The 57,671-nt window shown below is 37.5% G+C and carries 55 protein-coding genes and 1 tRNA gene (1 of these 56 only partly in view); 29 read left to right on the forward strand and 27 right to left on the reverse strand.

Annotated features, from left to right (window positions below; all coding sequences use genetic code 11):
• The 8 genes from AABB81_RS13265 to AABB81_RS13300 form a co-directional block, all read left to right on the forward strand.
• Positions 1-426 carry the 3' end of a hydroxymethylglutaryl-CoA reductase, degradative gene (locus AABB81_RS13265; RefSeq protein ID WP_342161037.1) on the forward strand. It extends 852 nt beyond the left edge of the window, so only the last 426 of its 1,278 coding nucleotides appear in the window; its start codon lies beyond the left edge, outside the window; the stop codon is at positions 424-426.
• Positions 427-535: 109 nt separating this feature from the next.
• Positions 536-1,144, forward strand: a complete 609-nt coding sequence (locus AABB81_RS13270) for a superoxide dismutase (RefSeq protein ID WP_342161038.1) — start codon at positions 536-538, stop codon at positions 1,142-1,144.
• Between the two features lie 115 nt (positions 1,145-1,259).
• Positions 1,260-2,153, forward strand: coding sequence for a DMT family transporter (locus AABB81_RS13275; RefSeq protein ID WP_342161039.1), 894 nt, complete (start codon positions 1,260-1,262; stop codon positions 2,151-2,153).
• A gap of 73 nt (positions 2,154-2,226) precedes the next feature.
• Positions 2,227-3,078, forward strand: coding sequence for a YicC/YloC family endoribonuclease (locus tag AABB81_RS13280; protein ID WP_342161040.1), 852 nt, complete (start codon positions 2,227-2,229; stop codon positions 3,076-3,078).
• 3 nt (positions 3,079-3,081) lie between these two features.
• Positions 3,082-3,657 (forward strand): guanylate kinase, encoded by a 576-nt coding sequence (gene gmk / locus AABB81_RS13285; protein WP_342161041.1) that lies wholly within the window; start codon positions 3,082-3,084, stop codon positions 3,655-3,657.
• A gap of 19 nt (positions 3,658-3,676) precedes the next feature.
• Complete coding sequence (gene nadD / locus AABB81_RS13290; RefSeq protein WP_342161042.1) at positions 3,677-4,255, forward strand: nicotinate (nicotinamide) nucleotide adenylyltransferase; 579 nt, start codon at positions 3,677-3,679, stop codon at positions 4,253-4,255.
• Positions 4,256-4,345: 90 nt separating this feature from the next.
• Complete coding sequence (locus AABB81_RS13295; protein WP_342161043.1) at positions 4,346-5,203, forward strand: M23 family metallopeptidase; 858 nt, start codon at positions 4,346-4,348, stop codon at positions 5,201-5,203.
• 36 nt (positions 5,204-5,239) lie between these two features.
• Positions 5,240-6,745, forward strand: a complete 1,506-nt coding sequence (locus tag AABB81_RS13300; protein ID WP_342161044.1) for a GH3 family acyl-acid amido synthetase — start codon at positions 5,240-5,242, stop codon at positions 6,743-6,745.
• A 187-nt stretch (positions 6,746-6,932) separates the two neighbouring features.
• Here AABB81_RS13300 and mscL read toward each other — a convergent pair whose 3' ends face one another.
• Genes mscL through AABB81_RS13315 form a run of 3 tightly spaced genes read right to left on the reverse strand, consistent with a single transcriptional unit; the run spans position 6,933 to position 9,096 of the window.
• Positions 6,933-7,337 carry a large conductance mechanosensitive channel protein MscL gene (gene mscL / locus AABB81_RS13305; RefSeq protein WP_342161045.1) on the reverse strand — a complete coding sequence of 135 codons (405 nt, stop codon included), beginning with the start codon at positions 7,335-7,337 and terminating at the stop codon, positions 6,933-6,935.
• A 45-nt stretch (positions 7,338-7,382) separates the two neighbouring features.
• Entirely contained in the window at positions 7,383-8,483 is a 1,101-nt protein-coding gene (alr, locus tag AABB81_RS13310) for an alanine racemase (protein WP_342161046.1), read from the reverse strand.
• Positions 8,476-9,096 carry a thymidine kinase gene (locus AABB81_RS13315; protein WP_342161047.1) on the reverse strand — a complete coding sequence of 207 codons (621 nt, stop codon included), beginning with the start codon at positions 9,094-9,096 and terminating at the stop codon, positions 8,476-8,478. The genes alr and AABB81_RS13315 overlap by 8 nt, the downstream gene beginning before the upstream one ends.
• A gap of 145 nt (positions 9,097-9,241) precedes the next feature.
• On the opposite strand from AABB81_RS13315, the gene AABB81_RS13320 reads away from it, so the two are divergent.
• Positions 9,242-9,925 carry a hypothetical protein gene (locus AABB81_RS13320; RefSeq protein WP_342161048.1) on the forward strand — a complete coding sequence of 228 codons (684 nt, stop codon included), beginning with the start codon at positions 9,242-9,244 and terminating at the stop codon, positions 9,923-9,925.
• Here AABB81_RS13320 and AABB81_RS13325 read toward each other — a convergent pair whose 3' ends face one another.
• The gene (locus tag AABB81_RS13325; protein ID WP_342161049.1) at positions 9,926-11,623 is read right to left on the reverse strand and encodes a hypothetical protein; all 1,698 of its coding nucleotides are present in this window, start codon (positions 11,621-11,623) and stop codon (positions 9,926-9,928) included. It lies immediately after the preceding gene.
• Between the two features lie 42 nt (positions 11,624-11,665).
• The gene (locus AABB81_RS13330; protein WP_342161050.1) at positions 11,666-12,019 is read right to left on the reverse strand and encodes an arsenate reductase family protein; all 354 of its coding nucleotides are present in this window, start codon (positions 12,017-12,019) and stop codon (positions 11,666-11,668) included.
• A 65-nt stretch (positions 12,020-12,084) separates the two neighbouring features.
• On the opposite strand from AABB81_RS13330, the gene AABB81_RS13335 reads away from it, so the two are divergent.
• On the forward strand, positions 12,085-12,540 hold the full coding sequence (locus AABB81_RS13335) for a DinB family protein (protein ID WP_342161051.1): 456 nt from the start codon (positions 12,085-12,087) through the stop codon (positions 12,538-12,540).
• A gap of 11 nt (positions 12,541-12,551) precedes the next feature.
• Positions 12,552-13,697 carry a cystathionine gamma-synthase gene (locus tag AABB81_RS13340; protein ID WP_342161052.1) on the forward strand — a complete coding sequence of 382 codons (1,146 nt, stop codon included), beginning with the start codon at positions 12,552-12,554 and terminating at the stop codon, positions 13,695-13,697.
• Here AABB81_RS13340 and AABB81_RS13345 read toward each other — a convergent pair.
• The 4 genes from AABB81_RS13345 to AABB81_RS13360 form a co-directional block, all read right to left on the reverse strand.
• On the reverse strand, positions 13,694-14,473 hold the full coding sequence (locus AABB81_RS13345) for a THC0290_0291 family protein (protein WP_342161053.1): 780 nt from the start codon (positions 14,471-14,473) through the stop codon (positions 13,694-13,696). The genes AABB81_RS13340 and AABB81_RS13345 overlap by 4 nt on opposite strands.
• Before the next feature lie 96 nt (positions 14,474-14,569).
• Positions 14,570-14,905 carry an MGMT family protein gene (locus AABB81_RS13350; RefSeq protein ID WP_342161054.1) on the reverse strand — a complete coding sequence of 112 codons (336 nt, stop codon included), beginning with the start codon at positions 14,903-14,905 and terminating at the stop codon, positions 14,570-14,572.
• Positions 14,906-14,946: 41 nt separating this feature from the next.
• Positions 14,947-15,618: a tRNA (guanosine(46)-N7)-methyltransferase TrmB gene (gene trmB / locus AABB81_RS13355; RefSeq protein ID WP_342161055.1), complete on the reverse strand. Its 672-nt coding sequence runs from the start codon at positions 15,616-15,618 to the stop codon at positions 14,947-14,949.
• A gap of 24 nt (positions 15,619-15,642) precedes the next feature.
• A complete protein-coding gene (locus AABB81_RS13360) occupies positions 15,643-15,840 on the reverse strand; it encodes a DUF6341 family protein (RefSeq protein ID WP_342161056.1) in 198 nt (65 codons plus the stop codon).
• 126 nt (positions 15,841-15,966) lie between these two features.
• On the opposite strand from AABB81_RS13360, the gene AABB81_RS13365 reads away from it, so the two are divergent.
• Entirely contained in the window at positions 15,967-16,887 is a 921-nt protein-coding gene (locus AABB81_RS13365; protein WP_342161057.1) for a DUF6427 family protein, read from the forward strand.
• A gap of 2 nt (positions 16,888-16,889) precedes the next feature.
• On the opposite strand, the gene upp is transcribed toward AABB81_RS13365, so the two are convergent.
• From upp to AABB81_RS13390, 5 genes are all read right to left on the reverse strand, one after another.
• Positions 16,890-17,540 (reverse strand): uracil phosphoribosyltransferase, encoded by a 651-nt coding sequence (gene upp / locus AABB81_RS13370; RefSeq protein ID WP_342161058.1) that lies wholly within the window; start codon positions 17,538-17,540, stop codon positions 16,890-16,892.
• A 140-nt stretch (positions 17,541-17,680) separates the two neighbouring features.
• Positions 17,681-18,760 carry a chorismate mutase gene (locus tag AABB81_RS13375; protein WP_342161059.1) on the reverse strand — a complete coding sequence of 360 codons (1,080 nt, stop codon included), beginning with the start codon at positions 18,758-18,760 and terminating at the stop codon, positions 17,681-17,683.
• 2 nt (positions 18,761-18,762) lie between these two features.
• The gene (locus AABB81_RS13380; protein WP_342161060.1) at positions 18,763-19,620 is read right to left on the reverse strand and encodes a prephenate dehydrogenase; all 858 of its coding nucleotides are present in this window, start codon (positions 19,618-19,620) and stop codon (positions 18,763-18,765) included.
• Positions 19,617-20,765, reverse strand: a complete 1,149-nt coding sequence (locus AABB81_RS13385) for a pyridoxal phosphate-dependent aminotransferase (protein ID WP_342161061.1) — start codon at positions 20,763-20,765, stop codon at positions 19,617-19,619. Before AABB81_RS13385 ends, AABB81_RS13380 begins: the two co-directional genes overlap by 4 nt.
• Positions 20,766-20,767: 2 nt before the next feature.
• On the reverse strand, positions 20,768-21,604 hold the full coding sequence (locus AABB81_RS13390) for a prephenate dehydratase (RefSeq protein ID WP_342161062.1): 837 nt from the start codon (positions 21,602-21,604) through the stop codon (positions 20,768-20,770).
• Between the two features lie 322 nt (positions 21,605-21,926).
• Here AABB81_RS13390 and gldA point away from each other — a divergent pair, with 322 nt between their 5' ends.
• The 3 genes from gldA to kdsA are packed head-to-tail and all read left to right on the forward strand — an operon-like array spanning position 21,927 to position 24,891.
• Positions 21,927-22,820, forward strand: coding sequence for a gliding motility-associated ABC transporter ATP-binding subunit GldA (gene gldA, locus AABB81_RS13395; RefSeq protein WP_342161063.1), 894 nt, complete (start codon positions 21,927-21,929; stop codon positions 22,818-22,820).
• Positions 22,821-22,831: 11 nt separating this feature from the next.
• The gene (locus AABB81_RS13400) at positions 22,832-24,031 is read left to right on the forward strand and encodes a porin (RefSeq protein WP_342161064.1); all 1,200 of its coding nucleotides are present in this window, start codon (positions 22,832-22,834) and stop codon (positions 24,029-24,031) included.
• A gap of 41 nt (positions 24,032-24,072) precedes the next feature.
• Complete coding sequence (gene kdsA, locus AABB81_RS13405) at positions 24,073-24,891, forward strand: 3-deoxy-8-phosphooctulonate synthase (protein ID WP_342161065.1); 819 nt, start codon at positions 24,073-24,075, stop codon at positions 24,889-24,891.
• Here the strand turns inward: kdsA and AABB81_RS13410 are convergent, their stop codons facing one another.
• Entirely contained in the window at positions 24,892-25,614 is a 723-nt protein-coding gene (locus tag AABB81_RS13410) for a TrmH family RNA methyltransferase (protein ID WP_342161066.1), read from the reverse strand. It abuts the gene before it with no gap.
• An 84-nt stretch (positions 25,615-25,698) separates the two neighbouring features.
• On the opposite strand from AABB81_RS13410, the gene tamL reads away from it, so the two are divergent.
• The 7 genes from tamL to rpe all read left to right on the forward strand — a co-directional run bounded on the left by tamL (position 25,699) and on the right by rpe (position 34,992).
• Positions 25,699-28,179, forward strand: a complete 2,481-nt coding sequence (gene tamL / locus AABB81_RS13415; RefSeq protein WP_483099687.1) for a translocation and assembly module lipoprotein TamL — start codon at positions 25,699-25,701, stop codon at positions 28,177-28,179.
• A gap of 54 nt (positions 28,180-28,233) precedes the next feature.
• Positions 28,234-29,301, forward strand: coding sequence for a class II fructose-bisphosphate aldolase (gene fbaA / locus AABB81_RS13420; RefSeq protein WP_342161068.1), 1,068 nt, complete (start codon positions 28,234-28,236; stop codon positions 29,299-29,301).
• 125 nt (positions 29,302-29,426) lie between these two features.
• A complete protein-coding gene (gene accD, locus AABB81_RS13425) occupies positions 29,427-30,287 on the forward strand; it encodes an acetyl-CoA carboxylase, carboxyltransferase subunit beta (RefSeq protein WP_342161069.1) in 861 nt (286 codons plus the stop codon).
• A gap of 225 nt (positions 30,288-30,512) precedes the next feature.
• Positions 30,513-30,782 carry a 30S ribosomal protein S15 gene (rpsO, locus tag AABB81_RS13430; protein ID WP_342161070.1) on the forward strand — a complete coding sequence of 90 codons (270 nt, stop codon included), beginning with the start codon at positions 30,513-30,515 and terminating at the stop codon, positions 30,780-30,782.
• 246 nt (positions 30,783-31,028) lie between these two features.
• Entirely contained in the window at positions 31,029-33,245 is a 2,217-nt protein-coding gene (locus AABB81_RS13435) for a polyribonucleotide nucleotidyltransferase (RefSeq protein ID WP_342161071.1), read from the forward strand.
• Between the two features lie 137 nt (positions 33,246-33,382).
• Complete coding sequence (locus AABB81_RS13440; RefSeq protein WP_342161072.1) at positions 33,383-34,246, forward strand: sigma-70 family RNA polymerase sigma factor; 864 nt, start codon at positions 33,383-33,385, stop codon at positions 34,244-34,246.
• 89 nt (positions 34,247-34,335) lie between these two features.
• Positions 34,336-34,992 carry a ribulose-phosphate 3-epimerase gene (gene rpe / locus AABB81_RS13445; protein WP_342161073.1) on the forward strand — a complete coding sequence of 219 codons (657 nt, stop codon included), beginning with the start codon at positions 34,336-34,338 and terminating at the stop codon, positions 34,990-34,992.
• A 5-nt stretch (positions 34,993-34,997) separates the two neighbouring features.
• On the opposite strand, the gene recJ is transcribed toward rpe, so the two are convergent.
• The 4 genes from recJ to AABB81_RS13465 form a co-directional block, all read right to left on the reverse strand.
• Positions 34,998-36,698: a single-stranded-DNA-specific exonuclease RecJ gene (gene recJ / locus AABB81_RS13450; RefSeq protein ID WP_342161074.1), complete on the reverse strand. Its 1,701-nt coding sequence runs from the start codon at positions 36,696-36,698 to the stop codon at positions 34,998-35,000.
• A gap of 230 nt (positions 36,699-36,928) precedes the next feature.
• Positions 36,929-39,334 (reverse strand): ABC transporter permease, encoded by a 2,406-nt coding sequence (locus tag AABB81_RS13455; RefSeq protein ID WP_342161075.1) that lies wholly within the window; start codon positions 39,332-39,334, stop codon positions 36,929-36,931.
• Between the two features lie 16 nt (positions 39,335-39,350).
• Complete coding sequence (locus AABB81_RS13460) at positions 39,351-40,046, reverse strand: ABC transporter ATP-binding protein (protein ID WP_342161076.1); 696 nt, start codon at positions 40,044-40,046, stop codon at positions 39,351-39,353.
• A 10-nt stretch (positions 40,047-40,056) separates the two neighbouring features.
• Positions 40,057-41,316: an efflux RND transporter periplasmic adaptor subunit gene (locus AABB81_RS13465; protein WP_342161077.1), complete on the reverse strand. Its 1,260-nt coding sequence runs from the start codon at positions 41,314-41,316 to the stop codon at positions 40,057-40,059.
• Positions 41,317-41,741: 425 nt separating this feature from the next.
• On the opposite strand from AABB81_RS13465, the gene AABB81_RS13470 reads away from it, so the two are divergent.
• The 4 genes from AABB81_RS13470 to AABB81_RS13485 all read left to right on the forward strand — a co-directional run bounded on the left by AABB81_RS13470 (position 41,742) and on the right by AABB81_RS13485 (position 45,767).
• On the forward strand, positions 41,742-43,124 hold the full coding sequence (locus tag AABB81_RS13470) for a sigma-54-dependent transcriptional regulator (RefSeq protein ID WP_342161078.1): 1,383 nt from the start codon (positions 41,742-41,744) through the stop codon (positions 43,122-43,124).
• 68 nt (positions 43,125-43,192) lie between these two features.
• The gene (locus tag AABB81_RS13475; RefSeq protein ID WP_342161079.1) at positions 43,193-44,509 is read left to right on the forward strand and encodes a sensor histidine kinase; all 1,317 of its coding nucleotides are present in this window, start codon (positions 43,193-43,195) and stop codon (positions 44,507-44,509) included.
• A gap of 99 nt (positions 44,510-44,608) precedes the next feature.
• On the forward strand, positions 44,609-45,121 hold the full coding sequence (locus AABB81_RS13480; protein ID WP_342161080.1) for a TlpA disulfide reductase family protein: 513 nt from the start codon (positions 44,609-44,611) through the stop codon (positions 45,119-45,121).
• 4 nt (positions 45,122-45,125) lie between these two features.
• Positions 45,126-45,767 (forward strand): thioredoxin family protein, encoded by a 642-nt coding sequence (locus AABB81_RS13485; protein WP_342161081.1) that lies wholly within the window; start codon positions 45,126-45,128, stop codon positions 45,765-45,767.
• A gap of 47 nt (positions 45,768-45,814) precedes the next feature.
• Here AABB81_RS13485 and AABB81_RS13490 read toward each other — a convergent pair whose 3' ends face one another.
• Together AABB81_RS13490 and hutH are read right to left on the reverse strand one after the other, a co-directional pair.
• On the reverse strand, positions 45,815-47,836 hold the full coding sequence (locus AABB81_RS13490; RefSeq protein ID WP_342161082.1) for a urocanate hydratase: 2,022 nt from the start codon (positions 47,834-47,836) through the stop codon (positions 45,815-45,817).
• A 10-nt stretch (positions 47,837-47,846) separates the two neighbouring features.
• Positions 47,847-49,394, reverse strand: coding sequence for a histidine ammonia-lyase (hutH, locus tag AABB81_RS13495; RefSeq protein WP_342161083.1), 1,548 nt, complete (start codon positions 49,392-49,394; stop codon positions 47,847-47,849).
• Between the two features lie 79 nt (positions 49,395-49,473).
• Between hutH and AABB81_RS13500 the strand changes: the two genes are divergently transcribed.
• The 3 genes from AABB81_RS13500 (at position 49,474) to AABB81_RS13510 (ending at position 52,485) form a co-directional block, all read left to right on the forward strand.
• On the forward strand, positions 49,474-50,361 hold the full coding sequence (locus AABB81_RS13500; RefSeq protein ID WP_342161084.1) for a LysR substrate-binding domain-containing protein: 888 nt from the start codon (positions 49,474-49,476) through the stop codon (positions 50,359-50,361).
• A 152-nt stretch (positions 50,362-50,513) separates the two neighbouring features.
• On the forward strand, positions 50,514-51,422 hold the full coding sequence (locus AABB81_RS13505) for a nucleotidyltransferase family protein (protein WP_342161085.1): 909 nt from the start codon (positions 50,514-50,516) through the stop codon (positions 51,420-51,422).
• Position 51,423: 1 nt separating this feature from the next.
• Entirely contained in the window at positions 51,424-52,485 is a 1,062-nt protein-coding gene (locus AABB81_RS13510; protein WP_342161086.1) for a phosphotransferase enzyme family protein, read from the forward strand.
• Positions 52,486-52,502: 17 nt separating this feature from the next.
• Here the strand turns inward: AABB81_RS13510 and AABB81_RS13515 are convergent, their stop codons facing one another.
• From AABB81_RS13515 to AABB81_RS13540, 6 genes are all read right to left on the reverse strand, one after another.
• Complete coding sequence (locus tag AABB81_RS13515; protein ID WP_342161087.1) at positions 52,503-52,649, reverse strand: hypothetical protein; 147 nt, start codon at positions 52,647-52,649, stop codon at positions 52,503-52,505.
• A 914-nt stretch (positions 52,650-53,563) separates the two neighbouring features.
• Positions 53,564-53,638, reverse strand: a tRNA-Val gene (locus tag AABB81_RS13520).
• A 252-nt stretch (positions 53,639-53,890) separates the two neighbouring features.
• Entirely contained in the window at positions 53,891-54,547 is a 657-nt protein-coding gene (locus AABB81_RS13525) for a class I SAM-dependent methyltransferase (protein WP_342161088.1), read from the reverse strand.
• Between the two features lie 224 nt (positions 54,548-54,771).
• Complete coding sequence (locus AABB81_RS13530) at positions 54,772-55,548, reverse strand: DUF6090 family protein (RefSeq protein WP_342161089.1); 777 nt, start codon at positions 55,546-55,548, stop codon at positions 54,772-54,774.
• 250 nt (positions 55,549-55,798) lie between these two features.
• Positions 55,799-56,695, reverse strand: a complete 897-nt coding sequence (locus AABB81_RS13535) for a diacylglycerol/lipid kinase family protein (RefSeq protein ID WP_342161090.1) — start codon at positions 56,693-56,695, stop codon at positions 55,799-55,801.
• Positions 56,692-57,648, reverse strand: coding sequence for a phosphatase domain-containing protein (locus AABB81_RS13540; RefSeq protein WP_342161091.1), 957 nt, complete (start codon positions 57,646-57,648; stop codon positions 56,692-56,694). Before AABB81_RS13540 ends, AABB81_RS13535 begins: the two co-directional genes overlap by 4 nt.
• Positions 57,649-57,671 lie beyond the last annotated feature (23 nt).

Here is a 57,671-nt window from a genome sequence, read left to right on the forward strand (position 1 = left end):
GTAGCAGCAGGAGCTCATGCATATGCTTCGAGAGAAGGAAGGTATAAGAGCCTAACGGGAGCATCTGTGGTAAATGGATTATTTAATTTTTGGATTGAAATTCCAATGGCTTTGGGAACTGTAGGAGGCCTTACCAGATTGCATCCTTTGGCTAAGCTGTCAATGGAAATCCTCCAGAATCCCACGGCATCAGAGCTTATGCAAATAGTGGCCGTGGCCGGCCTGGCTCAAAATTTTGCCGCATTGAAGGCACTTACTACAACAGGGATTCAACAAGGCCACATGAAAATGCACCTGATGAATATTTTGAATCAGCTTGAAGCCAATGTGCATGAAAAGGAATTGATCGTGGAGGCATTTAAAGGGAAAACCGTTTCGCATAGTGCCGTCGCTGAATACTTGCATCACATGAGAACCGGCCATTAAATAGCAACTTATTATTTAAAAATAAATATTTTCTATTTGTAAGCTTGACTTCAGCACCCAGTATTGCTTATCTTTGATAAAAAATTAAATAACTTCAAAAAATAATATTATGTCATTTCAATTACCAAAATTACCATATGCTTATGATGCATTAGAGCCTCATATTGACGCCAGAACAATGGAAATTCACCATACGAAACACCACAATGGGTACACCACGAATTTGAATAATGCTATAAAGGGAACTGATCTTGAATCAAAATCAATTTTGGATATCCTGAAAAACCTGGACATGAGCAATATGGCCGTAAGAAATAACGGTGGAGGTTTTTATAATCACGATCTCTTCTGGAAGATCATGTCACCAGATGGAGGTGGAGAGCCATCGGGAGAACTTGCAGAAGCGATTAATGCCGAATTTGGTTCCTTTGAGGCTTTCAAGGACGTTTTTTCAACAGCAGCAGCAACTCGTTTTGGATCAGGATGGGCATGGTTATGTGTTCATAAAGGAGGTAAGGTAAAAGTTTGTTCGACCCCGAATCAAGACAACCCTATCATGCCGGAAGTGGGCTGTGGAGGTTTTCCAATTTTAGGTTTGGATGTGTGGGAGCATGCATATTATTTAAATTATCAGAACAGAAGACCTGATTATATAAGTTCTTTCTTTAATTTGATCAACTGGGAAGAAGTAAGCAAAACGTTTGCAGAAAATAAATAATTACTGTTTTAGCTTTTGAGTTAAAAGAAACCACGGAGCCTTTGCTCCGTGGTTATTCTTTTTTAGGAAGTTCTTTATACTTGAATTGCAGCCTGTTCATTGTGTAAAAAATTAGATGAGATCCAGAAATATAGCTTTTTTACTTGCCTTTCTTGCCGCTTTGATTTATGGCGTAAGTTTTACCGTGGCCAAGGAAGTAATGCCCTTACATGTGCGCCCTTTTGGATTTATATTATTAAGGGTACTTGGAGCTACCAGCCTGTTTTGGATTGTTGGAATATTTCTTAAGAAGGAAAAGATCGAAGTTAATGATTATCCAAGGTTGTTACTGGGAGCTGTTTTTGGGATTGCTCTCAATCAGCTTTCCTTCTTTAAGGGACTGAGTATGACAACCCCGATCAATGCTTCTGTAATCATGGTCACCTCACCCATTTTGGTATTGATCTTTTCGTCCTTTTTATTGAATGAAAAAGCTACAAAGAAAAAGCTTTTAGGAATTTTTATAGGATTATTGGGAGCTGTTATGCTCATCATTTTTGGAAAAGAACCGGGTATTGCGACTAACGCTACCTTGGGAAACCTTCTGGTTTTTGTAAACGCGTCTTCATATGGACTTTATCTTATCCTTATTAAGAACCTGACAAAAAAATATCACGCGATTACCCTTGCCAAATGGTTGTATTTATTGGGTTTGATCATGGTACTTCCTTTTGGATTTTCAGAATTGAGTATGGTAGAATGGCAAACAATGCCGCTGCCCATTATCTATCGGGTAGGATTCATTATCGTATTTACATCATTTTTGACTTATATGTTCAACCTGTTCGCCATAAAAGAATTAAAGCCGACTACCTTGAGTATATTTATCTATTTACAGCCGGTTATTGCAAGCATGTATGCTCTGTTTGTTGGAAGTGATTCCCTGAATGCGATAAAGATTGGAGCCACAGTGCTTATCTTTATTGGGGTGTATCTCGTTACTCGCAGGCCGAAAGAGACTTTTGACTGAAGTAATTATTAATGGTTGGCGCATCCCGGAAAGATATTTTTATTGCTAACTTTGTGAAAATTTAAAGAACAAGATGATACAATCCATGACCGGATACGGTAAAACAATAATTCAACTTGAGACAAAAAAGATAAGCCTTGAAATAAAATCACTGAATAGCAAAAACCTTGATATTAACACAAGGTTCCCCGGGGTTTACAGAGAAAAAGAAATAGAAGTTAGAAGGCTGATAGCCAATAATCTTGTACGCGGAAAGGTTGATATGTCTTTTTATATTGAATCTACTGCGGCTGAAACTTCAACCAAGATCAACCGTGAGGTTGTTGCCAATTACATTAAGGAATTGGAAGAGATACACCAGGAGGACGATTTACTTTCTATCGCCATGCGTTTGCCGGATGTTTTAAAAACAGAAAGGGAAGAATTGGACCCGGAAGAATGGGCGCTGATTCAATCAGGGATTCTGGAAGCTATTGAAAACCTTAAGGAATACAGGCGTTCTGAGGGAGAAGAATTGCGCATCGATTTTGAGCAGCGAATTGCGGTATTAAAAGAAAAGCTTCGGGAAGTCATCAGCCTTGATGGGGAAAGACTGGAACAGGTGAGGATCAGGCTTAAGAGATCAATAAAAGAACTTGAGCAAACAGTTGATGAGAATCGTTTTGAACAGGAATTGATTTATTATCTGGAAAAGCTTGATATAACAGAAGAAAAAGTAAGGCTCACAAATCACCTCAATTATTTTGAGAAGGAACTTGATGTGAATATTTCTAATGGTAAGAAGTTAGGATTTATCTCCCAGGAGATTGGAAGGGAAATTAATACGATAGGTTCAAAGGCGAATTTTGCACCCATGCAAAAGGCTGTTGTTGAAATGAAGGATGAGCTTGAGAAAATAAAGGAACAGCTTTTAAACGTTTTATAAGTTATGACTAAAGAGAAAGGCAAGCTGATTGTTTTTTCGGCCCCGTCCGGTTCAGGTAAAACGACCATAGTTCATCATTTATTAGGAAAAAAAGAACTGAATCTGGACTTTTCGATTTCTGCTACTTCCAGGGAGAAAAGAGGGCAGGAAGTTAACGGTAAAGATTATCATTTTATAAGCCTTGAGCGTTTTAAAAAACACATAGATCAGGATGATTTTGTTGAATGGGAAGAAGTGTACAGCAATAATTTTTATGGAACGCTAAAATCAGAAGTCGACAGGATATGGTCAGAAGGCAAGCATGCCATTTTTGATATTGATGTTATTGGCGGGCTTCGAATCAAGAATAAATTTCCCGATGAAACATTAGCAGTATTTGTAAAAACACCCTCCATTGAGGTAATGGAAAAAAGATTGAGGTCGAGAAATACTGATTCGGAAGAAAAAATACGAGAAAGAATTGCAAAAGCGGAAAGAGAATTGCTATACGCGGATGATTTTGATGTCATTCTTATCAATGATGATCTGGAAATTGCAAAAAAGGAGGCTGAAAAAATAGTTAAAGAATTTATCTCTTAAGCGCTATAAACGGGTCAAAATGAAAATTGGACTTTTTTTTGGAAGTTTTAACCCCATTCATATTGGGCATCTGATCATTGCCAACCATATGGCGGAATATTCAGACTTGGACGAGGTTTGGCTTGTTGTAACGCCTCACAACCCATTTAAGAAGAAAAGGACCCTGCTTGAAGATCATCACAGGTTTCAGCTTGTTGTGCAGGCTACTGAAGATTACCCTAAAATTAAACCAAGTAATATAGAATTTGGATTGCCCCAGCCCAATTACACTATTAATACCCTGGTTTATTTGCAGGAAAAGTATCCACAGCATGATTTTCATCTAATCATGGGGCTGGACAATCTGAAGTCCTTTCCTAAATGGAAGAATTATGAAAAGATCATTGAGCATCATGAGCTTTATGTATACCCAAGGGTTTCTGAAGTAACTGACCTTCCTGAACTTATGGCTCACCAAAAAGTGCATTATATAAAAGCACCAATAGTTGAAATTTCCTCAACATTTATTAGAAATGCCATTAAAGAAAGAAAAAATGTCAGGGCTCTGATGCCTGACAAAGCCTGGGCATATCTTGATGAGATGAATTTTTATAAATAGTCCCATTGCTGTTGAATAGGAATTTAAAATGCATATAAGAGCTTATCGGAGAACTTAAAAACATTGTATATTTGTGTTGAAATTTTGACAATGGAGAAAAGCAGAAAGGAAAAAATCAAAGAAAAATTGACGTTTAAGTATCGTTTCGTCGTGTTGAACGAGGATACTTTTGAAGAGCGATTTTCATTCAAGCTAAATCGCCTGAATGCCTTTGTTTTTGGGGGTATTTTTTCTGTTCTTTTGATTAGCCTGACGATTTTATTTATTACTTTGACACCGCTTAAGGAATACATCCAGGGATATTCCTCATCCGAAATGCAGAAAGAAACAACGGATTTAGTCTATAAAGTCGATTCTTTGAATCAGATCCTGTCGGTCAACGACCTTTACATAGAAAACATTCAGCAAGTGTTAAAGGGTGAGATTAAAAGAGTAACATTTAATAAAGACTCGGTTTTAAGACAATTTCAAATTGACGAGATTGATTTTGCGCCTTCATCGGTTGATTCCCTTTTTAGAGAAGAAGTAGAACAAATGGATAGATTTAGTGTTTTTCAGCAGGCTAAGAAAAATACAGATATTGTTTTTTCGTCACCAATAAAGGGGCAGATTACAGAACAATACGATGATCAGGAAAAGCATTTTGCCGTAGACATAGCCGTTGACCAGGACACTCCCGTTAAGACTGTTGCAGATGGAACGGTTATATTTACAGGGTTTACTGCGGATACAGGTTATGTGATTGTAATAGAACACGGCCAGGGATTTACATCAATTTATAAACACAATGCTTCAATTTTTAAAGAGCAGGGAGCTTTGGTGAAATCGGGAGAAGTTATTGCCAGTGCGGGTTCCACAGGTAATTTTTCTACTGGAGCTCATCTACATTTTGAGCTTTGGAATGATGGATATCCTGTGAACCCTACCAATTATATAAACTTTGATTAAACCAGTTTTCTGGCCTAACAAACTAGATTTTCATTTGTGCTAAAGTCATATCTCGCAAAAATTTACGCTCGCATTGTTGCAAAACAAGTCTATGCCTGGGCAAGGGTACCTTATCAGACTCAGGATAAGGTCTTCAAAAAACTTATTGAATCGGCAAAAAACACCAAATTTGGCCGTGATCATCAATTTGATAAGATCAGAACCTTTCATGATTTTAAAGATCGTGTTCCCGTTCGGGACTATGAAGGTTTAAAAGAGTATGTCGAGCTTATTCGCATTGGTAAACCTGACATTCTTTGGAAGGGTAAGCCTTTGTATTTCGCGAAAACCTCAGGAACTACATCAGGAGCCAAGTATATTCCCATCACGAAAGATTCGATGCCCTGCCAGATTTCAGCAGCAAAAGAGGCCTTGCTTCTTTATATTGCAGAAACAGGAAAATCAGATTTTGTAAATGGCAAAATGATTTTTTTACAAGGTTCCCCTGAGATTGATGATTCGGGTAAGGTAAAAACCGGGAGACTATCCGGGATTGTGGCACATTTCGTGCCAAAATATCTTCAAAAAAACAGATTGCCATCCTGGGAAACCAATTGTATTGATGACTGGGAAACAAAAGTTGATGCTATTGTAAAGGAAACCGTGTCTGAAGATATGCGTTTGATAAGTGGGATACCTTCCTGGGTACAGATGTATTTTGAAAAACTCATTGAACATGAAGGGAAAAAGGTATCGGAGATCTTTCCTAATTTTAATCTTTTCGTTTATGGAGGGGTCAATTATGAACCATACAGGCAGAACATGGAACACCTCATTGGAAGAAAGGTTGACTCAATAGAATTGTTTCCTGCTTCAGAGGGATTTTTTGCTTATCAGGATATCCAACACAAAAAGTCATCAACCGATGAGGGAATGCTCTTGCTGCTCAATAGTGGTATATTTTACGAATTTATTGTAGCTGACGATTTTTACAAGGAATCACCTGAGAGAATAACCATCAGAGATGTTAAGCTGGGGGTAAATTATGTCATGATCATTTCAACCAATGCCGGATTATGGGGTTATAATATAGGAGATACGATCGCTTTTACTTCACTTGAACCATTCAGGGTGATTGTAACCGGGAGGATCAAACATTTTATTTCAGCTTTTGGTGAACACGTTATCGGGAAGGAAGTTGAACAGGCTCTTCAATATGCCGTTGCAAATACAGGCGTAAAGATCAAAGAATTCACAGTAGCACCCCAGGTGAATCCTGGACCTGGACAACTTCCATATCACGAATGGTTTATTGAATTCGAACAGGAACCCGAGGACCTGAAATCATTTTCCAGTTTGATAGATCAGGAAATGCAAAGGCAGAACACCTATTACTTTGACCTCATTGAGGGGAAGATATTACAGCCATTGATCATCAGTAAAGTTCAGAAGAATGGCTTTGATCAATATATGCGTTCAGTAGGAAAATTGGGAGGACAAAACAAGATACCAAGACTCGCAAATGACAGAAAGATTGTTGATCAACTTCATCTTATCGATTAATTTATGAAGGTGATGTCTCTAAATACACGGGAAAGAAGAGCAGTGAAGGGATACAACTAAATGCGAGGACTATTTTTGGATTTTAAAAACTGTAAATACAGCTATAGGCAATCAATTTCAGTTTATTGAAAAAACTGCGAATTCGCCGTCTATAGCCTAAGTGTTTATGTCTAAAAGGAAATAGAATCTATTTTTTAGCCAAAAGATCTCTGATCTCAGCGAGAAGTTCTTCCTGACTGGGACCTGCTGGTGGAGCCGGAGCCTCTTCTTCTTTTCTCTTGAATTTATTCACAGCTTTGACAATGAGAAACATGACGAAAGCTACAATGATAAAGTCAATCACATTGGTTATGAATTCTCCATATAATACCGCTATGGTACCTTCAACTACTCCATCGGCGTTAGCGACTCCCTCCCGAACAATCCATTTGAGTTCTTTGAGGTCAGATTTAAGCAGCAAGCCAATTAAAGGAGAGACTATACCCCCTGTAAATGAAGTGATAACGCTTTTGAAAGCGGCTCCCATGACAAAACCCACAGCAATGTCTAAAAGGCTCCCTTTTAAGGCAAATTCTTTAAATTCTTTGAGCATAATATAAGATTTAAGATTTGTGTTGGAACGAAGGTAATAAAAATACTAATGAATAACGCGTCTAATTCTGCCGCCCAAAGCTGTGAGAATTTCATAACTTATGGTGTCAGCTTGAAAGGCAAGTTCAAGGATTTCCTGCTGGCTGTCAAAAATAATCACCTGATCTCCTTCTTCACAATCAATGTCAGATACATCAATCATTGCCATATCCATGCAAATATTTCCAATAATCGGTGCTTTATTCCCATGGATCTTTACAAAGACTTTTCCCTGACCTAAACTCCGGAAAAACCCATCTGCATGCCCAAGAGGAATCGTTGCGGTTCGCATTTGTTTTTTTGCCGTGAATCCTTTGTTATAGCCTACACTTTCATTTTTATCTATTTCATGTATCTGTGAGATAACACTTTTAAGAGAAAGTACATTTTTTAATTTTGAATTAAAACCAGGATCATTTGAAAATCCATACAAGCCCAGTCCCAACCTTACCATGTCAAAATGAGCTTCAGGATAGTTCAGGATTCCCGAAGTATTGCTCATATGCATCATGGGTTTAAACCCTAAAGTTCTTTCAAAGGATTCAGCAATTGAACGGAAAGAATCAATTTGATTGAGCGTATAGTCTCTTTCATTTCTATCCTCGGATGCGGCTAAATGAGAAAAGATTGATTTCAATAATAATGTTGGTTGATCTTTTAAATGATGCAACAGAAACGGAATATCCAATTCCTTAAAACCCAAACGGTTGAGGCCCGTGTTGAATTTAAGATGTATGGGATATTCGAGGATTCCGTATTCCTTGCTAAGTTCCAAAAAAGCGAGAAATATTTTCTTGCTGTATAAATTAGGTTCTAAATTATACTGTATAATAAGTCCCAGGTTTTCTAATTGAGGGTGAAGTACTAAAATAGGAGTTTTTATTCCTGAATTTCTCAATGCAATTCCTTCGTCTGTATAGGCTACGGCGAAATAATCAATTTTCAGTTCCTCTAAAAACCGGGCTACTGCCACGGCATCAGATCCATATCCGGAAGCCTTAACAACGGCCAGGATCTTAGTGCTATTTTGCAATTTTGAACGAAAAAAATTAAGATTGTGTTCTATAGAAGACAGTCTGATTTCTAAAACCGTAGGATTGTTATTCATTGGATTCTTTAGATATTTCCTTCTTTTCTTTAAGTTCCTTTTGTCTTTCCTTAAAGAATGCGGCCCTGCTAAGAGGCTCGTATTCGTGAACTTCTCCAAGAACAACTAAACGGTCGTCGGGAACGGTTCTGTGGCTATAATTGGCCAGATTTCCGGTTTTAGTGCAAACTGCATGGACCTTTGTTACATATTCTGCTGTGGCCATTAAAGCGGGCATAGGGCCAAAAGGATTCCCTTTAAAATCCATGTCCAGTCCGGCTACAATTACACGAATCCCTCGATTGGCCAGATCATTGCAAACATTCACAATTTCATCATCAAAGAATTGCGCTTCATCAATACCAACTACATCTATATCATTGGCCAACAAACGTATATTTGCCGAAGAAGGAACCGGAGTGCAACGGATTTCATTCTCATCATGCGAAACGACCATCTCCTCTGCGTACCGGGTATCAACAGCAGGTTTAAAGATCTCCACACTTTGTTTTGCAAACTGGGCGCGTCTTAAACGCCGAATCAATTCTTCTGTTTTTCCTGAAAACATAGAACCGCAGATCACTTCGATCCAACCAAATTTTTCTGTATGATTTACGGTATTTTCTAAAAACATTTAAAACTTTTTCGCATTGAAAAAACAATATTTGACTTGTAAGTTAAAACAAAAGTAATGAAATTCTTTAGTAGTATTTTCTTTTGAAAATGTTAATTTTGTATCTTTCTCACACAGCGATTACTACCTGCAAAAAATATGAGCAATGTTGAATGATTTGATCAAAGAACTTAAGAACCTTGCCGAAAAAATTTTGGAAGAGGATCCGGCACTTACCGTAGAATCCTGGCTGGTTCAATCGCGAGAGTTATATGAGAAACTAATGGTGCTGCATTATTTAAATGAACAGGAGGCTAAAAAAGATCCTTTTGCACAGGAAAGGTCAGAAGAACCTTTTTTAGAACGCGATACAAGTATTAAAGACCTTTTTGAGATTGAATCAAAAGTTGAGGAAGAAATTAAAGAAATTGAAGAGGCAGAAGAGGAGGAAGAACAGCCATTGAGTCTCAATGACCTATTTGTGCCCACTTTTGACGGTATAAAGGAAGATATGAGTCAGAAGGAAGAGTTTAAAGACACGGTTTCCCTGGATGAGACCGAAAATTTATTTCAGATTAAAAAGGAAGCTCCAAAGCAACTGTCGCTGAATGATAAACTTCTGGGAAACAGCATTCAGGTAGGGCTCAATGACAGAATAGCTTTTGTGAACAAATTATTTAACTTTAGCCAGTCTGATTTCAACAAAGTGCTGTCAAAACTTAATGAATGTACCACTAAGGAGGAGGCCTTACATTATTTTCAATATCAAGTCAAACCAAATTATAACTGGAAAGGAAAAGAAGATCTTGAAGATAGATTCTTCAGTTTAGTCGAAAGGAAATTTTTATAACTAGTCACGTTTATCATTTCTTCGTTGTTCTCTTTTTCGTTGTCTTTTTTTCTTGGCATCTACTTTTTCAGTAGTCTTTCCAAAGGGGGCTATACTATTCACCAGTCCATTTTGCAATGTTTTCCATAAATAATTAGTAAAACCCTTATACATAACCCGTTCAAAACTCATAGTAGCCTCTCTCAATTCACCGTTTTTACCAGGGTTGGATTTGTGAATTAAATTATTGACCGACCAGCTAAGAAAGTTGTTTTTATCGGTGTTCGTTTGTTTAAAGACTTCTGCATCAAGATCGTGGTATGCAAACTTCATGGTTCCATTTGAATTGTAATTGTTTGCCGAAGCTTGAAATGAAAGACTTTCGACCCTACCTTCCAATATCTTTAGACCCAAAGCAGGAAATATTGCAGAATCATAATAGATCATTTCAGAAGGCCCTAAATATCCACTAAAGAAAAAGGTATTTTGATCATCAGCAAGTGGCAATAACATATCCATATTTAACGTCGATTTACCCATGAATTTAGTACTAATGTGAATTTTGAGCGGGACTTCCCTATACGCTTCAATTGAACTTACATTAAAGATATTGACTTTCATGTCTTCCATAAAAACTTTCAAAAGAATATCTTTATGGTCCAATTTTTCTTCAAAGACCACATCGCTTTCAGCGAAAGAAATTTTATGAATTAAAAGAGGTGTTTCCATTTGTTTTAACATCTGATGAGGCAATTCAGGTCGTTTATTGAGATCAAAAGGTTTCCTTTTATCTTTGTATATGTTCAAGGATAGCTTTGTAATTTCGACACTATCCATAAAAAAACCTTTATTTTGAATGACTTTTTCGAGGTCAAGATTAAAAACTTTAAGATCTTTAATACTTAATTCGTACACTTCCTTGTTGTAAGTGTACGAATTAGCCAAGGTCTTTTTATTGACCATTGGTTTGTATTTGAGATTGGAAATCTGCAATTGATCCTCCTCTAAATGATATTTTAAGGCGTCAATGGAGAAGTTGTATTTTATATTTGGAAATTCAACTTTAATCTGTGTAATTTCAAATAGTTTTTTCAAAGGAGAAAGTTTAAAATAATTCTCGCCAATTTTATCGAGTTTTATTCCTGTAACTTCAAAATTTAGCGGTTTGTTCTGGAATGTAATTTCATTCTTTACCACATCAATCAACTGAACCTTCAAATTGTCAAATTTTATGGCATCAAGTTGAAATCCATTTAATTCCTTTATGTAGATAGAGTCAAGTCGAACAGGTTTTTTGCCGGGGTTCGAGGGTTCTTTTTCACCATTTGTAAAATGCTGATACAACGGATCATCTACAATAAGCTTATTGATTGCAAGCTCTTTTGAAAGAAGGAGCGGTAATAAGTGGATACCCTTGACTTTAAGTCTTGAAATTGAAAGTTTATGCAATGACTTTTTTTCGAGTTTGTTATTTTGAAGTTTTACCATTGCCGAATCTGTCGGTCCTACATGGACTTCACTAAAGACCAGAGAGCGGTCAAAAAGACTGAATTTGGTTCTTTTGATGGAGACATGAATTTGTTCAATATTTTGATTAGCCAGTATCTCAACAACCTTTCGCGAAACAACATTTGAAATAATAAAACTGGCTAAGAAAATGAGCAATACAATACCTAGCAATATGCTAAAGGCGATTTTGTATTTTTTATTTATTGACATTGATTGAGGGTCGGGATATTTAAAACAAGTAGTCGGAAAAGATCAATTGGTTTTAAAATACTCTTTTAAAAGCTGCATATTTTTTTTATCACTTCCTATGAAAATAGTTGTATCACTAATGATAACAGGGCGTTTTAAAAATGTATAATCACTTAAAATCAGCTGCTTATAGTCTACTTCTTCTAATTTTTGATCTTTTAAACCCATGGCTGCATATTTTTTTGCCCTACGGCTAAAAAGAGACTCATAACTGCCGGAAAGTTGAAACATTTCTTCAAGTTCTGAAACGGTAATGGGTTTGGTCTTAATTTCCCGAATTGTAAATCCGTCAAGTGAAAGAGATCGCATAATTCTTTTACAGGTGTCACAGGTTTTTAAGTAGTAAATTTTTTTCATTTATTTTTGCTGATGAGGCGTTTCATAAGCTTAAAGTTACTTATTTTTAGGGAATTTTTAGATTTATGGAAAAATTATTTGAAACAGCTTTGTTCACAAGAACATCAATGTTAAACATTTTAGAAAACAAGTCTTTTGAAGAGTTGGTTACAATACCGGTTCATTTCAGAAATTCTGTGTTTTGGAATATAGCACATGTCTTGGTGACCCAACAGCTTTTGTGTTATCGATTGTCTGGTCTTGACCTAAAAATAAGGGAGGATATGGTGACCAAATATGGCAAGGGGTCTTTGGCTACCGAAAATATAGATGAATCAGACATCCGGTATGTAAAAGAAGAGCTGGTAAATGCAATGAAAAATACCTTTGTGGATTATAACAATGGAATGTTCAAACATTTTAAACCTTATATGACGAGTGCGGGAATTGAACTAAAAAGCATTGATGACGCTTTTGGTTTCAGTACTTTTCACGATGGTATTCATCTCGGAGTAGTACTCTCATTAATGAAAATTGTTTAAAATACTTTCTTATGGACTTTAATACAAAAGTGATTCATGGAGGCCAGCAACATGATCCCGGTACAGGAGCGGTAATGCCTCCAATATACCAGACATCAACATACGCTCAGGTATCACCTGGAAACCACAAGGGCTATGAATATTCGCGAACGGGGAACCCTACCCGAACAGCTTTGGAAAATGCTTTTGCAAGTATAGAAAACGGAAATTACGGTCTGGCCTTTGCTTCGGGACTGGCAGCTATTGACGCCATTATGAAGTTGTTGAAACCGGGAGATGAGGTGATATCAACTAACGATCTTTATGGAGGTACATTCAGGTTGTTTTCTACGATTTTTAAAAAATTCGGGATCAAATTTCACTTTGTGGGGATGGAAGATGTGAGCAATATTGAAAAATGCATCAATGGAAACACTAAATTGATTTGGGTGGAATCACCAACAAATCCAATGTTGAATATTATTGATATCAAGCGCTGTGCCGAACTGGCAAAAAACAATGAGGTATTGTTGGTTGTTGACAATACTTTTGCCACGCCTTATTTGCAGAGGCCATTGGATCTTGGAGCCGATATTGTCATGCATTCTGCCACTAAGTATTTGGGAGGCCATTCGGATGTTATTATGGGAGCCTTGATTGTCAAGGAAAAGACGATTGCAGACCAACTTTATTTTATTCAAAACGCAAGTGGGGCAGTATGTGGTCCTATGGACAGCTTTTTGGTGTTGCGAGGCATAAAGACATTGCATGTTCGTATGCAGCGACATTGCGAAAATGGAGCTGCAGTGGCACAGTATTTAAAAGCGCATCCAAAAGTTGGAAAAGTGTATTGGCCTGGTTTTCAGGACCATCCCAATCATGATATCGCTAAATCTCAGATGTCCGGGTTTGGTGGTATGCTGTCTTTTACAATAAAGGGGGATCATTATAAGGATGCTCTTAAAATTCTTGAAAACCTTAAGGTTTTTACACTTGCTGAATCTTTAGGGGGTGTAGAATCCTTGAGTGGTCACCCGGCCAGTATGACACATGCATCCATTCCAAAGGAGGAACGGGAAAAGACAGGCGTTATAGATTCATTGATCAGGTTAAGCGTGGGTATAGAAGCTGAAAAAGATCTTTTAGAGGATCTTGAAAAAGCACTGGCAATGATTTAATTCTTGCCAAAGACATATGTGACACCAGTGGTAAAAAACACCATGGAATCATTACCTTTATTCGCAGGATCATTGGGTGCATTTAATCCTTCGACAACATCGGAGAAATAGTACTGGTACCTGCCTTCTAAACTAAAGTCCAGTTTCTCCAGACTAAATCTGACACCTGCGCCGGCCGTAGCAGAAAATATATTTTCAGCGTCAAGAAAAACAGCTCCTTCCTGCCATTTATCGATCAAATCTGTGTAGGGTTCATCCTTACCCTTAAGCGAGACGTCATTAACCAGAATATCAGGTTGAGAATAACTGTAATGTACACCAACAGTTACAAAAGGATTTATGGATCCTGTTGTTTTGAAATATGAGGTATAATCCTCAAGCTCTAAGATATAGTATTCTAAATTCAAGCCAACATTAAAAAGCTTTATCGCAGCTTTCATATTGTCTAATTTCTCGCTCTCACCTGCAGGTTCAAAAGAGACATTTGTATTGTTAATATAAGACAACTCAGTTTTCAATTTGAAATGTTCGCTAAAAAAAGTTGACCCACTTCGCCAATTGTACTGACTTCCAAAAAATTTCAAATAATGAGAAATACCAAAAGACAATGAAGCTTGATTCGCAGCAGCAAATTCAGAACTGAGCCCCATATCCGTCTGAAAAGAAGCGATACCGAATGACACCCCTAATTCATGACTGACACTCGATTGTGCCCTTGAATGCAGAAAAAAGAAGAAAAGTAATACTGCAAAAAAATTAGGTAAATGTTTCTTCATCGTTTAGTTAAAATTTTAGATACAATCCAGCACAAATATAAAAAAGAAAATGCTTTAATCTCGTTTTTCAAAACAAAAAACTAAATATTTTAGGATTTAGTGCTTTATTAATTGAATATTCGGGTCCCAGAAATACTTTTCGAAGGCAACAACTTGATTGTTTTCAACCTTAATATTTTCATTTTCCAGGAGTTGCTGCATCAAATTTGAACCTTTAAAATGATGTTTCCCGCTCAAAAGCCCATTTCGGTTTACAACTCGATGGGCAGGGATAGAATCATCTAGATGTGAGGCGTTTAGAGCCCAGCCAACCATTCTGGCAGATCGTGGTGTACCCAAATATTTAGCAATGGCGCCGTACGAAGTCACCCGTCCGAAAGGAATAAGTTTGGTTACTTCATACACTCTGGAAAAAAACCCTTCTGCTGTCATTTTTAAGTAATAGGTTTAGTTGATGAAAAATCAAATAAAAATTAATACCTGGTGCGAAATTTTACATAGGTGATGGCCTTTTTAGCATCGAGATACTGTTGCTCATAAAATGTTTGAATTGCCGTTGCTTCGAAAGGAGGACTGCTGCTATTGTAAATGTCATGATGCGCAAAGATAATATCATGGTTCCCCTCATGCAAAACCCCAAGAAGATAGCCGTGGAGAAATTCACTATCTGTTTTTAAATGAATGAAACCATTGGGCTCTAAAATCCTCTGATATTTCTCCAAAAAGGGTTTTGTAATGAGCCGGTGTTTTGTGCGTTTGTATTTTATTTGCGGGTCAGGAAAAGTTATCCATATTTCAGAAACTTCGTTTTCATCGAAGCAATGGCTTATAAGCTCAATCTGTGTCCTCAGAAAAGCAACGTTCTGAAAATCGTTTTCAAGTGCAGTTTTGGCACCTCTCCAAAACCTGGCACCTTTTATGTCAACACCAATAAAATTTTTATCTGGATATTTTTTAGACAGAGCCACAGAATATTCACCTTTTCCGCAACCAAGTTCTAATACAATTGGATTGTCATTCTTAAAAAAGGAATGCCATTGACCTTTAAGTGAAAACCCTGCAAGAACTTCTTCACGACTCGGTTGAATTACATTTTCAAAAGATTCATTATCTCTGAATCGCTTTAATTTATTCTTGCTTCCCAAAGAATCCAGGGTTTTATAAAATGATTACTCCGTATTTGTTTTTCTAAACTTTTGCAGTTGCCCAAGCCAGTAAATAAATAAGCCTGCAGTAGCAAAGAAAAGAATAGCGTTAAAGAAATTCGTTGCCCACCAATTATCAATAGATCGTATAGCTTCGTAAGGAGCGAACAGTATCTCAGTAAAGAATTCTGCAAGAGCCCTGAAAAAATTATTTGAAATCATATTAAATTTTTTAAATTCAACTTAAACCTGGAGGCTCTTGTTGTAAAAGTTTTTACTTTAGCTTATTCTTGTCGCAAATATAGACGAGTTTTCAATTAGCTCGGGGCAAAATTAAAAAATATCATCATGATTGCCAATTTTTTTAATAAAACCAAGCCAATAAATTTTTTGGTTCTTTCGATTTTAGTTTTTATTATTTTTTTAGTTGCCCTGATTAATGTCAATTCAGAACCCCTTGATTTTTATTTCTTTGTTAAAAACGGACTGTTTCTCTTCCTGGCGATTTTGACAGTTTTTGTGTTGAATTTTATAATTCGAAAGAACTCCTTAACAGAAGACAATTCTTTTGCAATTTTATTCTATATCCTAATCAGCAGTTATTTCCCTAATTCTTTTATACATGAAGGCGTATTTATATCAAATTTTATACTGCTTTTGGCTTTTAGGAGAATTTACAGCCTTAGATCATCTCTTCAGACGAAGGAAAAGATTTTTGACGGAGCTTTCTGGATCGGTATAGCAAGTCTGTTTTATGTTTGGAGTTTATTTTATTTGATCCTGCTTTATGCTGCCATTCTAATCTTTAGAAAGATTGATTGGCGTAACTTTGTGATACCCGTTATAGGTTTTCTAACCCCAATTTTTTTATCTTATACTTATTTACTTGCATTTGACGACCTTGATCGATTTAGGAATTTATGGAAATGGAGTTATGACTTTAGTTTAACGGAATACACTTCAGCAAATTTTTTTGTAGCCTTGATTTTGACTGGAGTAATGGCATTGGTTGCTATTTATCCCACTACAAGAAGGTCTTTACTGGCTAAAATAGATTTTAAAGCCACATGGTCTTTATTGATTGTACATATTGGAGTGTCATTAATGATAGCTTTGGTTGGAGTTGATAAAGATGGTTCAGAGCTTATTTTCCTCTTCTTTCCATTGAGTGTATTATTTGCCAATTATCTTCAGGTTATTAACAGGTATTGGTTAAAAGAGCTGATCATCTATCTGTTTTTTGTGACTCTTATAAGCAATTATTTTTAAGCTTAGAGCTTATTTCCAAAAGCTAGGTCACCGGCATCCCCAAGCCCTGGAACGATATAGCCTTTAGAATTTAATTTATCATCAACAGTAGCCACCCATAAATGCGTATTGTCCGGAAAATGTTTTGATATATAGTCAATCCCTTCTTTAGCGGCAATGACCGATACCAAATGGACCTGACTGGGGGTGCCGATTTTTTTTAAAATATCGTAAACGGATACCAGAGAACTGCCTGTTGCCAGCATCGGATCAGCAAGTATAAGAATTTTCCCGTTAAGAGCCGGGGTGGCAAGATACTCTACTTTAATTTCAAATATTTCCGGGGTTTTATGGAGTCTGTAAGCCGAAATAAAGGCATTCTCAATATGATCGAAATAATTCAGTATCCCCTGATGCAAAGGTAATCCGGCCCTGAGTACCGAACAGAGCACAAGTTGATCAGATACAAGAGGAACTTTTTTAACCCCTAATGGCGTTTGCACCTCCTGATCCTGGAAATGCAACTCCCGACTCAATTCATAACTTAGGATTTCCCCGATTCTTTCAATATTTCTTCGGAACCTCATGGAGTCCTTTTGAATGTTGATATCCCTGATCTCAGAGATAAATTGGTTCAGAATAGAATTAGTTTTATCTAAATTATGTATGATCATTTAAAAAAAATTATCCAATGAATATATTGACTTGTCGTACCCGTATTTAAACCTCCATGGTACGACCGTAAAAAGAATCTCCGGATTTCTTAGGTAAAGATAAGAAACCCGGAGAATAATTAGATGTATTATCAAATGATTTATCCGTTAATAATGCGCTCCTGATGGTCGATGGATTCCTGGTGGATAGCCTTAAAAATTCTTTCAATAAAAATCTTGGACAAGCCCTGGGTTTCTCCCTTTTCAAGCACTTTATCAAGAATTTCATTCCACCTTGCATTTTGGAGTACCGCAACATTGCTTTCCTTTTTTGCTTTACCTATGTTCTCAACAATTTGCATTCTTTCTGAAAGCGTTTCCAACAGCTGTTCATCCTTGGCGTTGATCTCATTCCTGAGTGCATTTAGTTTAGAAAGGGATTCTTCTTGCTCAAACCGCGGTTTTCTAACTTTAAGTTGGTTCATGATTTCCACCAAACGCTCTGGTTTAATCTGCTGCTTGGCATCACTCCAGGCTTTATCAGGGTGGCAATGGGTTTCAATGATCAAGCCATCCATTTTGAGATCAAGAGCTGTCTGAGAAACATCAAAGATTCCAGTTCTGTTACCGCAAATATGTGAAGGATCATTAATGATTGGCAAGGTTGGATATTTACTTTTTAGATCAATCGGAATTTGCCAGCTGGGAATATTCCTGTAGTTTGATTTTCTAAAAGATGAGAAACCTCTGTGAATTGCTCCAAGATTTTTCACCCCTTTCTTATGTAATCTTTCAATAGCGCCTATCCACAGGTCCAGATCAGGATTAATAGGGTTCTTAACGAGTACGATTTTGTCAGTATCCTGGATAGCGTCCGCAATTTCCTGTACTGCAAACGGATTTACAGTTGTACGTGCTCCTATCCAAAGGACATCAATATCGAATTCAAGCGCCAGTTTAGCGTGATGGGCATTAGCGATCTCAATGGCGGTTAACAAACCTGTCTGCTCTTTTACTTTTTTCAACCACGGAAGCGCTATGGCACCATTGCCTTCAAAAGAGCCCGGCCTTGTTCTCGGTTTCCAAACACCAGCTCTAAAAACAGTAGCATCCGTATTTTTTAATTCATGGGCGATCTCAAGCACTTGCTCTTCACTTTCTGCACTACATGGTCCTGCAATTACTAAAGGATGTGATAGTTCCATTGCATCCAACCATGTTCTAAAATTTTTGTTTTTCATTTTCATTCATGTTTAATACCGGCCAACACGTCTTTAATTCTATTTGTGTCTTCCATGATGTTTAAAACGTCATCGGCTGATTTTCTAGTTAAGATATCTTTAAATTGATTTAGGTTTTTAATGTATTCTTCGAGGGATTTTAATAGGTTATCCCGGTTCTGAAGAAAGATAGGCGTCCATGTTTCAGGGTTACTTTTCGCCAGTCTGACTGTAGAAGCAAATCCGCTTCCTGCCATGTTAAATATGCTTTTCTCATCTTTTTCTATTTCCAAAACAGTTTTCCCAAGCATAAACGAGCTTATATGAGAAAGATGCGAAACATAGGCAATGTGTTTATCGTGCTGAACAGGTGAATCCATAAACACATTTCTCATTTTCAGGTTTTCAAAAATAGATATGGTTCGTTCTATCATTTCCGGGCTGCTGAGTTCTTTTTCACAAATAATATTTACTTTTTTTGTAAAGAGGTCATAGATGGCCGCTTCCGGACCAGAAAACTCGGTTCCTGCGATAGGGTGAAGTGCCACAAAATTCTTTCTTTTGGGATGGTTTCTTATCGCATCACAAACTGCGGCTTTAGTGGAGCCCACATCAAAAACCAAGGTGTTTTCTCCTATAAGTTCAAGTACCTGAATCGATAACTCTGGAATAATATTCACAGGGACAGCAATAATAACCACATCCATTTCATGAATAATATCAAGTTCAGCTTTTTCATAGATGATTCCCCGTTCCAGTGCTTTTTCCAAATGTTCAGGATTCTTATCAATACCGTAAATGGTAACCCATGAATTTTTTTTCAACTCCAGAGCCAGCGACCCACCAATAAGCCCTAATCCAATTACTGCTATTTTTTTCATGATACCTGGTATTTTGACAAACGATGGCTCACTTCCTTTATTTTATCCTCTTCCACACACAGCGAAAATCGAATATATCCTTCACCCTGAGAACCAAATACTGTCCCGGGGGTAATAAACACGTTGTTTTCATATAACAATTGATCTGTCATTTGCTGTGAGGTTTTGTTTGACGGTATTTTGGCCCACACAAAAAGACCTGAACTTTCACGGTCATAGGTGCACTTTAATTGGTCACATATTTCCCAAATAATCGCTCTTCTTTTTTTATAAACCATGTTCATTTGATCAAACCATTCAGATGACAGTCCCAAGGCCTCAATAGCTCCTTGTTGAATGCCATAATACATACCGGAGTCCATATTACTTTTAACTTTTAGGATGGCATCAAGATATTCGGCATGCCCTACGACCATTCCCACTCTCCAGCCTGCCATGTTAAAGGTTTTACTGAGAGAATTCAGTTCTATGGCCGTATCTTTTGCCCCTGTTACCGATAAAATACTTTTAGGATTATCGTTTAAAACAAAGCTGTACGGATTATCATTTACAATAAGGATCTGATGCTTTTTTCCAAAGGCAACCAATTCTTCAAACAGCTTTTTACTGGCGTTGCTGCCAGTGGGCATATGCGGGTAATTTACCCACATGATTTTGACCTTGCTAAGATCTGACTTTTCCAGTTCGTTGAAATCCGGCCACCATGTATTACTCGCTCTTAAAGCATAGGTTACAGGTACGGCCTGAATTAACCTGGCAACAGAAGCATATGTAGGATAACCCGGATCAGGAATCAGTACCTGATCTCCTTCGTTCAAAAAGGCCATTGATATATGCAATATACCTTCCTTTGAGCCCATAAGGGGTAAAATTTCGTGTTCAAATCCCAGATCTACTCCGTAATACCTCTTATAAAAAGAAGCCATGGCTTTTCTTAATTCGGGGAGGCCCTGGTAACTTTGGTATCCGTGAACATCCGCATTTTTTAAGGCCCTGATAACTGTTTCAGGTGGAGCGAGATCAGGACTTCCTATTCCCAAATTGATAATAGGCTTACCTTGAGCTATCAGCGACCTTACTTCTCTAAGTTTTATAGAGAAGTAGTACTCCTTTACGTCATTAAGTCTTTTCGCTATTGGCAACATGTTTACAAATTGTTTTGATGGTATTCTCCAAGAATTTTTAAATGAGTAACTTTTTTTGAAATCAGGTGAAGTGCGTTTTTGTACAATACAAAATCATCGATCACCAAATCTATAAAAAATGCATAATTCCAGGGTTTATCTATAATGGGAAGTGACTGTATTTTGGTTAGGTTCAAATCGTGTTTCCCAAAAATGTCAAGTATTTCAGCCAGGCTTCCGGCATCGTGTTTTGTTATAAATTTTATAGAAGCCTTATCTTTTACTGAGCCTAGTTTACTAGGATGATATGGGCTGTCATTTCCCTTTTTCAGGATAAAAAAACGGGTAGAATTATTCTTGATGGTTTGAATATCGTCGGCCAAAACATCAAGTTCATACATATCAGCGGCCATTTTACTGGCAATGGCGGCTATTCCCTTAAGACCTTTTTCTTTAATTCTTTTAGCAACTTCTGCCGTATCTTTCTCTTCAATCAACTTGATCTCAGGACGGCTTCTGAAGAATTTTCTGCATTGCAACAAAGCCATGGGATGCGACCAGACTTCTTTGATATCTTCGATACCTTGTCCTTTAAGTGCCATCAAATGATGGTGGATATTTATATAGACTTCTCCTTCTATACTGAGGTCGTATTCATCTATCAAAGCATAATTTGGCAAAATGGCACCCGCAATGGAATTTTCAATAGCCATGACCGCACTGTCTGCATCGTCATTCATAAGCAGGGTAGGAATATCAGTAAAAGACATGCATTCCAATAACGCTATATCCTCGCCAAAATAATTGTTGGCCACGATATGGTGGAAAGATCCTTTTATTCCCTGAATGGCTATTTTCATTCTTCTCTTTTTGATAAAAAAAAAAGCCTCGTTAAAACGAGACTTACTATGTTGTTAAAATTAACCTATACCACAAGCGTCTCCTCCTTTATTTTGTAAAAAAATAAAAGTAGAACCAGTTAGCTATTTGTACAGATTTAATCATTAAAATCAAAATTAGTCAGCAAATCTATGAATTAATTTTTCAATTGCAAGTCTTTTTTAAAAAAGATTGCTAATTACTCAAACATTATTTGGATATAGGAGTATATTTATTTCCTCAGGTGACGACAGTATATATCAAAAATTCGTTTATTTGCACCGTAAAATCAGATTTTTACTTATGTCTATACAGGTTGAAAATGTAATTAAGGAATACGGTTCCCAAAAAGCACTGGACGGGGTCAGTTTTAAAATCGATTCAGGAGAGATCGTAGGGTTCCTTGGTCCGAATGGAGCGGGGAAATCTACCTTGATGAAAATCATTACAACCTATATAAAGCAAACAGAGGGTGAGGTTATGGTCAATGGGTTTGACACCTTCAAGAAAGATATCGAAGTCAAGAAATCCATCGGTTATTTGCCCGAGCACAATCCCTTGTACCTCGATTATTATGTAAAGGAGTACTTATTGTTTCATGCTGATATACACCATATTCGAAAAAACAGAATAGACGAGGTTATTGATCAGGTTGGTTTAAATGATATTGAAGGGAAGAAAATTGGTCAATTGTCAAAAGGGTATAGGCAGCGAGTTGGTTTGGCGGCTGCATTATTACATGACCCGGAAGTACTTATTCTTGATGAACCAACCACAGGACTTGACCCCAATCAATTAAAAGAGATCAGAGACCTTATCAAAGACATTGGTAAATCAAAAACAATTCTATTATCAACGCATATCATGCAGGAGGTTGAAGCTATGTGCGACAGGGTGATCATCATTAATAAGGGTCATATAGTGGCTGATAAAAAACTCAGCGAATTGCTTACTGATCAGAAACAAGTGATTCAGGTAGAATTTGACCTCATTGTCGATGAGCAATTGCTAAAATCGCTGCCAAACTTAAAAGAAGCCCATAAGAGTGAAGAAAATTTATGGAACCTGGTTTTTGAAACCGAGGAAGATATGAGGGCTGAAGTATTTGATTTTGCAAAGAAAAATGGATTCAGGACCTTGCGGCTTAATCGAAAAACAGTTAGCTTAGAGTCACTTTTCCAGAACTTAACTAATTAATATAGTGGGATATGAGTAGAGTAGTTATTATTATTGTTTTTTGCGTTTTTTGGGTTTCGAATTCTTTTTCGCAGGAAGAAGAAAAGAAAACCGATGAGATAAAGGATTTTTATCTAAAAAAAGGGAAGGGGTTCGAATTCCATTTTGATCAAGACAGGTATATGTTCTATATTGACTTTAGGGGACAATTCAGAGCATCTTATCCGCACAATAATTTTCCGACAAGTGAGGATGATTTCAGTGATGACGACATCAATATGGGTATCAGTAGAGCGAGGATCAAATTCGGGGGTTATGTCGGGGAGCCGGGATTCAACTTTTATCTTGAACAGGACTTAAGAGGGGGAAACCTGCTGGATTTCAGGGCTCAGATCGAAAAACTATCCTATCTAAAATTTCGTGTCGGACAATGGAAGGCAAGGTACTCGCGTGAAAGGGTCATCTCTTCAGGAAAACAAACCGGTCTGGAACGTTCATTGATCAATAGGATATTCACAATAGATAGACAGCAAGGTGTTTCCCTATATGGTAACCTTGATGGTGGAGGAGCAGCTAATTTCAATTATTGGGCAGAAATACTTACAGGCAGTGGACGAGGTGGTTCAGTGGGAGACGATGACAACCTGATGTATATGATGAGACTTCAATGGAACCCGAATGGCAAAGAATTGGGATTTTCAGGATCTGATTTAGAATTCCATGAAAAATTTGTCAGCTCGGTTGCCATAGCTGGCGTTACTAATACTTCTAAATATACCAGGTTCTCAACAAGTGGAGGAGGACAGTTATATGGTTATGAGCCCGGAGTAGACGGACAATACAAAGTCGATCAATTTTTATTTGAAACTGCTTTTAAATATAGAGGGCTGAGCTTCGATCAGGAACTACATTACAAAAATATAGACGATAAAGTCAACCTTGAGGAAACACTTTTGATCGGAAATTATTTTCAAGTGGGATATTTCTTTCATTATCTTTTTGACAAGTTCCCTAAACCACTTGAGGTTTTTGCTCGCCAAGCTTTCTTTGATCCCGATTCGAATATTTCCGGGAATAATAATTATGAATATACTTTTGGTTTGAATTGGTTTTTCAAAGGACATAAAAATAAACTAACCATTGATTATTCATACCTTAAATTTAACCAGTTTAAAATTGAAGACAATACAGATCATATGGTCCGAATTCAATGGGACATTTCCATTTTTTAAGAATTTGAACTTAAACTGTATCTTTGCACAAATTTGATTCCATGGATTTAGCCCTGATACCGAAAATTAAGCACCTTGATTCAAATAATTTTTTCCTTTTGGCCGGCCCTTGCGCCATTGAAGGAGAAGATATGGCAATGCGCATAGCGGAACAAGTGGTTAAAATCACTGATAAACTAAGTATTCCTTATGTCTTTAAAGGAAGCTTTAAGAAGGCTAATAGGTCCAGGATAGATAGTTTTACCGGAATCGGAGATGAAAAAGCCTTAAAGATTATGTCAAAAATAGGCAGCAAATTTGATGTGCCGACAGTAACCGATATACATGACGTAAACGACGCTAAAATTGCTGCTGAATTTGTTGATATTCTACAAATACCGGCATTTTTAGTAAGACAAACTGATCTCGTTGTAGCTGCAGCAAAAACAGGAAAAACCGTCAACTTAAAAAAGGGGCAGTTTATGAGTGCAGAGGCCATGAAGCATGCTGTTAAAAAGGTTCAGGATTCCGGAAACAACAAGGTATTGATCACGGACAGGGGTACTATGTTCGGATATCAGGATATGATCGTAGATTTCAGGGGGATTCCGGTCATGCAAAAATATGCACCTACTATTTTAGATATCACCCATTCTCTTCAACAACCGAATCAAAGCAGTGGAGTAACCGGAGGGAAACCCGAACTTATAGAAACTATTGCCAGAGCCGGAATTGCGGTGGGCGTCGATGGGATTTTCCTTGAAACACATCACGATCCGCAGACAGCTAAATCAGATGGAGCAAATATGTTAAAACTGGATTATCTGGAGGATTTGCTCACAAAACTTGTCGCAATAAGAAAGACGATTAATCAGTTCTAATCACCTTCGAAACTCGCTTAAAAATATAGCTGTTGCGGCAGCGACATTCAGGCTTTCGGTGCGTTGATTGGACCCAAACTGAGGGATTGTTATTTTTTTGTGGACAAGATTTTTTATTTCATCCGAAATTCCATTGGCTTCGTTTCCCAAAACGATTACTGCCTCATGATCCAGCTGGCAATTATAAATATTTTCACCTTGTAAGAAAGTTCCGTATATCATCCTTTTCTCTTGCTCTAAATACGCTTTTAAATTAACATAGATTACAGCCACTCTTCCAAGTGACCCCATACTGGCTTGAACAACCTTTTGATTGAAACAGTCCACTGTGTTTTCTGAACAAATCAACTGCGATACTCCGAACCAATCGCAAAGCCGAATGATCGTACCCAAATTACCCGGATCGTTGACCTCATCCAGGGCAACAGTGAGTCCGGTTTTAGGAAATACTTTTTCCTTAGGTATTTCAAAGATACCGATCACCTGATTTGGGTTTGAAAATTCGCTGACCATAGCGAGCTCTTTTTCTGTAATAATTTGAATATCAGTTACGTTAAAAGGATTTTTATAAGCTGCCGTACAGTATAGTTTATGCAAGTGAAATGAGGAGTTAATCAACTCTTCAATAACCTTTATTCCTTCGGCCACAAACAAGTGATGGGCCTGCCGAAATTTTTTTTTCTTCAAACTCCTGATAAACTTTACCTGATTTTTGCTTAACATTTAAATAGTGTTACTTTTGAATAAACTAAAATACTGCTATTGCCATCAACATTCGTCAAAATATTGTTATTCGTATGGATACTTGTGCAATTGGTATCTTGCAATAGTATTAAATATGTGCAAGAAAACGAAAATTTGCTCAAAGAAAACAATGTTTTGATCAATGGTGAAAAGAATAAAGACGCCGCCATTAACAATTATCTTGATCAAAAGCCCAATCGCAGGTCCTTAGGGATGCCACTTTCACTTTATCTGTACAATCTTGGGAATCCGGATTTTGAAATGACTTTTGAAGAATGGATTGAAAATCATCAAAAAAAGTACGATCGATATGAAAGCATTTTTTCCAAAAAACAGACTTATGCTATTTACAACAACAAAAAGGGTGTTAACAATTGGCTTTTGAGAAAAGGAGAGGCTCCGGTTATTTTTGATGATGTGAAGGCCAAAAGATCGGCAAAAACACTGGAGGATTATTTTATTTCCAAAGGGTTTTTTGAAGCGGAAGTTGAGTTTGGCACAAAAGAATTAGGCGAAAGGGAACTTGGTGTAGATTACACCGTAACAACCAACAGGCAATATTTAATTGATTCAATTTCAACTGATATTGAGTCGTTGGTTCTGGATTCTATATATAAGGCAAACAAGGAAAAATCTGTTATAAAAAGGGGGCAGCCTTTTGTGTTTGATGACTTTGAAAAGGAAGAATCAAGACTGGTCAAGTTGTTTAGGAATTCAGGGATATACCAATTCAAAAATTACAGCATGGGGTTTTGGACCGACTCCATCAAAGGTTCATATATGAAAGATGTCTTGCTAAAAATACCCGATAGGCTTGTCAACATAAATGACACCCTGATCAAACAACCTTACAAGACTCAGATGGTTAACGAAGTTAATGTTTATACCGATTTTTCCATTAATAACCGAGGCAAAAAAATCAAAGATTCAGTCAACTATCAAGGTTATAATTTTTACAGTTTTGACAAGATGAAATTTAAACCAAAGTATTTGGTCAATTCACTTTTTATAGAACCTCAAGGTCTTTACAAGGACTCTGAAAAGTCACAGACTCAAAATTATATTCGGAATCTCCAAACGTTTTCTTCGGCGGTAGACATTTCCTATACTGAAAATGAAGACGAGTCTTTAACCGCAGATGTCTATCTCACCCCTTTGAAAAAATATGCGCTGACGGTTGATCTTGACGCAACGACTTCAAACATTAAACCTTTCGGAATTCTTGGGAAATTTTCATTTTTAGGAAGAAATATGTTTAAAGGATCTGAGATCATGGAACTATCATTTCAGGGTTCATTTTTTAATGTGGCAAAAGATGCTTCAAACAGTGATAACTTTTTTAATGCCTGGGAAGTATTATCAAGTGCATCCCTGCGTTTTCCAAGAATATTGTTTCCTGTAAATACTTCAAAGCTGATTCCAAAGTACATGGCACCGACAACCAATCTTGATGCAAGTTTGAGTTTTCAGAAGAATGTTGGCCTTGACAGACAAACCACAACTGGGGGAATGGCATATAACTGGAAGAGTTCTAAAAAGGTGGGACATAGAATTGACCTGTTTAACTTATCTTATATCAAGAATCAGAATATTGACAATTATTTTCCTATTTACGATTCGGAATATCAAAAGTTAAATAGCGTTTCTGAGGATGTGTTTGGATTGACCCTCCCGAATAATGAAGCCGCAAATAATGAGTTTTTTTTAAGATTCATGGATGAATTTCTTGACCCTGATAATGGGTTCAACCAAACAAACCCGGATGAATTTAATACGGTGTCAGACGTCGACGAAAGAAGGGAAATTTTAATCGAGGATTCATTTGTTCCTATAGTATCCTATTCTTTTGTTTACAACTCCAGGGAAAATGTGAACGACAATAATTTTTCTTACTTTACCGCCAGGTTGATTTCGGCAGGCACATTTACAAGCCTTCTGTTCCAAAACGAGAATAGAATAGGTCAACGCACTTTATTTGATGTACCAATTGCCCAATATATCAAAACAGAGTTTGAATATAAGAAGTACTGGGAGCTGAGAGATCAAAACATACTGGTTTTCAGAACCTTTGTGGGAGCTGCTTTTCCGTATGGGAATTCGTCAAACGTACCTTTTAGCCGAAGTTATAGCGCCGGTGGTAGTAATGAGATCAGGGCCTGGAGAACTTTTGATCTTGGCCCCGGAGGTGAGATCAATAACCTTGAATACAAGGTGTCGACCTTCAAATTGGTTGGAAACCTTGAATACAGATTCAAACTGAGCAGTAAGTTCAATAGCGCATTTTTTATTGATGCCGGGAACATTTGGGATATTACTAATTCAAATTTAGTTAGCGAAGAAGGTAAGCTTACTGGTTTAGATTCTTTTAAGAATACTGCCGTTGGCTCTGGTTTTGGAATTAGATATGATTTTGGGTTTTTAGTCTTTAGATTTGATATCGGTTTTAAAACCTATGAACCTTATTTACGGTCGAACAACAAATGGTTTGTCAATTATAATTTTGGAAATGCAGTCTACAATATTGGTATAAATTATCCTTTCTAATCATTAGAATTTCGTACTTTTGTCAATTAGTCATTTACAATAAAACCAAATACAATGTCACAAAAAATCAAATCAGGAGTAGCTACCGGCGACGCGGTTCAAGAGATCTTCAAATTAGCTAAGGAGAAGAGTTTTGCTTTACCAGCAGCCAATGTTATTAGTTCAAGTACGATAAATGCTGTTTTAGAAGCAGCCAAAGAATTGAATGCACCAGTGATTGTTCAATTTTCAAATGGAGGCGCTCATTTTAACGCAGGAAAAGGGCTGAGCAATGAAGGCCAAAAGGCGGCTATTGCCGGGGGTATAGCAGGAGCTAAACATGTTCATGTCATGGCAAAAGCTTATGATGTTCCGGTTATTTTACATACGGACCATTGCGCTAAAAAATTACTGCCCTGGATTGATGGATTACTTGATGCCGGAGAAGCGTTCTTTAAAGAAAACGGAGTTCCTTTATTCAGTTCTCATATGATTGACCTTTCGGAAGAACCTATTGAAGAAAACATTGAAATCTGCAAAGGTTATCTGGAAAGAATGGATAAAATGGGGATGACATTGGAAATTGAATTAGGTATTACAGGAGGTGAAGAAGACGGTGTAGACAATACTGACGTCGATGTATCAAAATTGTATACGCAACCTGAAGAAGTGGCTTATGCCTATGAAGAATTGCTAAAAGTAAGCCCTCGTTTTACTATTGCGGCTTCCTTTGGTAACGTTCATGGGGTATATAAACCAGGTAATGTGAAGCTGACTCCAAAAATTCTTGACAATTCTCAAAAGTATATAGAAAAAAAATATAACACAGCTAAGAATCCTGTTGATTTTGTATTCCATGGTGGATCAGGTTCTTCTCTGGAGGAAATCAGAGAGGCTATTGGCTATGGTGTGATCAAAATGAATATTGATACAGACCTTCAATATGCATATATGGCAGGGGTTAGAGATTATATGTTTGAAAAGAAAGATTATCTTCAGGGACAAATTGGCAATCCTGATGGTGCTGACGCTCCTAATAAAAAATATTATGACCCAAGAGTATGGGTGAGAAAAGGAGAAGATTCGTTCAAGGAAAGAATTAAGCAGGCTTTTAGAGACCTGAACAACGTAGATACACTTTAGTTTTAAAACTGGTCAAACGGAGTGCTTCTTCTTAAAGAGGCACTCCGTTTTTTATTACTTGCCAGTTTCACTTAATTTTTATAATCTTTGTCGGCAGAATTATCACAATGTAAAAAATAGACGGTATGAGTTCTTGGTTTAAAAGACAGAATAAGGGGATACAGACTCCTACGGACGAAAAAAAAGATACACCCAAAGGGTTGTGGTATAAAACACCAAGTGGTAAAATCATCGACTCCGATGATTTAAAGGCTCATTTATATGTAAGCCCGGAGGATGGATACCATGTTCGAATAGGAAGTGCCGAATATTTTGAAATTCTTTTTGATGATAATAAGTTCAAGGAGCTGGATGCAAAGTTAACGTCGAAGGATCCTTTGAAATTTGTTGACACAAAGAAGTACACAGACAGGATTAAAGAAGCTCAGAAAAAAACAAAGTTACATGACGCTGTTCGAACTGCAGTTGGTAAATCTTTAGGGAAAGACTTGGTTATTGCAGCCATGGACTTTAGTTTTATCGGAGGATCCATGGGAAGCGTTGTCGGTGAGAAAATTGCAAGAGCGATTGACTATTCAATAAAGAACAAACTGCCTTTTTTAATGATCTCCAAATCTGGTGGCGCACGCATGCAGGAAGCTTCATTGTCACTGATGCAGTTGGTAAAAACATCTGCAAAACTGGCACAACTGGCAGAAGCGAAGATTCCATATATTTCTTTGTGTACTGATCCAACTACCGGAGGAACCACAGCTTCTTATGCCATGCTGGGGGATATTAATATTGCAGAGCCTAATGCTCTTGTTGCTTTTGCAGGCCCTAGAGTAGTGAAAGATACAACTGGAAAAGATCTTCCTGAAGGTTTCCAGCGATCAGAATTTGTATTGGAACACGGTTTTCTAGATAAAATAGTTGAGAGAAAGAAATTGAAGGAGGAGGTAAACCTTTATATTGACTTAATTCTAAATCAGCCAATTAGAAAATAGGAGGGAATTTTTAAAAGCAGCAAAAAAACATATTCCCTCATAGATGAGGTTTTTTTGCTTTGCTTCCGCTTTTTTCGGTTGATATGTTTTTTGGAAAAGGTTTAATATCACGGTTCTTTTATCTCTCTCATAGATAATTTATTGTCAATCAAAATAATAATGGTATCTTTGCCGCCTAATTAAATATTAGTACATAAAAATTATTAATTTTAACTTAATGTTAGCATGTATTTAACAACTGAAAAAAAGAAAGAGATTTTCGAAAAATACGGAAAATCTGGTACAGACACTGGTTCTTCTGAAGGACAAATCGCATTATTCACTTACCGAATCAATCACCTGACTGATCATTTGAAAAGAAATCGTAAAGATTTTAATACCCAAAGATCTTTGGTAAAATTGGTAGGTAAAAGAAGAAATATTTTAAACTATTTGATTAAATCGGATATCACCAGATACCGTACAATCATTAAAGAACTAGGTATAAGAAAATAAGATTTGAGAGAGGCATTATGCCTCTCTTTTATTTTTGAACCTTTTTTTATTCAGTTAGGATTTAGACAAAAAGTTGTCTATTTTCGATAAAAAATCCGAAAGTCCATTCTTTGAGATAAAGAAATGGTAAACTAGAGTAATTCATTGGCAGACTATGACCTCCTTACACAGGTCAGACAACACAACTACAAGTACAACAATGAATTAACATATTTACTTCTATGAGGTAAATTCTAAAAAACAATTATGAAACCAAAAGTTTTTAAAGAGGTTATAGACCTCGGTGATGGAAGAGAAATTTCCATCGAAACCGGAAAGTTGGCAAAACAGGCACACGGTTCGGTAGTAGTACAAATGGGTAAAGCAATGTTGCTTTGTACCGTAGTTTCAAACTATGAAGCCAGCCCGGTAGATTTTTTACCTTTAACAGTAGATTACAGAGAAAAATTTGCCGCAGCCGGGAGATATCCTGGAGGATTTTTCAAAAGAGAAGCCCGACCAAGTGATGGTGAGGTACTGACCATGCGTTTAGTTGACAGAGTATTGCGTCCTTTATTCCCAAAAGATTACCACGCAGAGACGCAGGTTATGATTCAACTAATGTCTCATGACGATGAAGTAATGCCCGAAGCATTAGCAGGATTGGCTGCTTCAGCAGCAATTCAATTAAGTGATTTTCCTTTTGAATGTGCTATTTCTGAAGCGAGAGTTGGAAGAGTAAACGGTGAGTTCGTTATTAATCCAAGTCGTTCGCAATTGGCGGAGTCTGATATCGATATGATGATTGGAGCTTCTGCGGATTCAGTAATGATGGTGGAAGGAGAAATGGATGAGATTTCTGAAGAAGAAATGGCTGATGCAATTAAATTTGCCCATGAATCTATCAAAGTCCAGATTGCTGCTCAGATGCGTTTAGCTGAGGCTTTTGGCAGAAAGGAAGTGCGTGAATACGAGACTGCTGAAGAAAATGAAGAGCTGGCAAAAAGAATACATGATGCTGTTTATGACAAGTGTTATGCCATTGCTAAAAAAGGAACTTCAAAAGTTGAGCGCACAACCCAGTTTAGCGAAGTAAAGGAGGAATTAAAAGCTTCATTTACCGAAGAAGAAATGGAAGAATTCGGCCACTTGGTGAGCGGATATTTTAATAAGGCCCAAAAAGAGGCAGTTAGAGAATTAACTTTAGCAGAAGGATTGCGTTTAGACGGTCGTAAGACTGACGAAATCAGGCCTATTTGGAGTGAAGTTGATTATTTGCCTTCAACGCATGGTTCTGCAATCTTTACCCGTGGAGAAACCCAAGCGCTTGCAACAGTTACTTTGGGAACTTCCAGAGATGCAAACAAAATAGATATGCCATCTTTTGAAGGTGAGGAAAATTTCTATTTACACTATAACTTCCCTCCTTTTTGTACAGGTGAAGCCAGACCGTTAAGAGGAACTTCTCGTAGAGAAGTTGGTCACGGTAATTTGGCTCAGCGCGGTTTAAAAGGAATGATTCCTGCAGATTGTCCTTATACAGTGAGAATTGTATCCGAAGTACTTGAATCTAACGGTTCTTCTTCTATGGCTACTGTTTGTGCCGGTACAATGGCCTTAATGGATGCAGGGGTTCAAATGCTAAGACCGGTTTCGGGTATAGCAATGGGACTAATTTCTGATGGGGACCGCTATGCAGTTTTGTCTGATATTTTGGGTGATGAAGATCATTTAGGAGATATGGACTTTAAAGTTACCGGTACTACAGAAGGAATTACAGCTTGTCAAATGGATATTAAAATTAAAGGATTGCCTTACGAAATCTTAGTGAATGCACTAAAACAAGCTCGAGAAGGCCGTTTACATATTTTAGGAAAAATTGCTGAAACTATTTCTGAACCAAATGAAGACGTAAAACCTCACTCACCAAAAATGGTTACCAGAACAATTCCAAATGAATTTATCGGAGCCTTGATTGGACCTGGAGGAAAAGTAATTCAGGAACTTCAAAAAGAAACCGGATGTACCATTGTTATCAATGAAGATCCTGTTACTGAAGAAGGAATCGTTGAAATTTTAGGTACCGAACAGGAAGGAATTGATGCTGTATTGGCAAAAATTGATTCTTTACTATTTAAACCTGTAAAAGGAAATATTTACCAAGTGAAGGTGATCAAGATGTTAGATTTTGGTGCCGTTGTAGAATACATAGAAGCACCTGGAAACGAAGTGTTACTGCATGTAAGTGAATTAGCATGGGAACGTACAGATAAGGTTAGCGATGTTGTAAACCTGGGCGATGTGTTTGACGTTAAATATTTTGGTGTAGATCCTAGAACACGTAAGGAAAAAGTATCTCGTAAGGCTATTTTACCAAAACCTGAGGGCTTTGTTGAAAGACCACCAAGAGAGAGAAATGACAGGGGAGGCCGCGATAACAGAGGCGGGCGCGATAATCGCAGAGACGATAGAAGAAGAGATTAGAGATCTTTTTTAAGCATATTTAAAACCTCAAAATTAATTTTTTGAGGTTTTTTTATTAAGTTTTGTAACATTTAATGTAATTCTTACGTATAATATTATAGACGACAAAACTTTTTAACTAAAATTCCAAATTTTTAATGAGACAACTAAAAATAACTAAGCAGGTTACGAATAGAGAGACTGCTTCTTTAGACAAGTATTTGCAAGAAATAGGTAAGGTTGATTTGATTACAGCCGACATGGAGGTTGAACTTGCGCAGAGAATTAAGGCAGGAGATCAGATAGCTTTGGAAAAATTAACCAAAGCAAATTTAAGATTCGTAGTTTCTGTTGCCAAACAATATCAAAATCAAGGTCTTACTTTACCCGATTTGATTAATGAAGGTAATCTAGGGTTGATTAAGGCGGCCAAAAGATTTGATGAAACAAGAGGTTTTAAGTTTATCTCCTATGCAGTATGGTGGATTAGACAATCTATCTTACAAGCTCTGGCCGAACAGTCAAGAATTGTAAGGTTACCATTGAATAAAATTGGTTCGATCAATAAGATCAATAAAACTTTCGCAAGGTTAGAGCAGGAAAATGAAAGACCTCCTTCTGCAGAGGAAATCGCGAAGGAACTGGATATGACGGTTAGTGATGTAAAGGAATCCATGAAGAATTCGGGGCGACACGTATCAATGGATGCTCCCTTGATTGAAGGTGAAGATTCAAATCTTTACGACGTTTTAAATTCAGGAGAATCGCCTAATCCGGATAAAAGCTTATTACACGAATCGTTAAAGGTGGAAATTTTAAGAGCTTTAGAGACATTGACACCAAGAGAAGCAGATGTTGTAAAACTATACTTTGGTTTAGGGGATGCACATCCAATGACATTGGAAGAAATAGGTGAAACTTTTGACCTGACGCGAGAAAGAGTAAGACAAATAAAAGAAAAGGCGATCAGAAGATTAAAGCATACCTCAAGGAGTAAAATTTTGAGGACATATCTTGGATAAAATAGTTGAAAACAAATAGATTTTTAAAAAGCCTGTGATTATTCACAGGCTTTTTATTTTTTGTGTTAATTTTACAAAAAAAATATAACATGTCACACCTAATAGCACCTTCCATTCTGGCAGCTGATTTCGCAAATTTACAGAGAGACGTTGAAATGGTAAATCAAAGCGAAGCAGATTGGTTCCATATTGATGTAATGGACGGAGTATTCGTACCCAATATTTCTTTTGGAATGCCGGTTATCGCTGCGATTAAAAAGCATGCCGCCAAAACCATGGATGTACATTTGATGATCGTTGATCCCGACAGGTTTATAAAAGATTTTAAAAAGGCCGGCGCTGATATTTTGACAGTACATTATGAGGCCTGCAATCATTTGCACCGAACGGTTCAGGCTATAAAACAAGAAGGTATGCAGGCGGGTGTTTCGTTGAACCCACATACTCCGGTAAATGTTTTGGAGGATATCATAAAAGACCTGGATCTTGTACTTATCATGAGTGTTAATCCTGGATTTGGAGGACAGAGCTTTATTGAAAACACCTACAAGAAAATCAGTGAATTAAAGAAATTAATTGAAAAATCAGGATCGAATGCTGTCATTGAAATTGATGGTGGCGTTAATGGCAAAAATGCAGAGCAACTTGTCGCTACAGGAGCTGATGTGCTCGTTGCGGGAAGTTTTGTTTTTAAGAGTGAGGACCCTTCCAAGACCATCCATGAATTGAAACATTTAAAATACTAGATGAATCAGCTATCTTCCTGAAGGTCTTTTATATTAAGCTGTAAAGAAGTGATGCCATTCCAATGATTTTCTTCAATGGTAAAGGCAGCTTTAAAGGTTTTACCCTGGCAAATCAGGTCGTATTTATCGCCAAGTCCAAAGCCAATGGCATTATATGTTTTTTGATCTGCTCCCGTTACGATGCTTAATTTGAGATGGTCTTCATTTTCGCCAATTCTTCTCCCATATCCGTTATCTCTTAATCCACCGGCCATAAAAACAGGCTTCATATGCTGCGGTCCGAAAGGCCCCATCTGTTTTAAGATTCTGTGAAATTTTGAGTTGATATCTGACAGGAACAATTCGCTGTCAATTTGAATTTGTCGTTCGAGTAATTCTTTCGGAATAGTCTGTTGAACAACATACTCAAATTTTTCTTTAAAACTAATATAGTTCTTTGGGTCAAGCGTCAGGCCCGCAGCATATTTATGGCCACCAAATTGTTCGATCAGATCGCTGCATTGATTCAGGGCATTATAAACGTCAAAACCTTTCACAGAGCGGGCAGAAGCGGCCAGGGAAGCCCCACTTTTTGTAAATACGAGCGTCGGCCTGTAGTACTGTTCAATAAGTCGGGAAGCTACTATGCCAATAACGCCTTTGTGCCAGTTATCTTTAAACACCACAGTTGAGAATGCCTTTTCTTCTTTGTTTTCTTTTATTTGATCAATTGCTTCCTTTGTAATAAGCTTGTCAAGGCCCTTTCTTTCGGTATTATATTTCTCAATTGACGATGCCTGTGCCTGTGCCTTTTCAAAGCTGTCTTCTGTAAGTAATTCAACAGCGAAAGATCCGTGTTTCATTCTTCCTGCCGCATTGATCCTTGGCGCTATAATAAAGACCACATCAGTAATATCCAGAGGTTTCTTTTTAATTTGTTGAACGATGGCTGCTATTCCCGGCCGGGGAGCTTGATTGATTACTTTTAATCCGAAATAAGTAAGAATTCTGTTTTCTCCGGTAAGCGGTACTATATCTGCTGCTATTGCAGTAGCCACAAGATCCAGGTAAGGTGAAAGAGCTTCAATAGTGTCGCCAAATACAAGGCCCAGGGCCTGAATGAGCTTAAAACCTATACCGCATCCACATAATTCATCATAAGGATAAGAACAATCGTTTCTTTTAGGATCGAGAACAGCTATGGCTCCGGGAAGTTGTCCCCCAGGACGGTGGTGGTCACAAATTATAAAGTCTATCCCTTTTTCATTGGCATATTGTACTTTATCAAGCGCCTTGATCCCACAATCCAGGGCTATAATTAAATTGATTTCATTGTCTTCTGCAAAATCGATACCGGCAAAAGAAATACCATAACCCTCTTTATACCGATCGGGAATATAAGTGGCAACATAAGGGTATCGGGTTCTTAGATAATCATAGACCAATGACACTGCCGTTGTACCGTCAACATCGTAGTCTCCATAGATCATGATGTTCTCATTCAGATCGATTGCCTGCTGGATTCTTTGAACAGCCTTATCCATGTCTTTCATCAGAAAAGGATCATGAAGATCTTCCAGTGATGGCCTAAAAAAATGTTTAGCCTTATCGAAATTATCTATGCCTCTCTGCACCAGAATACTACTTAAAGTTCGATCGATACCAAGAGCTTTGGAAAGTTGTTCAGTTTTTTTGGGATCAGGTTTTTCTTTAACTATCCAGCGCATTTTTTCACATCATTTTGACGGTGTTTTCTTTGATAAAAGTCGATGTGAAGATAAAGGAATTTAGCGAATCACTATGACTTAAATGATATCTAAAGTTTTATACATTAATTTATGAAGACCATTAAAAAAAGTAAACCTGATCATGTAAAATTGGTAAATCAAATCAATTTTATCCATAAAAAAATGGCTGAGTGTACACTCAGCCATTTTCTCAGATTAGACACAATATTTTATTCATATTTCAAGGCATCAACAGGGTCTGAATTAGCTGCCAGGTAAGATTGCGTGCTTACAGTGATAAGCGCAATGATCAGAGCCACCAGGGTAGCAAATACAAAAGGAAGAACAGGCATGTCAATTTGATATGAGAAGTTCGACAACCAATCTTTGGCCAAAAGATAGGAAATTGGCCAGGCAAATATATTTGCGATCAGCACTAATTTGATAAAATCTTTATTCAACATATGCATAATCTGCGCTACCGAGGCTCCTAAAACCTTTCTTACTCCAATTTCTTTGGTTCTCTGTTCAGCAGTATAGGAAGCTAAACCATAGAGCCCCATAGCAGAAATAATGATGGCTAAAATAGTCAGGTAGAGAAACATGGTTCCAAAATTTTCCTGTTGTTTAAATTTTGCACCAAATTTTTGATCTAAAAATGTATATCTGAAGGGATGAGAAGGCTCCAGTTTGTTCCATTCATTTTCAATATAGGCAATGGTTGCATTCATATTTTCAGGTGAAATCTTAAAGGCGGTATACCAGACCCGGTTTCTTACATATAGGATCATAGGCCTGATGGGCTGATCAAATCCTTCTATATGAAAGTCTTTTACAATTCCTATGATATTTCCATATCTAAGATCGCCTTGCTGACTAATATAGCTACCCATTCGCTTCCCTACGGCATTTTCAATATTCAGATTTCTAACAGCGGTTTCGTTGAGAATATAAGAAGGAATAGAGTCATTGTCTTTTTCAATGTCAAATACCCTACCTTCAAGCAATTGAACATCAAGTGTTTTAAAGAAGTCAAAATCGACTTCCAGATTCCATAGCGGCAATTGTTCTTCGCTGCCCTCAAGAACAAACATTGTTTGATTCGGATTATCACCGGGAAAATAGGATGCTCTTGAAACGCTGAGGACTTGACTGTTTTTTAAGAAAATATCTTTGTAATTTCTAAAATTCTCAGCCATTTGATCCGTTTGAATAGGTACAATAATGACTTGGTCTCCTTTGAATCCGATATCTTTATTATGGAGATAGGATATTTGCTGGAAAATTATCATCATTCCTATAATCAAAATAATAGAAGCAGCAAACTGGGTAACAACGAGTGATTTTCTTAGCATGGCTCCTTTTTTTGTTTTTGTCAGGTCTCCTTTTAAAACGGAAACAGGTTGAAATCCTGATAAGAAGAAAGCCGGATAACTTCCTGCAAATAATCCATAAAACAAAGCAACCAGAACAGAAAAGAAGATGGTTTGCGACAAATAATCATTAAAGAGATATAGCTCTGTTCCCATAACATTATTGAAACCTGGCAAGAATAATTCTACTAAAATATAGGCCAGAAAAAGGGCTATAAAGCTTTGAATGACAGATTCAGTAAGAAATTGAAAAATAAGCATTGGCCTTGAAGCCCCTGTTACTTTTCTTACTCCAACTTCTTTTGCTCTTTTACCTGATCGTGCGGTAGACAGGTTCATAAAGTTTATTCCTGCGATAAGGATCACTAAAAGGGCTATTCCTATAAAGACATATACATAGATGATATTTCCATTTTGCTGAATTTCCCAATCCTTATGAGAATGCAGGTGTATGCTTTGCAGAGGTTGTGTTTGATAGTCAAAGGTGTTTCCTTGTTTCAAAAAATCCTCGATGGTAATTTTTAGGAATGCCTCGACATTAGGTTCTATTTTCTTCAGGAAGTTCGCTTTCATTTCCTGTTCAAAAGCTGCAAAATCTGCACCTTCTTTTAGTTTGAAATAAGTGTAAAAATTATTGTTGATCCAAATATTTTGAATATCATTTTGTGCCATAAACATATCAAATTCAAAGTGTGAATGACCTTTTGGCTGTTTTACGATACCCTTTACAATATAATCCCTCCTGTTGTCGTAATTGACAATGCCGCCCATGGCATTTTCATCACCAAACAATTTACGTGCTGATTCTTCTGTCAATACCAGGGCATTTGGCTCGTTAAGGGCGGTCTGAGCATCACCATGCACGAATTCATAGTCAAAGACACTGAAAAACGTACTGTCGGCATAAACGCCTTTTTGAATATACACCTTGGTTTGCTCTTGGCGCATCAGGATTTCCTGTTTTACGGGTTGTAATCTCGTAGCGCTTTCTACTTCGTCGAATTCCTCGCGAAGTGATTGTGCCATTGGGCTGGGTGATACCGGCGCATCCATTTTTTGGCCCATCATATCGGCTTTGATTCCGGTTCTATAAATACGCTCAGAACCAGACCAGTGTTTATCATAGCTGGTTTCGTCTTTGACAAACATAAAAACAAGGATGGTTACGGTGAGCCCCAAAGCAAGGCCCAGAATATTGATAAATGCATATACTCTGTTCCTGTTGAGATTTCTAAGGGCTACTTTGAAATAATTTTTAAGCATTTTAGTAGGTTTTTTATTAAACAGCGGCCTGACTTAAATTGGATCTTTTTTCAGAAACAATCTGACCGTCTAAAAGGTTGATAATTCGTTGAGAATAACTGGCATCATGTGAGGAGTGCGTAACCATTACAATTGTGGTACCGGCCTCGTTTAGATTGCACAGTAATTCCATTACCTCATTTCCATGAGAACTGTCGAGGTTACCCGTTGGCTCATCTGCAAGAATCAAAGGCGGATTTGTGATCAGAGCCCTGGCAACTGCTACTCTTTGCTGTTGACCCCCTGATAATTGTTGGGGAAAATGAGAAGAACGATGGGAAATCCCAATTTTTTCGATGAGTTTATTTACCCTTTCTTTTCGCTCCGATGCACTTATTTTATTATAGATTAAAGGAAGCTCAATATTTTCAAAAACTGTAAGCTCATCTATTAAATTAAAATTCTGAAAAATAAAGCCGATATTCTGTTTTCTTACTGCAGAACGGCCTTTTTCATTGAGGCCACTTACCTCAGTCCCCTGGAATTTATAACTTCCGCTCTCAGGTTTGTCAAGCATTCCCAAGACGTTAAGTAAAGTTGATTTTCCGCAGCCTGAAGGCCCCATAACCGAAACGAATTCACCCTTTTTTATCTCAAATGAAACTTGATTTAATGCGGTTGATTCAATTTCGTCTGTTCGGTATACTTTGCTAAGGTTTTCTAATTTGATCATTTTGTACATTTTAATTGATTACTATTGTTTCATAATTTTTAAAATCCTGATAGGATGAAGAGATAAAGCGTTCGCCTTTTTCAAGCCCATCGAGAACCTGATAATAACTTGGGTTTTGACTCCCCAGTTTTACGTATCGTTTATGCGCCTCTCCCTCTCCGTCAAGAACAAACACATATTGACCTCCTGAAGCCTGAAAGTAATCTCCCCTGGGGATCATTACAGATTGCTTTGCTTTGGAAAGTTCGAGCCTGACCTGGAGCGACTGACCTATTGTGATTGACTCAGGTACGTCTCCAACAAATACGAGTTCAATTTCAAACCGGCGATTCACCACTTCTGGCAATACTTTTTTAACCTTGAGATCGACAAGCTGCCCATCAAGTGAAAATCGGGCCAGTTGTCCGGGTTTGACAGAGCTGAGATAGTATTCATCGACCTGGCCTTTGATCTTGAATCCGGCTTGTACATCAATTTTTGCTACGGTTTCATTCCTGCCATAGGTTTCGCCAATATCCGGATCAAAGGATGAAAGCATCCCGCTTACAGGAGCTTTTACAAGCAATTTCTCAATATTTTCATGGATCAATTCCAGATTTCTTTGCATTAACTCAATAGAGATATTGATCTGTTGTATCTGAATTTTATTATCCTGGCTGCTTTTTCGAACATTGTCATTCAGTAGATTTCTTTTGTCTTTTTCATATTTATAGCTCTCTCTTACATCGATATAATTGTTTCTGGCTATCACATCCTTTGAAAACAAAACCGAATCAGTTTTATATCTTCGAGTTGTTTCAGCCAATCTGTTTTCGCTGTCTATAAGCGATTCATCAAGGTTTCTTTGGTCTTTTTCAAGAGCCAGTTTTAAGTTTCTAAGGTTGTTGATCTGTTCTATGATAGCCGTTTCCTGATTCAGATATCCAAGGGTCGCAGAAGGATTGCTCAACTTCAATAAAGGAGTTCCTTCCTCGACAAAAACGCCATCTTCAATAAAAATCTCCTCCACTGATCCTCCTTCGAGGGTATTGACCAGTACAAGGTTGATGGGTTCCACATCTCCTTCAATAAGTATCATGTCTTGAAACTCACCCTCGATAACTTCCTTGACGGTTATTCTGGAGTCATCGACTTTGTAGATTTTTTTATTCAGTGACTTGAATCCAAAAAATGCAAGTATTACAAAAAAAACAGCACCTGAGATATACATTATTTTTTTTCCGGTCCATTTCTTTTTAACGATCTTTTTATCCATACCAATTTGTCTCATTATATTAGATTTGTTGACTTAGTGTATATAGTTTCTATAGGTTGACCACTGTACTCTTTTGCTATTTCTAAAGTGCAGTTGCAATTCGTGATGTCTTGTTTCGGTTGTGGTGTTATATATTAATGTTTTCATGATTATTGATTTAAGGGTTGTTCCAGTAGATTTTAATGATCAGGTTAAAACTGCTTCCAGAATGTTGATAATGCTGATGACGATGTTGATTAATATGCCAATCATAATTCTTGTTTTTAGGGGTTACCATATATGTTTCAAACCTTGTGCCACATCCTATAAAAAACATAAAGCGCAGATAATCAATAACATAAAATTTTCACCGTGTTTTATAACTGTTCATTTTCGAACATTATGTTGTTCGTTATTGAACATTTTGTATTTTAGTACAATTAATATCAGAACCTGCTTACATGCCTAAAACGAATGCCACTATATTGATCATAGATGATGATGAGGACATTCTTTTGTCGGCTAAACTTTTGCTTAAGAAGCACTACACGAATATCATTACCCGCGATACTCCTAAAGAATTGAACCAGATACTCTCATCTGAGTCTGTTGATGTCATCATACTCGATATGAATTACCGAATAGGCTTCAATGATGGTAAAGAAGGAATGTACTGGCTCAAGCATATTTTAAGTGTCAAACCTGAAATGGTAGTTATATTGATGACGGCCTATGGAGAAGTTGAATTAGCGGTAGATTCCATAAAACTGGGGGCCTTTGATTTTATACTAAAACCCTGGACAAATGAAAAATTTCTGGCAACGATTCAGGCCGGACTACAATTGAGCAAATCTAAGCATAAAGTGGCTTTACTGGAATCGGCCAAACAGGTTTTGGAAAAAAATATAGATCAGAAATTCGGGCCGATAATTGGTTCCTCCGATGCCATGAATGAGGTGATGAGGGTGGTTGACAAGGTAAGTGTCACGGAGGCTAATATTTTGATTTTAGGGGAGAATGGAACCGGTAAGCAACATTTAGCAAGAGAGATACACAGGCGTTCCTCCTTAAAAAATGGCCCCTTTGTTCACGTGGATTTGGGCGCATTATCTGAGAGTTTGTTCGAAAGCGAATTATTTGGGCATAAAAAGGGAGCTTTTACGGATGCTCATGAGGATAAGCCCGGTAGGTTTGAACTTGCAGAAGACGGGACTTTATTTCTTGATGAGATTGGAAACTTACCCTATAATTTACAGTCAAAACTTTTAACCGTCCTGCAAGACAGGAAGGTGTCGAGGTTAGGAGAAGGCATTGAACGCCCGTTTAATGCCCGCCTTTTATTTGCCACCAATGCCCCTTTGCATGAATGGGTGGAAGAAGGTAAATTCAGGCAGGATCTGATGTTCAGGATCAATACAGTGGAAATTGAAATACCACCGCTGCGGGAAAGACCCGGAGACATCAATGATTTTGTTTTACATTTCCTGAAAATTTTTAAAGAAAAATACCACAAATCACATTTGTCAATTGAACAAAAGGCCCTGGAATTGCTCAACACGCATAGCTGGCCCGGCAATGTAAGGGAGATACAACACACCATTGAAAGAGGTGTCATCATGTCTGACGGACAGGAAATAAGGGGCAGCGACTTTAATCTTATTACCGAGACAAGTGTTTCGGGTAAAGATGTTGAGAAATTTGACAACCTGAATCTTCATGATATTGAAAAAATGCTGGTAGAGAAAGCCTTGAGCAAACACGAAGGGAATATTTCCAAGGCAGCAAAGGAACTGGGCTTAACAAGAGCAGCTTTATACCGACGACTGGAAAAATTCAATTTATAACCTGAGCTTTGATAAAAAGGTTTACCATACAAGTTACAGTCCGAATTTTTATAATTCTGATCTTTTGTGTGCTGTTTTCATTTTTCCTTTTACGAAATATTTGGTTTAGCAGTGCCGGGGTTGGAGTTTTAATCGTACTGCAGGTTTATTTTCTTATTCGATATGTCAATAATACCAATTATTCTTTGGTAAAATTTTTAGATGCCCTTAAAACTGAAGATTATTCTGTCTATTTTTCGCCTTCTAAAAAAGGGGATTCCTTTGTGAAAGTGTATGATGATTTCAATTTGATCATTAAAATATTTAAAAGAAACAAGATTGAAAAGGAGGCTCAATATAAGTACTTCAAATATATTCTGGAACACGTGAATCTTGGCATCATATCGATCAGGAAGGAAGACCTGTTTAAAGAGCATGCCGATTCAGAAATCCTGTTTCTAAACAGGGCTGCCTGTGAAATCCTGAGACAACCTCAACACAAGTATTGGCACAGGATAGCGTCTAATATTCCCTGGTTTGCTCAAGAGGTTAAATCACTGGCTGATGGAGGAAAATCCCTGGTGGATTTTGGAGACGATGTCGAAAGAAAGCAGTTGTCGTTAGAGGTCATGGAAATACAATTACTCAATGCCCCATATCTGATTATCGCTTTTCAAGATATAAGATCTGAAATTGAACAGAAAGAAATGGAGGCCTGGCACAATGTGATTCGGGTACTTGCCCATGAAATGCTCAACTCGTTTACACCTGTAAGCTCTTTGGCCTCGACAATTAAAGGCCTTACAGAATCCGGGAATGGCCAGCCTCTGGCCAGAGAAGCCCTTGAAGATGAAGATATTCAAGACATTAATATGGCTGCGAACACCATCAAGAAACGTTCGGATGGTTTGCTTGTTTTTGTCAAAGACTACAGGACGATTTCTAATGTTCCGGTTCCTAAACTCGAGCCGATAAATGTCAAGAAATTTCTATCAGAGATTCAATTATTGATGTCTGCTCCCGCTCAGGAAGCAGGGGTGAAAATCAAACTCTTACCCATTCCGGCTAATGCTGTGGTCAAGATGGACACCAAACTCATTGAACAGGTGATGATCAATTTGATCAATAACAGCATTCACGCCCTTAATGGAACCCCTGATCCATTGATTAAACTTAGTTGCATAGTAGAACAGGATAAGACCATAATTTTGGTAACAGACAATGGCAAGGGAATTGAAGAAGAAATCATGAATCAGATTTTTATACCTTTTTACACAACCAAAAAGAATGGTTCGGGCATTGGTCTAAGCCTCTCAAAAAACATCCTTAAAAAGCACGGGGGCAATTTACTGGTTAGTTCACAAGTAGGCGTAAGCACTACCTTTTCATTGATTTTTAAGAGTTGATTTTAATATATTTTCAAAGTTAAAGTTTTGATAAAATTCCTTTTCCGGAAAAATTGAACTTGATCATTAATTAGATTTGTGTAAACCTATTACGCAAAAATGAAGTTCAATTTCTTTTTTATAAGTATGTTTTTACTGGTTTCCTGCCAACAGAGAGCCAGTAAAGACCAGGAAATTTTGTCTGCTGAAAACGGCGTGATAGAAGTCTTTGATTTTGAGGAGTTGCAAACATTTTTATCCGATCATTCTGATCAGACCTATGTGGTTAATTTCTGGGCCACCTGGTGCAAGCCCTGTATTGAAGAGTTGCCTTTTTTTGAAGCTGTCCAAGCCACCCATGCCGACAAGGTCAAGGTGATTTTGGTCAGTCTTGATTTTCCGGATAAAATCGAGACTAAACTCATACCCTTTATTAAGAAAAACAACCTGAAGTCGCAGGTGGTTCTTTTGGATGATCCTCATGAGAACGAATGGATCCCCAGGGTTGATTCAAGCTGGACGGGAGCTATTCCGGCGACGCTAATTTTCAATGCATCAAAAAGACGCTTTTACGAGGGGTCTTTTACCGAGGAAGACTTGAAAAACGAACTGCTAAAATTCACTAAAATATAGTATCATGAAAAACAAACATTATTTTTTATTGCTAATGACAATAGCTGTTTCAACAATATTTTCGGTTTTTGCATTTAGCGGAGTGGAAACGGGTATATCTGAGATTATCTTAAGTTATAAAATAGGAGATAAAGCAGAAGATTTTAAACTTAAAAATGTAGACGGGAACATGGTTTCCCTGGCTGATTTTAACGAAGCAAAGGGATTCATCGTGATATTTACCTGTAATACCTGCCCGGTTTCTATGGCAAATGAAGACAGGATCATTGCATTGCATGAGAAGTATGAACCTAAAGGATTTCCGGTAATTGCCATAAATCCAAACAACCCCGAAATTTCATCAGGAGACAGTTATGAATTAATGAAAGTCAGGGCCGAAGAAAAGGGATTTAAATTCCCTTATTTGTTTGATGATGGTCAAAAGGTGTACCCAAAATACGGAGCGTCGAAAACGCCTCATGTCTACGTGTTAAATAGGGAAGGCAAAGAGCTTATTGTGAAATATATTGGCTCGATAGATGACAGTGCAAGAAATGCTAAAGCTGTTAAAACCAAATACGTAGAAAATGCGGTTGACGCCTTGCTCAAAGGAATGCCTGTTGATCCTGACAGTACTAATGCCATAGGTTGTTCCATTAAAAAATAGAAGCTACTCTAAGAATCATCAGGCCCATTATTTTAATGGGCCTGATGTTATATATTCAAGTTATCGAGAATATCATTTTCAACCAAATTAGGCAATGTTACCTTTAAATTGGGAGATCTGTCCATTTCTCTTTTAATGGCAAATAGTGCTTCTTTGTTTCTGGCCCAGCTTCTTCTGGCAATGCCGTTGTTAACATCATAAAACAGCATGGATCGCAGTTGCAGATCAGCTTGGTCGGATCCGTCCAGAACCAGGCCAAAACCGCCGTTGATCACTTCTCCCCATCCAACGCCACCACCATTGTGTATTGAAACCCAGGTGGCACCTCTAAAGCTATCTCCGATTACATTGTGAATAGCCATATCTGCAGTGAATTGGCTTCCATCGTATATATTGCTTGTTTCCCGGTAAGGTGAGTCAGTGCCGCTTACGTCATGATGGTCCCTGCCAAGAACAATTGGGGCTGAAATATAACCTTCGGAGATGGCTTTATTAAAAGCACCTGCTATCTTTGCACGTCCTTCGGCATCAGCATAAAGTATCCTGGCCTGAGACCCTACGACCAGTTTGTTTTGTTTGGCGTTTTTGATCCAGATCATATTATCGTTCATTTGAAGCTGGATCTCTTCAGGGGCCGTTTTTTGCATCCCGGAAAGTACTTCGAGAGCGATCTGGTCAGATTTGTCAAGATCTTCAGGATCTCCTGAAGTACACACCCATCTAAAGGGACCGAAACCATAATCAAAACACATTGGCCCAAGAATATCCTGTACATAGGTTGGGTATCTGAATTCACCTTCTTTTTTGCCTAATACATCTGCTCCCGCCCTTGAAGCTTCAAGTAAAAAGGCATTGCCGTAATCAAAGAAATAGGTACCTTTTGCCGCGTGATTATTTATTGATCTCGCCTGCCTCCTTAAAGATTCCTGGACTTTTTCTTTAAAAAGTTCAGGATCTGAACTAATCAGATCATTGGCTTTTTCAAAACTCAGCCCTACCGGATAATAGCCTCCTGACCATGGATTATGAAGTGAGGTTTGATCAGAACCTACGTGAACAAAAATATCCTCTTTATCGAACCGTTCCCATACATCAACGATATTTCCGTGAAAGGCAATCGATATGACTTCCTGTGCATGTTGCGCTTTCCTCACCCTGTTGACCAGCTCATCCATATCTTTGATCAAAACACTTGCCCAACCCTGCTTATGCCTTTTCATTGCAGCCTTTTCATTAACCTCTGCACAAACCGTTATACAGCCGGTAATATCACCGGCTTTTGGTTGAGCTCCGCTCATACCGCCTAAACCAGAGGTCAAAAAAATCTTTCCTTTAGCATTTTCGCCTTTTTTAAGGATTTTTCTAAAGGCATTCATCAGGGTGATCGTGGTTCCATGGACAATTCCCTGTGGCCCGATATACATAAAGGATCCCGCAGTCATTTGCCCGTACTGGGTAACCCCCAGGGCATTGAATTTTTCCAGATCATCGGGTTTTGAATAATTCGGTACCATCATACCATTGGTCACAATGACCCTTGGAGCTTCTTTACCCGAAGGGAACAGGCCCATGGGATGACCCGAATACATATGCAGGGTCTGTTCGTCGGTCATTTGACTCAGATACTTCATGGTAAGCAGGTATTGTGCCCAGTTTTGAAATACGGCACCATTACCTCCGTAGGTAATCAGTTCTTCAGGGTGCTGGGCAACTGCGGGGTCGAGATTATTCTGAATCATGAGCATAATGGCCGCAGCCTTTCGGCTTTTTGCCGGATAGGCTTCAATGGGCCTGGCGTATATTTTATAAGCCGGCTTAAAGCGATGCATATAGATTCGTCCATATGTCTTTAATTCTTCAAGAAACTCCTCAGCAAGTTCCTTATGCCAGGTTACCGGAAAATAGCGCAGGGCATTTCTGACGGCAAGTTTCTTTTCTTCTTTAGATAGAATATCCTTTCTTTTGGGAGCCCTGTTGGCTCCTTCCGGATAAGTCCTTTTTTCAGGAAGTTGTTCAGGTATGCCCCGGCAGATTTCCTTTTGGAATTGTTGGTTATTTGTGTTAATCATTTTAAACTGATTAATAGGATTCAAATAAATTGTCGTATTCGCTGTAACTTTTGCAATGAAAGGAAGTGGTTGTCAATAATTCCCTATCCTTGATCAATTGTATCGCCTTTTCAATGTCTTTTGAAAAGATCCTGTCTTCTTCGGCAAAGTCAATTCTTTCTCTGATAGTGCTGTGTACGTCATCGAGTACTTCACTTGATTTTAAAGGTTTTCTAAAATCCAGGGCCTGTGCGGCACATAATAATTCAATGGCAAGGATTTTTTCAAGATTGTCAATAACACGCAAGGCCTTTCTGCCACCGATGGATCCCATGCTTACATGATCTTCCTGACCCAGTGAAGTCGGTATGCTGTCGGCACTTGACGGGAAACACAAACCCTTGTTTTCACTTACCAGCGCTGCAGAGGTATATTGCAGGATCATAAAACCGGAATTCAATCCTGTATCCTCCATAAGCAACCTGGGCGTACCCTCATATTTTCCTTCCAATGAAAGGTAGGTACGACGGTCTGAGATACTTCCGATTTCAGCCGCAGCTAAACAGGCATAATCCAAAGGAAGTGCCAGGGGTTGTCCGTGAAAACTTCCCCCACTTATGATGAGTTCATCAGAGATGATTACAGGATTATCTGTGACCGAATTGAGTTCGACTTCAACACTTTCTTTTAAATGAAGCCAGGCGCTTCTTGAGCTTCCGTGAACCTGAGGCATACACCTTAGTGAATAAGGATCCTGAACCTTTCCGCAAAAGAGATGAGATTTACCTATTTCGGAACCCTGAAGAAATTCATTGATCCTTTTTGCCACATGGATATTTCCCTTAAATGGCCTGGTTTGATGAAGCGAATCATGAAAAGGCATTTGTGAACCCATAAGCCCTTCTATCATAAGACTTCCGATAAGGTCTGCATGTGAGAGGCAATTGTACAATTTGTCTACACATGATACGGCATGAGCCAGAATAAATTGAGTTCCGTTAATCAGGGCCAAACCGGCTTTGGGATGTAAAGTAAGAGGTTTCAAACCTTCTGTTTCCAAGACTTTTTTCGTCTTTTTGATCTTGTTTTTATAAAACACTTTTCCCTCGCCAATAAGTGGCAGAAAAAGATGTGATAAGGGGGCAAGATCCCCTGAGGCACCAACCGAACCTTGCTCCGGAACTATGGGAATGATATCATTCTCAATATGCCACTGAATTCGTTCGAGCACAGCGATGGATATACCGGAGTACCCTTGTGCCAAAGAGTGCAATTTTAAAATCATCATGAGTTTGGCCAGGTCTTTTTCAATGGGAGCACCGACGCCAACAGAATGACTCAAAAGGATTTTCCTTTGCAGCTCAGTGGTGTCATTTTTTGAAATAATGGTATCACAGAGAGGGCCAAAACCCGTATTGATCCCGTATACGGCCTGATCTTTTAATGCTGTCTTTAAAACGACTTCATGAGATGCTTTAATTCTTTCTGCTGCCTCATTTGAAATAATGGCCTTCAACTCTCCCTTTAGTATGGAAATTACCTGTGAGACTGTGAGATGATCTAATCCGTATTTGAACATTTCTTAGCTATTTGATACTATCAAATTTACGATTATATTTGATGCTTTGTAATACCATTATAATCAATAATCAATAACTATGAGTTATCAAATAGAAATAAGACACCTCAGATATTTTCTAGCCGTTGCGGAGGAACTTCATTTTAGAAAGGCTGCAGAAAAGTTATATATTTCCCAGCCAGGTTTGAGCCGTCAGATTAAGCAAATGGAAGCTGAACTCGGCCTGGTGCTCTTTGAAAGAACCAATAAAAAAGTTGTTTTGACTAAAGCCGGAAACTACTTAAAAGACGAAGTGACCATGCTGCTGAAGAATTTGAATGACACTTTTGACCATGCACAGTTGATTCAGGAAGGAATGGAAGGTCACATTAGTATTGGTTATGTGGGTTCGGCTATGCAAAATGTAATTCCGGAACTTCTTTTAAAAATTCAGGAAGACCACCCAAAAGTTCACTATTCATTAAGAGAAATGGAGAATCCTGATCAGGTTAGGGCCCTTGTGCAAGGCGAGATCGACCTGGCTTTTGTCAGATTGGATAAAGTACCAAAAGGATTGGAGATTCGGCCGGTTTTCGAAGACACTTTTTCTTTGGTGCTTCCAAGTGACCATCCCATAGATAAGGAAAACTTTCAGGGCTTAAAAAGTCTTGAAGAAGATGCATTTATTCTATTCGATCAATCTTACAGCCCTACTTATTATGAACAGGTAATGCGAATATTTGAACAAAGCGGGTTTCATCCTATTATTTCGCATAACACGGTGCATGCAAGTACAATTTTTAGATTGGTAGAAAACAATTTGGGGATATCAATAGTTCCCAGTTCTTTGGGGCTCGGTTTTAACATGAAAATAAAGCTCATAGAGCTTGATAAAATCCCTCAAAAGACTGTTTTATCGGTGGCCTGGAATCCATTGAACAGGAACCCTATTTTAGAAAAAATATTATCAAAAGCATCTCCGGGTTAAGTGAGGTTCATAGTTCGAATGGATCGAGCCGAAAAGGCAAGAGTGCAGTTGTATTGAATTTTCACAATATATTCAGGATCATTCTTTATATATCGATCTTTCTGTTAGTAATAATATGATATGTTTAGTAAATTCGTCCAAAAATATAAAACATGGAAAGCAACAAACCCACTTTGGTAATTTTAGCTGCGGGTATCGGCAGCAGATATGGAGGATTAAAACAACTGGACACCTTTACTCCTGAAGGTGATACAATCATAGATTTTTCGATCTATGACGCACTTGAGGCGGGGTTTGGAAAATTTGTTTTTATTATTCGAAAAAGCATTGAAGAGGAATTCAGGGCGGAGATCGATAAAAAGCTTCAAGGAAAAGCCGAAGTAGCCTATGTTTTTCAAGAGATTGATAAAGTACCGGGAAAATATAAAAACCCTCAAAGGGAAAAACCCTGGGGAACAGGTCATGCCATGCTGATGGCCAAAGATGAGGTACAGGAAAATTTTGCCATCATCAATGCTGATGACTTTTATGGAAGAGATGCCTTTGTGGCTATGGCGAAGTATTTGAAGTCTATAGACAAGAATTCCTTTGACTTTAGCATGATGGCATATTTGCTTAAAAATACGGTTTCTGATCACGGATTTGTCAGTAGGGGAGAATGTGAGGTTGATGATAAAGGGTTTCTCAGCCATATCGTAGAAAGGACCCATATTGAAAAGACAAAAGAAGGCCTGGTTCGGAAGGACGATGAGGGGAACTTGATTCCTATAGATGAGAACACTGTAGTGTCTATGAATTTTTGGGGTTTTACACCCAGGTGTTTTGAATACACCGAAGCATTGTTCGAGAGTTTTCTGGAAGAGAATAAGGATAATTTAAAAGCAGAATACTTTATTCCTTTGATCGTTAATGGCTATTTGAAAAACGGAACGGCCTCGGTTAAGGTACTCACCTCTGATGCCCGCTGGTTTGGAGTAACCTATAAGGAGGATAAGGAATCGGTTCAAAAGGAAATTCAGGCACTAAAGAAAAAAAATATTTATCCAACTCACCTGTGGTAAGATGAATAAAATTTTAAGAGAGGTATTTGATGTTTTTTTGCCTCAGGAGGAATTTGCTTCTTTCAAGGAAATTACTTCGGGTCACATCAATGATACTTTTCTTGTTACTGCGATTCAAAAGCAGCAATATATTTTTCAAAAGATCAATAAAGGCATCTTTAACGATGTACCGGGCCTTATCATGAATAAGGTGAATATAAGTAAGCATTTACATAAAAAGTTATCTTATTTGACCGAAGAGGAAAGGCAACACAAAGTGTTGACTTTTTTACAAAATTCAAAGGGTGAGAACTTTTACGTTGATCAAAATAGAAATTTTTGGAATGTTACCCTCTTTATTGACAACAGCCAAACATTTGAAACAGTAACTGAGGTTAAGGTTGCCTATGAAGGCGGAAAATTGTTTGGGGAATTTACACGTCTTACCCAAGACTTTGATACAGGAAATTTAGTTGAGGTTATTCCCAGGTTTCACGATATGGCCTTTCGTTTCGGGCAATTCGAAGCCTCTTTGAAAAGGGCCTCTGACGAAAGGCTGCTTAAAGCACAACCATATATTCAGATTGTAAATGACTTAAAGGCAGAAATGCACATTTTACAACATTTAAAAGATCAGGGAAAAATCAAAATCAGGGTGACTCATAATGACACGAAAATATCCAACGCCTTATTCGACATGGAGGGCAAGGGGCTTTGTGTAATCGATACAGACACCATTATGCCCGGGATTATTCACTATGACTTTGGAGACGCCATCAGGACAATATGCAACACCGCTGCTGAAGACGAAAAGGATCTGAAAAAAGTAATGTTTAACAAGGAGTTTTACGAGGCATATACGCAAGGCTTTTTGGAGGAAGTTGGAGACGCTGTATCAGAATTTGAAAGAAATTATTTTCCGCTGGCCGCCAAGACCATGATTTTTATAATGGCGCTGCGTTTTTTAACTGATTATTTAAACAATGATATTTATTATAAGACCAGATACCCCGAACACAACCTCATTCGCTCGATGAATCAATTTAAACTGATTCAAAGTTTTGAGGAGGTGATGGGAAGTTGATTCGAAGTAAGGAATTCTTACTGTTTCAACAATTCCCCCAACTTATTTCTAAACGCCAGCATATCATGTCTCAGGTCAAACAGTTCTTGAATGCTCATACCTTGAAAAACAGTTTTATCCAGTCGTTCGTATTTGAGGTATACATCTAAAGTTTCTCGATCCATAAATTGAATAACGAAAATTTTGATAAAATAGTTTACTTAAAAATTGATTTGGCTTGGTTGAGCCCTAAAAATAAAAATATTTTTTTTATTTCCAAGCTCTTTCGATAGCCTTATTGGATTACTGTCGTGATCCAGATGCGAACCGCTTCTGCAAATAAAAACCCAATGACTCCGTTTCACTACGTGATACGGTATTTTTTAAGATACTTCGGTGTTCAGCGTTCCTTGTTCGACATTCGATATTCAAAAAAAGGGGATTACTAACGTGATCCAGATGCGAACCGCTTCTGAAAACCTGTCCGCCTATGGTGGATAAAATCCCGTTAAGCCTTGACTTTTCTCAATTAACTTTCTGTCGTATTAATTTGCAAAACTTCGAAATTCCTTGTTCGATATTCAATATTCGTCATTCAGGAAAGGAGGGATTACTGGCGTGATCAAGAAGCGAACCGCTTCTGCAAACCCGTCCACCTATGTTGGATAAATCAAGTGACTCCGTTTCACTGTGTGATACGGTCTTTTTGAGACACTTCGATGTTCAGAATTCCTTGTTCGATACCTGCCCGTCCGGCAGGCGGGTTCGATATTCAAAAAGGGATTACTAACGTGATCCAGAAAATAACCGCTTCTGCAAATAAAAACCCAATGACTCCGTTTCACTGCGTGATACGGTCTTTTTGAGACACTTCGATGTTCAGAATTCCTTATTCGATACCTGCCCGTCCGGCAGGCGGGTTCAATATTCAAAAAAGGGGATTACTATCGTGATCCAGATGCGAACCGCTTCTGCAAATAAAAACCCAATGCGATAACTCGCATGGTTTTTTGCTTCCTCTTTAACTTATGAGCAAGCTCAACACAAAGAGAAAGCAAAAAACCCGATGAATTTCAATTCATCGGGTTTTTATTCGATGTGGGTCATACTGGATTCGAACCAGTGACTTCTACCCTGTCAAGGTAACACTCTGAACCAACTGAGTTAATGACCCTTTTTTTTAAATCGAGATGTCAAAACTACAAATTTTTTACATAATGAACCCGGGAAATGAAAGCTACTTTATGATTTTTTGGAGAAAATAAATTTTAATATTCTTCGTGAAGTCGATCAAGAGCAGAATTGATTTTTAATAGAGTTTCAATTTATCGGATAGCCATTTATAAAAAAAACACAGGATGTTTTGATTCGAGGATTTCCAGGTTCTTGTTTTTAGTTTTCCAACATTTTGATCTTCTTTCCATTGTTAATTTTTCTTTGCCACTACATGAAATATTTGCCAATGTTTTGGTTTCCTGAGCTCCGGTGGATCGTCACGTTCTTCTTCTCTCATCATCTCTATTGAAAAGCCTTCCAGTAATTTTAAAACTTCTTTACGTGAGTGGTGAGACCTGTTTGGAAGTGATGCCCAGGTATCCCTGTCTCCGAAGAACTGACCTGCAAACCTGCCTCCGGGACGAATTGATGCAACTATTTTATTCCATAGCACTTCAAAATGTTGTGGTTCGCAAAATGGCAAAGCAAAACTAGCGTTCACCATGTCACATTCAGGAAACTTCATATCACAGAAGTTCACCTCTTTGGTGGTTAATTGGGGTTTCAATTTCTCCGGTACCCTTGCCCACAAATATGAGAATGCTTCAGGGTGATTATCGGTTGCTAATACCCGCCAGTTCCTGCCGAGTAGTTCCAGCGAATCACGTCCTTCACCAGCAGCTAAATCGACCGCAAATCCATTATAAAATTCCTCGTGCTCAAAAGAATCCAGGGCAGCAATCAATGTATCTCTAGCTCCTTTTCCAAGAACCGCATTAAAATACCCCGTCCAGTCTTCTATCTCTGAGAAGTCTTGTGCACCCATGGGGGGCAAGCCGGACTTCTTTGATTTGTCTTGTTCGCACATAAGTTTTTATTATTAATTAGCCAATATTTATTTACTTGGAATTACTATAGAAGGAAGGTACATAAAAATTGCGATCAACAATCAGATTTATTTGTTCTGAATTAACCTCTTTTTCTTGCCAATTTGTTTTAGGATAAAGCCATTGCTCTTTATTGTTAATGAATACTTTCAATGGCATGTCAAATTTTTCAATAGCATTTGTACTTTTGTTATTTATTTTTGAATCAGTTATAATTTTCCTTTAAATAATGGTCAATTTGCCTTATTAAATCCTGAGAACTCTTTAAAGAATATTCAAGCTCTTCTTTGGTTTCGGTAAATAAAATTCTTTTAAAATTACTTATGCCTTGAAATGTGGCTGCAAGATGCCTGTGATCAATATTGTTCCAGATTAGAGAATCAATCAATGCTCCTTGGTCGTGTATTTTCGTCACGCCAAAAGTATAGGTATTTACATAAGAAGTCACTTTCCCCTGATAGTCATTGGTGGTTTTTTCTACCCTATCCATAAGTGAAGCTTTTGTATTGTAAAAATTCTTTATACTGACTTTTAACGAGTCAGATAGATTTTCTATTAATCCGGTTTGATTTAGACTAATGTAAGTATTTGTATTGTAAGGAATTTGAACGACCCAGTTTGGATTAAATTCAAATCTCATTATTTGAATGAGGGTATCAACGGTGGCATTTGGTTTGGCTACTCTGGCTCTCAAGGACTCATTCAAATCATATTGCTCTTTAATGAATGGAAGCCTTTCTCTGATTAATATGGTGTCCTGTATCAAATCGTTACTCAATGCAACTAAAGAATTTTTGATTTTTATTTCTGTCTTGCGATTTTCATTCCAGTTATTTATCTGCAGTGCAATCAGAATTCCAATAACCACAAGAATAATTTCGCCAATCGCATAAATCAGATAGTTGCTGAACCTGCCTGCCGGCGAGGCAGTTTTGTTTTCGGATAATAGTTGTTGTCTTATAGGTCTGAAGAATTTAATCATAGTTTAGCTTCTGTTTTTAGCATTTTTGTGATTTTCAAAGCAAATTCTTTTTGGATAGATAAATCTTCCCAATGAGCTTTAACTGTTTCTTATGGCAGATTCTTCTGTAACAATATAAATATCCATGTATAAAGACATAGAATAGTTTTATTTTTTAATTATCTATAACGGTTTTGTATTTGAAAGTTACTGTTTTGGTTATGTTTTATATACATTACTGACATTTCGCTATTTATTGAAAGAAATATAATTAAGTCAAATATGCATTTTCCTGATGAGTAATTAGTTTTACAGCTCCTTTTATCATATTAATTTTAAGTTTTTCGAATTCACCAATAACTTCACCGTCCAACTGAAGAAGTCTTGGTTGATCAAACAAAATTTCTGCTTCATCTGTACTAATTAATATTCCATTTTGGTTGTCATGAAAACTTTTATCAAATTTTGATAAGCCCATTTTTATTAATGAATTCAAATTGATATTTTCAACTACAATAATTTCAAATATTCCATCCATTGGATTCCCATCCAGGTTTAATGGAACACCGGTTCCATATTTCCTTGAATTGCATATACCTAACATTAAACCATTTTCCAGGTATGTTTTACCATTGGCTTTGATATTGATTTTAAAAGGAGTAAGCTTTTTCAATTCTTCAATAAAGTATTTGGCATATGTCGTCATGCCACGGTTTTTATCTTTGTCATAGGCATCAACAATATTAGCATTTATACCTACATCCCCAATGTGTATCGAATAATACTTTTCATTAACCACAAGCATGTCTAGCCCAGCAAATACTTCCGACATGATGAGATCTTCCAGTGCTTTCGATGGTTCGGGATTCACAGAAAGTTCAGCGGCCATACCATTGGCTGAACCTAATGGAATTATTCCCATGGGGATATCTTTCTTCATTACAGCAATGGCGGTAAATAACGTTGTTCCATCGCCGCCTACAGAAGCAACTTTGTCAGGTCTAAATCTTGATAAAACTTCTTCCAAATGCTTTTCATCATCAGTACCAGTCGTTTTAAATATTTGATAATGGATACCGTACTTTTTACATTTAGATTTTGCTTCTTTAATAAATGGTTCTTTATTTATTCCACCCGAAATAGGGTTAACTATAAACAAAATTTTCATGAGCTTGTATGCTTTAATTTATTAATTTCATTTTGGAAATCCATATTCGTATTATCATTAAAATATACTACAGGAATCCCAAGTAATTCCAATTTGCCCCACATTCTTTTCTGGTATGGTAGAATCTTTCGCTTTGTTTGTCTTATGTATATCTTTAAAATCCTTTTTGGAAATTTCTTTACGACTTCTGAATATACCTCCATATCTTTTTGGCTGTCATCTCCTAATAGGACAAAATTTTTAGTTCCGGTATTATTAAGAATAAAACAGATTTTATCAAGTTTATAATTACGACCTTTTTTAGGATGAAAAAGTTGACTGTACTTTAAATAGGGCGTCAGAATTAGATTCCCTAGTGGCAGTTTATTATGTTTAATAAAGGATGTGAGCAGCGCAAATAAATTACTTTCACTCTTTGAGATATATAAGACAAAAGTATCATGTTTTTCGAATTCTTTTAATAAATTTTGAGTAAAGCCCACAACCTTTCTTTTTTGTGGCGGGGTAAAGATTAGTGCTCTAATACGCTTCATGAGATCTGCAGTATAAGAAATCAAAATAGTGTCGTCAATATCTGATATTACATTGAAAAGGCTTTTAGTATTTTGGAAAATGACTGGATAGGTTTGCAGAATCTTCAATCGCTTATCATTATCGGTAGTTTTAATTATTAGTTCACCTTTATGCAGGTGGTCAATAACAATAGTGAAACTTCCATATTTATCAGTATTTGTATTTATTGTTTTATCATTTGTTGTAATTAAGATTTCTTTATTCGCATAAACACCTATAAAATAGGATTTACATACATTTATTAGATTTCTAAAATTACTTATTTGTGATTCATAATTAAAAGGGGTATCCCTTAAAATGACACCGCTTAGCAATGTCTTTTTATTAAGATGTAAAGCAGATATTTGCCATACAACAGGTATGTTGCTATAGTTATCCAAATCAATATTTTTTATGAAGGCTT

This window comes from Lutimonas vermicola, from assembly GCF_038433205.1.
Taxonomy (GTDB): domain Bacteria; phylum Bacteroidota; class Bacteroidia; order Flavobacteriales; family Flavobacteriaceae; genus Lutimonas; species Lutimonas vermicola.

Coding starts and splice junctions, on each gene's coding strand:
- recJ (WP_342161074.1), bottom strand. CDS start 36,698: ATGCGCTGGATAGTTAAAGAAAAACCTGATCCCAAAAAAACTGAACAA.
- AABB81_RS13325 (WP_342161049.1), bottom strand. CDS start 11,623: ATGTCAATAAATAAAAAATACAAAATCGCCTTTAGCATATTGCTAGGT.
- AABB81_RS13510 (WP_342161086.1), top strand. CDS start 51,424: ATGAATAAAATTTTAAGAGAGGTATTTGATGTTTTTTTGCCTCAGGAG.
- AABB81_RS13330 (WP_342161050.1), bottom strand. CDS start 12,019: ATGAAAAAAATTTACTACTTAAAAACCTGTGACACCTGTAAAAGAATT.
- AABB81_RS13315 (WP_342161047.1), bottom strand. CDS start 9,096: ATGTTTTTAGAAAATACCGTAAATCATACAGAAAAATTTGGTTGGATC.
- nadD (WP_342161042.1), top strand. CDS start 3,677: ATGAAAATTGGACTTTTTTTTGGAAGTTTTAACCCCATTCATATTGGG.
- alr (WP_342161046.1), bottom strand. CDS start 8,483: ATGAATAACAATCCTACGGTTTTAGAAATCAGACTGTCTTCTATAGAA.
- gldA (WP_342161063.1), top strand. CDS start 21,927: ATGTCTATACAGGTTGAAAATGTAATTAAGGAATACGGTTCCCAAAAA.
- AABB81_RS13280 (WP_342161040.1), top strand. CDS start 2,227: ATGATACAATCCATGACCGGATACGGTAAAACAATAATTCAACTTGAG.
- AABB81_RS13335 (WP_342161051.1), top strand. CDS start 12,085: ATGGAAAAATTATTTGAAACAGCTTTGTTCACAAGAACATCAATGTTA.
- AABB81_RS13345 (WP_342161053.1), bottom strand. CDS start 14,473: ATGAAGAAACATTTACCTAATTTTTTTGCAGTATTACTTTTCTTCTTT.
- AABB81_RS13350 (WP_342161054.1), bottom strand. CDS start 14,905: ATGACAGCAGAAGGGTTTTTTTCCAGAGTGTATGAAGTAACCAAACTT.
- AABB81_RS13440 (WP_342161072.1), top strand. CDS start 33,383: ATGAGACAACTAAAAATAACTAAGCAGGTTACGAATAGAGAGACTGCT.
- AABB81_RS13380 (WP_342161060.1), bottom strand. CDS start 19,620: ATGAAAAAAATAGCAGTAATTGGATTAGGGCTTATTGGTGGGTCGCTG.
- AABB81_RS13375 (WP_342161059.1), bottom strand. CDS start 18,760: ATGAAAAACAAAAATTTTAGAACATGGTTGGATGCAATGGAACTATCA.
- kdsA (WP_342161065.1), top strand. CDS start 24,073: ATGGATTTAGCCCTGATACCGAAAATTAAGCACCTTGATTCAAATAAT.
- AABB81_RS13525 (WP_342161088.1), bottom strand. CDS start 54,547: ATGTGCGAACAAGACAAATCAAAGAAGTCCGGCTTGCCCCCCATGGGT.
- AABB81_RS13365 (WP_342161057.1), top strand. CDS start 15,967: ATGATTGCCAATTTTTTTAATAAAACCAAGCCAATAAATTTTTTGGTT.
- AABB81_RS13340 (WP_342161052.1), top strand. CDS start 12,552: ATGGACTTTAATACAAAAGTGATTCATGGAGGCCAGCAACATGATCCC.
- upp (WP_342161058.1), bottom strand. CDS start 17,540: ATGATCATACATAATTTAGATAAAACTAATTCTATTCTGAACCAATTT.
- AABB81_RS13505 (WP_342161085.1), top strand. CDS start 50,514: ATGGAAAGCAACAAACCCACTTTGGTAATTTTAGCTGCGGGTATCGGC.
- AABB81_RS13320 (WP_342161048.1), top strand. CDS start 9,242: ATGTTGAATGATTTGATCAAAGAACTTAAGAACCTTGCCGAAAAAATT.
- AABB81_RS13535 (WP_342161090.1), bottom strand. CDS start 56,695: ATGAAAATTTTGTTTATAGTTAACCCTATTTCGGGTGGAATAAATAAA.
- AABB81_RS13460 (WP_342161076.1), bottom strand. CDS start 40,046: ATGATCAAATTAGAAAACCTTAGCAAAGTATACCGAACAGACGAAATT.
- AABB81_RS13490 (WP_342161082.1), bottom strand. CDS start 47,836: ATGATTAACACAAATAACCAACAATTCCAAAAGGAAATCTGCCGGGGC.
- accD (WP_342161069.1), top strand. CDS start 29,427: ATGAGTTCTTGGTTTAAAAGACAGAATAAGGGGATACAGACTCCTACG.
- AABB81_RS13360 (WP_342161056.1), bottom strand. CDS start 15,840: ATGATTTCAAATAATTTTTTCAGGGCTCTTGCAGAATTCTTTACTGAG.
- AABB81_RS13410 (WP_342161066.1), bottom strand. CDS start 25,614: ATGTTAAGCAAAAATCAGGTAAAGTTTATCAGGAGTTTGAAGAAAAAA.
- AABB81_RS13470 (WP_342161078.1), top strand. CDS start 41,742: ATGCCTAAAACGAATGCCACTATATTGATCATAGATGATGATGAGGAC.
- AABB81_RS13435 (WP_342161071.1), top strand. CDS start 31,029: ATGAAACCAAAAGTTTTTAAAGAGGTTATAGACCTCGGTGATGGAAGA.
- AABB81_RS13455 (WP_342161075.1), bottom strand. CDS start 39,334: ATGCTTAAAAATTATTTCAAAGTAGCCCTTAGAAATCTCAACAGGAAC.
- AABB81_RS13485 (WP_342161081.1), top strand. CDS start 45,126: ATGAAAAACAAACATTATTTTTTATTGCTAATGACAATAGCTGTTTCA.
- rpe (WP_342161073.1), top strand. CDS start 34,336: ATGTCACACCTAATAGCACCTTCCATTCTGGCAGCTGATTTCGCAAAT.
- fbaA (WP_342161068.1), top strand. CDS start 28,234: ATGTCACAAAAAATCAAATCAGGAGTAGCTACCGGCGACGCGGTTCAA.
- rpsO (WP_342161070.1), top strand. CDS start 30,513: ATGTATTTAACAACTGAAAAAAAGAAAGAGATTTTCGAAAAATACGGA.
- AABB81_RS13390 (WP_342161062.1), bottom strand. CDS start 21,604: ATGAAAATAGCCATTCAGGGAATAAAAGGATCTTTCCACCATATCGTG.
- mscL (WP_342161045.1), bottom strand. CDS start 7,337: ATGCTCAAAGAATTTAAAGAATTTGCCTTAAAAGGGAGCCTTTTAGAC.
- AABB81_RS13465 (WP_342161077.1), bottom strand. CDS start 41,316: ATGAGACAAATTGGTATGGATAAAAAGATCGTTAAAAAGAAATGGACC.
- AABB81_RS13295 (WP_342161043.1), top strand. CDS start 4,346: ATGGAGAAAAGCAGAAAGGAAAAAATCAAAGAAAAATTGACGTTTAAG.
- hutH (WP_342161083.1), bottom strand. CDS start 49,394: ATGTTCAAATACGGATTAGATCATCTCACAGTCTCACAGGTAATTTCC.
- AABB81_RS13275 (WP_342161039.1), top strand. CDS start 1,260: ATGAGATCCAGAAATATAGCTTTTTTACTTGCCTTTCTTGCCGCTTTG.
- AABB81_RS13515 (WP_342161087.1), bottom strand. CDS start 52,649: ATGGATCGAGAAACTTTAGATGTATACCTCAAATACGAACGACTGGAT.
- AABB81_RS13270 (WP_342161038.1), top strand. CDS start 536: ATGTCATTTCAATTACCAAAATTACCATATGCTTATGATGCATTAGAG.
- AABB81_RS13385 (WP_342161061.1), bottom strand. CDS start 20,765: ATGTTGCCAATAGCGAAAAGACTTAATGACGTAAAGGAGTACTACTTC.
- gmk (WP_342161041.1), top strand. CDS start 3,082: ATGACTAAAGAGAAAGGCAAGCTGATTGTTTTTTCGGCCCCGTCCGGT.
- AABB81_RS13530 (WP_342161089.1), bottom strand. CDS start 55,548: ATGATTAAATTCTTCAGACCTATAAGACAACAACTATTATCCGAAAAC.
- AABB81_RS13480 (WP_342161080.1), top strand. CDS start 44,609: ATGAAGTTCAATTTCTTTTTTATAAGTATGTTTTTACTGGTTTCCTGC.
- AABB81_RS13400 (WP_342161064.1), top strand. CDS start 22,832: ATGAGTAGAGTAGTTATTATTATTGTTTTTTGCGTTTTTTGGGTTTCG.
- AABB81_RS13500 (WP_342161084.1), top strand. CDS start 49,474: ATGAGTTATCAAATAGAAATAAGACACCTCAGATATTTTCTAGCCGTT.